We start from the raw sequence: 57,671 nt of genomic DNA, 5'->3' as shown, positions 1-57,671 counted from the left end.
CATCTTTTACTGCATTATTTATTATTCTGAATCCAGCTGTGGAATTCCCTTCCTTTTTATTGACGAATAGCACAGCATTTTTAAGCTCAGGCTTGGCCGTAAGATATCGGTTGATTTTCTCTTCATTTTCATCCAAGACAAAAAGAAATTTCCCGCGTACGTCATCCAGATTTGGCCAGTTGCCAGCAAGCACGGCAGATTCCAGATCGTTATAATTTCCTTTCACCAGATCCGGTGTGATCAGATGATCCATTCCGAGATGCGTCCTGATTTCCAGATCTATACTATCCAAAGCTGATGGGGTGAAGGGTAAGGTAGGTCGGGTGCCTGGTACATTTCCTTCTTTTGCATTGATCAGAATAAAGACAGGAGAGTGGTCAGGATGAGCTTCACTCCAGGTTTTGAGTGCTCCCAGCGCATCAGCAAAGAGTAGGTAGTGAGATTGAAAATCCAGATCCTGCACATGGAAAAGCTTCAGTCCTGGCTTGGAAAGTGCGTCGCTGGGATCATAATCAAGAACGCTTCCTCCAGCACTTTTTATGATTTGTAAGCCTTTTGGATCGGAGTACCTTCCTCCTACAGGATCGTGGAATACGTCCAGTTCGAGATTCCTCAAACCTAGATCAAGTTGAGCTTCCAAGGGAATATGGGAGTATTCAAGACTTTGCGCAGCAGGAGGATTTACCTTCGATAAAAAGGCGAGTAGCTCTGGAGCCATTTGACTTTTGTAGCTATTATGGCTTCCGATGACTTGGGTCTGGTTGAGCTTGAGGTTTTGCGCAGAAAGCGTCAGTGAACTGATCGTGCAGAAAGTAAAAATCAGTAGGGCGGTGGTGTATTTCATAGTTTTTATTTCAACTGGCAATTTTCATCTATTTCGAGCGAAATTCCGCAAAACAGGTTTCACGTTTATGTTATGATTTGATAAGTGCTTAGAAAGATTGTATTTATTTTTAACCTGTTTGAAATCAGTTCTCTGGTGAAATATTCTAGAGTGAGATTCTGATAAGTTAATAAAACACTTTAAGAATATGTTAAGCCTTTGCTTTTTGAACTTAACGGAGCAGTTTAATACTTATGAATGCCCTAATTTTAGGAATGCATAAATTCTATCCAAGCCTATTAGTTTTTTGTCTGCTGGCAGTATTCCAAGTTTCTGCGCAGAGCTCAGAGAAATTTCAAATCCACTCACATAACGACTACTTGCAGACTGTGCCTTTTTGGACGGCATATTCAGCAGGCGCTTCTTCTATTGAAGTAGATTTGATTTTGAAAGATGGTAAACTCATGGCGGCTCACGAAGCTGCTAGTATTGATCCAAAACGAACCATTGAAAGTCTGTATTTAGATCCTATCTCTGAGGGGATAGAAAGTGGGGTGATTTCTTCGATCAATTTCCACTTGCTTGTGGATCTGAAAACGGAAGCTTATGCTTCTCTTGAGGTACTGCTGGAAAGCATGAAAGATTATGAATACCTGCTCTATGGGGCAAAAAATCCAGCTGGATTGAAATTGATTATTTCAGGAAATAGACCTAAGCCTGAAGATTATGGCAACTATCCTGAATGGATGCTTTTTGATTACCAAAGCATGGAACTGACTAATGATTTGCCTTGGGATAAAATAGGTATGGTGAGCTTGAGTTTTCGTCAGTTTTCTATTTGGAATGGAAAGGGTAGAATCGTGGAGGAGCAACGGGTAAAGATTCAAAACTTCATTGACCTGGTTCATAGTTTTGATAAATCGGTTCGTTTTTGGGGTTCTCCGGATAGCAAGTCTGCCTGGAAAGCTTTCCATGAAATGGGAGAGGACTATATCAATACTGATCATCCGATCGAAGCTGCTGATTACCTGAGTAAGTTGGGGACAAATATCTATCAGAATACTTCAAAGCATGAGGTTTACATGCCAAAGTTCGAGGTGGATGGAGCAGATGTGCCAGTAGAAAATGTGATTTTGATGATAGGTGATGGGAATGGGTTGGCGCAGATTTCTTCGGCTTTGTTTTCGAATGATAATCAGCTGAATTTGACCCAACTCAAAAATATGGGTCTGATCAAAACTCAGGCTGCCGATGATTTTACCACAGACTCAGCTGCTGGAGCTACTGCCTATGCTACTGGAGAGAAAACTAATAATAGAGCTATAGGGGTTGATCCTGATGGAAAGCCTTTGGCTAATTTGCCAGACATTCTTGACGGATATGGATTCTCAAGTGGTATAATTACCACGGATCAACTGACTGGAGCTACGCCAGCATCCTTCTACGCGCATCACCCAGAGCGTGATGATTCTGATCAGATCGCTGCTTATTTGCCTAAGAGTAAATTGGACCTATTCATCGGTGGAGGTGGAGATACTTTTGAATCCGAACTGGGAAGCCTGAAAAGTGCAGGCTTTACTTTGCTAGAAAGTTTAGAACAGACTGAGGCTGATCGTCTGGGCTATTTTGCGGCAAAAGGTTCTTTGCCTAAAAAGTTGGATGGGAGAGGAGATTATTTGCTGAACAGCACAGTTTTCGCGTTCGATTTTTTTGATCAAAAAGACGCTCCATTCTTCCTGATAGTTGAGGCAGCGAATATTGATTCGGGTGGACATGCGAATAGTACTTCGACGATTGTATCTGAGATGTTGGACTTTGATGAAGTCATTGGCAAAGTAATCCAATACGTTGATGCAAATCCAAACACGCTGCTAATCATCACTGCGGATCACGAGACTGGTGGAGTATCCATTCCCCAGGGAGATATACCTTCAAGCACGGTAGAACTGGCTTATCACAGCGATGATCATACGGGTATAATGGTTCCTGTATTCGCTTATGGAGCACATTCAGGAGATTTCAGAGGAGTGTATGAGAACTCCGCTGTTTTCCATAAGATCATGAACTTGGTGAAGCAGTACCACCAGAAGTGATCTGCTTTAGATTCTTAGCGTCTTCCTGCTATGGTGAAAGGAAGCATAAAGAGATTTCGGATAAAGTCGAAGGAAAGGTCTATAGCAAAGCCTAGAAGCCTAAAAGGGAGTAGCAATAACCAAACGATGGGGTAAAGTAGAATTCCTAGGATTGCCAATGGCCAGCATAGCACAAATAGAATACACCAGAGAAGGAAGCTTATCATTGTCGTTTTTTTGGAAAAGGTAAATCAATACCTGTTCCAATTTAAGAAATAGGGCTTCTCTGGGTCTAGACTAGCTTTTATCAAGAATTACTGTTTCGATATCGAACATCACTTATTGGGTATCGGACAATTAAGGCTAGGGAAAATGAAGGAACACAAGCTGAGCTGTTTTCAGATATTTTGTAGGATGCCACCTGAGAGGAGTGAATTTACTTTCAATGACATGGCTAGGTGTTTTTCTATTTTATTTTATACTAGATAATGATATAATAAGTAAACTTTTAGGCTAAATGTCCTAATTTACATAATTGTAATATTTTTTAATTATTATATAGAGGGGTCTGAAAATATGAATATTTTTTCTAATTTGGTATTAACTGAGAAATGAAACTTAGGGTTAAATTTTTCAGCAATTGATCCGGTAAATTAGTTTTGTCCAATTATTCTTTTAAATGTTTAATGAATCCTTTAATATTTTGTGGAAATCATCTAATATTTATAATTTAGAAGTTTTTTATAAGGGATCATAGTCGAAGTAATGAGTGTGCCTTGTCTGGCATTTTTGTGTATATATTATTCGTTTTGATTGATATTATTCAATTAGGCTAATTATTTAGCGATAATTGTTGCAGATAATTTGCTGATAATTGTTTTAGGTAAATATCAGTATATCAGGATTTTGATTCATTATTATTGAATCAATACAAGATTGTTGGAAGAAAATCCAGTTTTTGGATAAGTTGAATTGGAAAAATAGCTAGGGGATAAATAAATTTTTAATTAGCCTAAAATATATTGCCAATGATATGATTAAAAAACCTTTGTAAGGAGCGGATGATATTCTAGGGATCTCTCACCGCACAATACCCGCTAGCCTACGTGAAATAAAATTTTGTAGGCGATAATTATAGTCAATACTACAAATAAACCTCTCAAAATATGAAATTAATTTTACAAAGACGACTCTTGTGGAAGTCTAAAAGGATCCTTTATGGATTTTTCATTCTGGTTATGTTTAGCCCTTTTGTTACCTCAGGTGCTAACGCCTCTCCACCTTTAGAAGCAATTCAAGAAGATGTTACTGTCACAGGGAAAGTTTTAGATGAAATAGGACTACCTCTTCCTGGCGCTACAGTTTCAGTCGCAGGTACCACTATAGGTACAGTCACCGATATTGACGGGAAATTTTCAATTACGGTAGCAGATGATGCTGAGATTATTTTCTCTTACATAGGATATGAGCCTCAGCGCATAACTGTAGGTTCACAAACCGTAATCAACGTCACACTACGACCAGATGCTACAGCATTGGATGAGGTAGTTGTAATTGGCTATGGTACTGCTAAGAGAAGTGATTTGACTGGTTCCGTGGGTTCAGTAGGAGCTGAAGCTTTAAGAGAGCGCCCAGCCTCCTCCTTGAATCAAGCATTAGCGGGTAGAGTGTCTGGTGTACAAGTGAATAGTAACTCAGGTCGGCCAGGAGGAAGAACCACGGTAAGGATTAGGGGTTTTAGCTCCATAAACTCATCCAATAATCCTCTTTATGTGATTGATGGTGTTCAGATGCCCATGGGGACATTGGATCAGCAAAGTAGTGCGATAGATTATATCAATCCGAATGATATCGTGTCTGTAGAAGTGCTCAAAGATGCTTCATCAACTGCCATATACGGGTCCAGAGGAGCCAATGGAGTTATACTCATTACTACAAAGAAGGGGAATACCGGCGAAGGTAGCGTGACTTATAATATGGATTTGAGTGTGCCGATTATTGGCCCAAACAGACCTGAAGTATTGAATTCTGAGCAATACCTTGCTGTGGAAGACTTAGCATGGGCCAATATGGAGAAATATGATCCTGAAGGTTGGGCAGCTGGTAAATGGGCTTACCTAAATCCAGCACTTAGAAGAACGGATCCACGGGTTTTTGATAGTTCAGGCAATCCGCTTTTTGATACTGATTGGCTGGAAGAGACTACTCAAAGTAAGTTGTCACAAAATCACCAATTAGGCTTTACTGGAGGAAATGAGCGAACTTCTTATTCTCTTTCTTTAGGCTATAGAGACGATGAGGGCTTAGTGAAAACCTCATATTTGAAAAGATATTCTGCTCGATTTACTATAGATGATCAGGTGAAAACTTGGTTGAAAGTAGGAGGAAGCCTCAGCTACAACAATCAAACAGAGAATCTAGTCGATGTATCTGATGCAGTAGCCAGGCAAATGGTTGAGGATTTTCCATTCCTGCCTGTGAAGTATGAGGATGGTACATTTGCTAATAATAGAGACTATCCATTTGCTGAGGGGACTATGAGTTCCGCACACAGGTTGTCTGGAAGAAGGTATATCCTAAATACTCAAACTACCTTGGGGAGTGTATTTACGAACATCAAGTTTTCAGATGCTTTGGAAATGCGCACATCCGTAGGTGTAAATATTCTCACCCAGGAAAATGATAGATCTGAAACCAGAACACTGGCAATAGGGCAAAATGGTACAGCCTCTAAAAGTCTGCGTAAGGATACCTTCTGGTCCTTAGAAAATTACCTGACCTATAACAAAGTCTTTGCTGAAAGACATGCCGTAACGGGGCTTTTGGGGATTTCGTGGCAGGAAAATAATTACGAAGGTATGAGTGCCAGTATCCAGAACTTTTCCACTGATTATTTCTTATACAATAATCTAGGTGCAGGTAGCCAATTACCGCGAGTGGGGTCAGGAGCATCTAGGGAAGCATTGAATTCATACTTTGCAAGGTTGAATTACATTCTAGATGATAAGTATTTGTTTACCGCAACTGGTCGGGTAGACGGGTCTTCCAAATTTGGAGACAATAATAAGTATGCGTTTTTCCCATCTGCAGCCTTGGCGTGGAGAGTTTCAGAAGAAGGGTTTCTGAAAGGAAATTCTACCATTTCCAATTTGAAAGTTAGAACCAGTTATGGTCTGACGGGTAACTCAGAAATCCCACCTTACTCTTCGCTTTCGCTTCTGAGCTCAAACTATTCAGCTATCTACAACGAAACTCAAGTAGGAGGAACAGGTATCAATAGGCTAGCAAACCCAGATTTGAAATGGGAGAAAACGGCTCAAACAGATCTTGGAGTAGAATTAGGGATGTTTAATAACAGATTGAATGTAGAAGTTGATCTATATTATAGAAAAACTACTGACATGTTACTCGATTCGCCCGTACCAAGAACAAGTGGGTACGCCACCATTAGGAGTAATGTAGGTTCTATGGAAAATAAGGGGGTTGAGTTTACACTTAATTCTGTGAATTTTGATAGAGAAAACTTCTCTTGGAATACCTCATTCAACTTATCCTTGAATAGGAATAAAGTTTTATCTCTTGCTACCCCTGCAGATATTTTTGGTGTTGGAGGTCCTAATTTCACTAATCAGACGAATATTATTAGAGTAGGTGAGCCAGTAGGGTCTTTCTGGGGGCTCGTAAGATTGGGGACTTGGAGTGAAGCCGAAAGAGCTGAGGCAGCAGAATTTGTGAGCTATAGAAATGGGCTTACCATTCTGCCTGGAGATGTGAAATATCTGGACGTAAATGGCGATAAGGCGATCAATGATTCTGATAGAATGATAATCGGTAATGGTAGCCCTGATTTCTGGGGAGCTTTTAGCAATAGTGTAAGGTTTTATAATTTTGATCTTACCGTCGAGCTTCAATACAGCATAGGTAATGATGTGTTGGATATGACTCTTCACCCAAGTGAAGATCGTCAGGCGCTGGCCAATAGTTATACTTCTGTACTGAACGCCTGGACTCCTGATAATCAAAATACCATGATTGCGGAAATCCGTGATACTAGAGCAGGATATGTGACAAACGTGGATTCTCACTGGGTAAAAGATGGATCGTTTTTGAGAGGTAGAAATTTGCTGCTTGGATATAATTTCCCTTCAAACCTCACTAGTTCAATCAAACTAAGCAGGCTTAGAGCTTATGCTTCCGCTCAGAACTTCTTCCTACTGACAGGTAAGGATATTAACGGAGATCCTGAAACGGCCCCTATACGTGGTGGAAACGGTGATAACGTTTTCTCACAGGGTATGAACTGGCATAGTTATCCACGACCAACAATTTTTATGTTCGGTATTCAGGTAACTCTTTAATCCTTATTTACTTAAAGCGATAAAACAAATGAAAGATACTATATATAACAAAGCAGGCAGACTGTTCCTAATAGGAGCATTGACGGCAGGATTTGTAGGATGTTCGAGTTTCTTGGAAGAGCAAGATCCCTCTAATTTGACACCCGAAAGTTTCTATACTATTCCTGATCATGCTGAAGCAGCTTTGGCTTCAGTTTATGCTGATACTCGATTTATTGGAGAGGGAGCTGGAATATTTTCTTCTACTTGGCAGCTTCTGGAGGCTCCCACTGGGACGTCTACCACTGAAACAGCCCAAAATTCAGACTTAAATAACTTATATGGATTGATCTATGATGGTAGGACACTGCATGTGATCAACTGGTGGAATGGATTGTATAAAGTGATAGCTCAAGCAAATCTTGTATTGGAGAAGGTTCCTTCTATTAGCCCAATGGATGATGTACAGAAGACCAAAATACTCGGAGAGGCTAAATTCCTTCGAGCTTGGGCATATTTCTATGCGGTGAGACTTTGGGGAGATGTTCCTTTGGTTATTTTGCCTCAGACGGCAAGCTCAGAGAATTTTCAGCCAGCACCTACTAGTCAGGAAGAGGTTTACGCCCTGATTTTAGAAGATTTGAAAGCTGCTGAAGCTGCAGGGCTTCCATGGATGGATGATAGTGGAAGAGTTTCTCTGGCTGCTACGAAGTCTTTGCTGGCTAAAGTGTATTTGACGATGGCGGGTTTTCCACTAAGCAAAGGTGCTACTCACTACCAATTGGCTGCTGATAAAGCGAAAGAGGTCGTTGATTATGCGAATTCAAATCCACTATCGATCAATTTATTTCCTACTTACTCAGCAATTCATGATGAAAATAATGGCAATAGGTTAGAGCATATTTTTATGCTACAGTATAATGTGATCGTGTCTGGGAATCCTATGAATAATATGTTCCCGAACTTCAAGCCTGTTACATTCGCTGGGCCTTCTGGTACAGGAAGTACCGTGCCTACAGAAGAGTTCTACAATTCGTATGAGACCGGGGATCTTCGAGCTTTGAATCAGGTGGGTTATTTCTATACCACTTACTATGAAAATGGGAGTGGTGCTGAATTTGACTTGGGCGCGCCTTACATCTTTAAACATTTCAATCAGTTGGCTTTAGGGTCTAAAGATCAGCCTGGTAATAGAGCCAATAATTTGAATGTTCCTCTGATCAGATTTGCAGAAGTATTGTTGATCTATGCCGAAGCTCAAAATGAAGTGGGTGGACCGAATGCTTTAGCTGTTGAAAGTTTGACAAGGATACGAGACAGAGCTGGATTAACAACGCCATCTGTGGGTGGCTTTACGGCAGACTCATTTAGAGATGCAGTCTTGAAAGAGAGGTGGCATGAGCTGTGCTACGAGCAGATTACTTGGTTTGATATGCTACGCTTGCGCAAAGTGTATAATGAAGCCAGCAATAGCTTTGATCAATTTGAAGGGCATGTGAATCCTAGTTCTAATCAAGCTTTGCAGGCTAAGCATTATTTGATGCCTTATCCTCTGCCAGAAATGCAAAATAATCCAAATCTAATTCCACAAAACCCTGGTTATTAAGAAGGGAAGGTTATCTGAATAAGAATATGATTTATTACTTACGGAAATGGCTCCAATTTTTTGGAGCCATTTTTTTATGGATATCAGCAGAAACTCGATAATAATTAGTCGATCAAGCAGCTAGGGTCTCCTCCGGGAAAATGATAGAAAAAGTAGTACCTGGATGAGATTGGAAAGAGAGGTTACCATTGATTTGCCTGGTGAGGGTCCTTACCAATCTTAAGCCCAAGGAAGAGGTCTTCTCAATGTCCAGATCCTTGTCTATTCCTTTTCCAGAATCAGAGATAACCAACTTGAAGTCCTTAGATTCAGTCCGGTTGAGGCTAATCTCAATTTTACCTGTCTCGGTACCTTCAAAGGCATATTTGAGTGCGTTGCTCAAGAGTTCATTGGTGATAAGTCCTAGCGGAACAGCCGTGTCAATATCTAAGTTGATTTCTTCTGCCTGAATGATCACTTCGACTTCCTTATTCTTGCCATAAGTCTGGGTGAGAAACTCGCTAAGTTGCTTCATATATTCCTGCATATTGATGCTGGATAGATTCTCATATTGATAGAGTTTTTCATGGATCAAAGCCATGGTCTTTACTCGACTTTGACTTTCTTTCATGGCATCGATCACCTTGAGGTCTTTTACTCCACGAGTTTGCATGCTTAGCAAACTGGAGATGATCTGAAGATTGTTTTTAACCCTATGATGAATCTCTTTGAGCAAGAGCTCCTTCTCATCGTTTTGCTTGGCAATTTCTGCATTCTTGATTGCTAGTTGGAGGTTAGCTTTTTGCTTGAGCCTTGCTCTATAGAAAAACACTAAAATGATGATTAACAACAGTGCTATTCCTGCCAAACTCAAATAAATATGACTCTTTTGTTTGGCCGCTAGGAGGTGCTGGATTTGAGATTCTTGTTCCAGTTCTACGATTGCCTGATCTTTCTTTTCTGTTTCATATTCGGTTTGAAGCTCAGCGATCTGTTTCGTTTTGGTCTCATCGAGAATGCTGTCTTCGTAAGCCTTATATTTAGTGTAATACTCGTAAGCATTTTTGTAATTCCCCCGGTCCAGGTTTGATTCGGAAAGTGCTAGATAAGTAGGTGCTAAGGTGCTTTTTTGCCCGAAATCTAAGCGATAGCTTAATGCTTGGTTTAGGTATTCATCGGCCTTATTATAATTGCCTATACGTGAATAGGAGATTCCTAGATTATGACTCACAGAGGCTATTTGCCTGCTCTCCTCATTGTTCATGTGCTTTAAGGCAAGCTGATATTCTTGAATAGCTTTTTGATATTCTTTCTGCGAAAAGAAGATTTTTCCTCTTAGAATATATCCTCTAGTCAGGCCCTCTCCATAATTGTTTTCGGAATAATAAGCCAAGCCTTTTTCTGAGTAATAAGAGGCAGAATCATAAATTTCCTTATCCAAATAATACCGGGCAAGTTTGAAATCCAGATCCGCATTTCGAAGTCCATTTTCTGATTTCTCAGCAAATACTTTGGCGAGTTTTACATATTTCAACCAATTTTCTTGATCCTCAAGTTTATCGTAGGTGTCTTCGAGCATGATGTAGCCGAGATTTATCCTTCTTTCATCTTTGAGATCTTCGCTGAGTTTTAATCCTTTTAGTGCGTAAAATAATGCTTCTCTATATTCACCAAGTGAATTGTAAATAGTAGTCTTATTGTAGTATAGATTCGTCCAGCGTCCAGAAGTAAGAGGTGTGTTGGTTTTCAATACAGAATCAGCCTGCTCCATATAGTTTAGTGCTAGCTTATAACTCCCTTGATAACTATAAGCCAAACCTATATTCTCAAGCACGGAAGCCACTCCAGCGGTGTCTTTGAGCTCTTGAAAAATCGGTAAAGCTTGATTGTAGGCAGCAAGGGCAGAGTCGTAATTTGAAGCCCTTTCCTGAATGATGCCCAGGTTCATAGCCATCCCCGCTGCACTTTCTCTCATTCCGGCTTTTTGATAATTGGCTAAAGCTAGTGTAAAGGCATTTTTAGCTGCCTCAAAATCAGAGCGGTAAAATTCCAGATTGCCGAGATTGTTTTGAATACCTGCCAATAGCTTAGCCTCTTGTTGAATCTTGGGGTTTAGAATAGATTTATAGAAGTAATCATATATAGCAGGGTTCAAAGAACTAGCACCGCGATCATAGAGTATTTTAAAAAGTGAATCGACCTCTTCGTATTCGTCTTGGCTGAGTTTTTCATGGATTTTCCTGTCATATATACTCAAGGAATCTGCTGCCCAATTTTCGTTTTGAGCCAATAAATAAGAAGGAGAGGCGAAAAAAACTAAGATGAAAAATTTGACTAGTATGTCTTTCATGTACATTTTTCGTTGAAATTGAGCTTTTTCAAAAGTTAATCAACCTAATTAAATGTACTTGATTTTCATAGCTTTAGACTGAAAAGTATGTATATCCGCTTTTCTACCAGTAAGGTGGAAAAAGCAATGTAAGATATGTTAAACTTAAAAATTGAGGCCGCTTCGGTCTTCGGTCTCCCGATAGCTATCGGGAGGTCTTCCAGCCTGATAAACAAAGAATTTAAGGTGACTGGCATCATTGCGGATAATCATATTGAAAAGTATATAGCTGACACCTTCCTTCTTGATTAGCTGTAGGATTAATCTATGCTAAATTGAATTGGGAGCTGATAGCGCACAGATTTAGCTATGCCATTGTGTGAAGCTGGGATCCATCTAGGCATTTTTCTAACCAATCTCAAGGCTTCTTCATCAAGTGATCCCGAGAGAGATTCTACCAGCTTGATATCTTCGATATTACCAGACTCATTGATAACGAATTCCACGACTACTCTTCCTTCAATTCCTCTGACCTTCGCGAGGTAAGGGTAGTGAAGGTTTTTATTGAGGTATTCGCAGAGTGCGTCATAGCCGCCAGCGTAGGAAGGAGCGGCTGATACGGGTTTGATAATACGTTCATTTCTAGGACTTGCGGAATGTAGGTAGGCAATTTGATTCTGTGCAATACTAGGAGCTACTGTGCTACAAACAATGATCATGACTAAAATGGCGCTGAGAGTTTTCATCAGAATTAAGTTTAAAGTGAAACAATTTCTGATAGAATGTACTCAGTTAGTCAATTGGCCAGTCTGGTCTAGGTAAGAACAGCAGACATTAGTAAATGAACTGTAGAAAAATGTAAATCAAGGAAAATTGAACTACTCAGATTTGAGTCTTAAAGTGTCTTGATCTGATTGACCAGCCAGCTGTGTTGTGATCGGGAAATTGGGATTTCTTTACCTGAAATATGCACTGATTGATTGTCAATCGCATCGATAGCCTCGAGGTTAATCAAAAATGATTTGTGAATTCTGGCAAATTGATTTGGGTTAAGTTTTACTTCCAAATCCTTCAAAATGGCTCTAATCACATATTTTTTATCTCGGGTATATACCTGAGAATAATTGCCATCAGCTTCGAAATAAATGATGTCATTAAATTTTACTTTGACGAGCATGCCATTGTTTCGCACAAAGAGACTATCGCTCAGCATCATTCCAGTGGCTTCTTCTTGTGTCTCTTTTTTCTCATTTTCCGCGGCATAGTTACTAAGCGCAACTTCCAGACAGGCATGGATATCTTTTTCGTGAAATGGTTTGACCAAATAGCCATAGGGGTGTGTTTCCTTCGCTCGAGCGAGCGTGGCTGTGTCCACATGTGAGGTAAGAAAAACGAAGGGGATCCGGTACTGTTCTCTAATGTCCGCGGCAAGGGCTATCCCGTCTTTTCCACCTTTGATCTTAATGTCGAGTAGGGCCAAGTCTATGGGCTGTTCTTCCAGAAATTGCATGGCCTCTCGCGCACTAGTAGCAATACCGCAAACTTCATAGTCCAGACTTTCAAGGATGTCCTTGAGGTCTTCAGCAATAATTAACTCGTCTTCGACTATTAGAATTCTTGGCCTATTCAAAAATGCTGGGTTTTATTGAGTATCTAATTAAGTGAAAAATTCAGAACTGACCCGTTTTTTAAACTCTGAAAACCACAAAGCTCCGAAATATTAAATTTTGGGGATTTGTGACTTCATGTAACTGGCTCTATGTAAAGGAGGTTTCAAAATATTTTTTAATAGGTTGAAATAGTTTTTTTTCTAAAAATATTAAGCTGGCTTGTTTTTATTGGTGCATTTGACCTAGCTTGTATTTACCATGGATTAAATTGATGTGTCAATGTCTGTAATTAAAAACCTAGTTAATTAGATATTACTATAAAACGCAAAATGATGAACATTAAAAATAGGATGCCTATAATTGTCCTTTTTACATTTTTTCTAGCCATTAGCTGGTTGCCAGCCTCAGCAAGGCAGCAAATTAGCATTTCAGAAGAGGAACAAGAGTTAAGAGTTTGGTATGATCAGCCTGCTGTAGAATGGACAGAAGCGATTCCAATTGGAAACGGCTACATGGGAGCGATGGTGTTTGGTGGAGTGGAACGAGAACGTATTCAGATGAATGAGGGCACCTTGTACTCTGGAGATCCGGATTTTACATTTAAAAGCATTAACGTTCGGAAGCAATATCCTGAAGTAATGGCACTGATGGAAGCGGGTGAATTCAAAGATGCTCAAGATATCATTCAGAAAGATTGGTTGGGTAGAGCGCAGGAATGTTTTCAACCGATGGGAGATGTGTGGATAGATTTTCCACATGAAGGAGAGGTAGAATCCTATGAAAGAAGCTTGGATATAGGTCGATCTATCGTTCGGGTTAAATACAAAGTAGGCGAGGTGACTTACACCCGAGAGTATTTTGCCAGCTACCCAGATCATGTGATTGTTGTCAAAATATCCGCAGATAAGCCAGGGATGGTCAATGGCAAGCTTAGTCTTTCTACTCCTCATGAACCGACAGAGAAATTATTTCAGGACAATGATGAGCTGGTGTTGCAAGGGAAAGCGCCAGGAATTGCGTTAAGAAGGACATTCAAACAGGTGATTAATGCAGGTGATCAATACAAGTATCCTGAGATTTTTGATCTGAATGGAGAGGTGAAACCTGGGGCTTCGCAGGTGATGTATGATGAAGATGTATTCGGTTTGGGGATGGCTTTTGATACCCGAGTGATCACGAAGAATCAAGGTGGGACAGTGACTCAAAATGATCAATTTGTAGAAGTGAAGAATGCTGATGAGGCGATTTTTATTATTTCTGCAGCCACGAGTTACAATGGCTTTGATAAATCACCGGTATTCGATGGTGTAGACGAAGAGGCTAAAGTAAAGGAGTTTATGGCTACGGCGAAGACTAAAAGCTATCAAGAACTTTATGATACTCATGTGGCTGATTATCAGGAGTTATTTAATAGAGTAGAGATCAGTTTGACTAAGAAAACTAAGCAGTCAAAATTACCTACCGATGAGCGGGTGAAGCAGTTTGCTAATGGCGGAGATCAATCCTTAGTTGGCTTATATTTCCAATTTGGGCGTTACTTGATGATCTCAGGCTCTAGACCTGGCGGCCAGCCACTGAATCTTCAGGGAATCTGGAATGCGGAGATCATCCCACCATGGGCGAGTGCTTACACTATGAATATCAATTTGGAGATGAACTACTGGCCAGCTGAATTAACCAATCTATCCGAAAGCCATGAGCCACTCTTTACAGCGATCAAGGAGTTAGCGATTAATGGGACCGAAACAGCCAGAAATATGTTTGGTATCCAAGGCTGGACAGGTAACCACAATATGAGTGTATGGAGGCAATCTGAGCCAGTGGATTTATGTGCATGTTCTTTTTGGCCTATGGTTTCGGGCTGGTTGATGAGTCACATGTGGGAAAGATACCTTTATACAGGGGATGAGGAATTTTTGAGAACAGAGATTTTCCCACTTTTGGAAGGAGCCGTATTGTTTTACAAGGATTGGTTGGTGCCTAATAAAGATGGGTATCTCGTCACTCCGGTAGGTCATAGCCCTGAGAATAAATTTTATTTTGCTGAGGATAAAAAAGAATTCTCTACACAAAGTCCGGGGCCTACGATGGATATGGCGATCATTCGTGAATCATTTTCCAGATATCTAGAAGCAACTGAAATTTTAGGTTACGATACTGATATCGAATCAGAGATTTCTGAGAAACTTGCTGGGCTTTTGCCTTATCAGATAGGCAAGTACGCTCAGCTGCAAGAATGGCAGTTTGATTTTGAAGAGCAGGAACCATTACACAGACATATATCTCATCTCTACCCTTTTCACCCAGGCAATCAGATAAACTCTGAGAATAATCCAGAATTAACTGCAGCGGTAAAGAGAAGTATGGAGCGACGTGGCGATCAGGCAACTGGCTGGTCTATGGGCTGGAAAGTAAATGTATGGGCAAGACTTCATGATGGTGACAAATCGCTTCAGTTGCTTACCAACTTGCTCCATTTAGTAAAAGATGGTGAAGAAGGTACTAGTAGGAGTGGGACATATACCAACTTGTTTGATGCTCACCCTCCATTTCAAATCGATGGAAACTTTGGAGCAACTGCAGGAGTAGCAGAAATGTTAATGCAAAGTCATGCTGGGAAATTGCATCTTTTACCAGCATTGCCAAAAGCTTGGGATCAAGGAAAAATTGCTGGTTTGAAAGCGAGAGGTGCATTTGAAGTATCTATGGAATGGGAGAAAAATATATTGAAAAAAGGAACTATCGTTTCTCACAAAGGAGGCATTCTTCCAATTCAGTCAGCCACAGCTTTGAAGTTTGCTGGTGATGTGGTATTGCTTGACGAAGGAGTGAATAAGTTGCTTAGTCCTATCAATCCAGGTGACTTTTTGGATCACTCAAAGGAAGAATCTGCAATGCTGAAGAATCTTACTTATTATGAATATTATATTCAAACTGAAGCAGGTCAGATCGTAGAGTTTACTAAGAAGTAGTCCGAAATCATCTTTATAAAATGAATTAAAGAACCTGCAAACACTAGATTTTGCAGGTTTTTTTTTGCTTCATTGACAGTGAAATGTAAGCTGTTCAAGCGCTGATTTCTAAGAAGTGATTAACAGAATAAAGCACAAAAAAATCCCCTGATATCAGAGGACCTTTTTTATGCTTTTCTGTATGAGGCTTTTAATTTTCAATACCCTCAAAATACCGCTTCAGCGTATATTCTGGCTGCCAGCGATCTGGTTTTCTAGTAAGTTTGGCTGGATCGTATTCCAGTGGTTTGATTACTTTGGTGGTCAAAGCTGCTGTATCTCCAGAGGCTTTTTGCCATTCCTTTAGGGAGTTCATTAATTCTTCCTTAGTGGAGGAATACTCCTTGTTATCAGCCAAATTATTCAGTTCCAAGGGGTCATTTGTCAAGTTGAAAAGCTGCGTGTAGTCACGCTCAGGATATCGAATGAGTTTCCACTCTGGAGTTCTAACAGCGCGAACGGTATATCTGTAGGCTGTGAATAGGCTATTTCTGACGCTAGACTCTTTTCCGGCTAATATAGGAGCTAGACTCTTTCCATCCACTTGATTAGGTTTTGGCAGGCCTGCCAATTCGGATAGTGTAGGGTAAAGGTCGTAGAGATAGACCATGGCATCGAAGGTTTCATTTTGAGGTACTCCTGGGCCTTTGATGATCATAGGTACTTTGGTACTATGCTCATAGAGACTTTGTTTGCCTAGCAAACCGTGACTTCCGACACCCAAGCCATTATCAGCAGCATATACGATAATCGTATTGTCATATTGACCATTGTCTTTCAAGGTCTGTATAATCTTGCCAATTTGGTTATCTAGATGAGTGATCAATGCATAGTAATCTGATAGAACCATTTGGATTACCTCTGGTTTCCTTGGCCAACCGGTCAACAACTCATCCCGAACCATTAAGTTATCAAACTGAAATGGATGATAGGGCATATAATTACCAGGTAAAGGCAAGGTGCCGTCAGGGTAATAGCCTATGTATTTGGCAATAGGGGAATCAGGGTCATGTGGGGCAGTAAAGGCCACATAAGCTAAGAAAGGTTTATCAGTTCCGGATTTAGCATGGGAATTTAAAAAGTCAATAGTGCCATCAGTAAAAACGTTTGTGGAATAACCTCTCATCGTTGGCTCGCCTAGTTTTCCGTTTTCATCATAGTCTCGCATAGCCACCCCGTAGTGATCAGCCATTCCGCCCAAGAAGACATTGTTTCCATGCTGAAAACTTGCTTCGAAAACTTCTTTTTCATTGTGCCACTTCCCAGTACCGAAAGTAGAATAACCTGCCTCTGCAAAGTCCATTGGGAATGTACGTTCGTCTTTTAGCTTATCATATACATGAAATAAGCTTCTTCCACTTAGTAGCATCGCCCGACTTGCTGCACAAACAGCGCCGTGGTTTCCGCCCATGACATAGGCATTTTCGAAGCGAGATCCTTCGCTTGCGAGCTGGTCTATATTCGGTGTTTGTATGTAGGGATTGCCAGCAGCTCCCAAAGCATCCGCCCGCTGATCATCTGCGAAAAGGAATAGGATATTTGGTTTAGCTTGTTGCGACTGAGCAATATTTTCTTGTATTGTAAGCGTAGAAAAAAGCGCGATTCCTAATCCGAAAACTGCAAATCTATTCTTCATCATTTAGGTTTAATTGTGTGTATCCATATTTAGCAATAGTTTCCGCTTGTTCTTTTTTCCCCTTTTCGGTTAAGTATGGACTGATTACCGCCCAAATACTTTTGACCATCGAACCCTTCTCCGTGAATTTTTCATTAGCTAAGACTTCCCTTTGGGACAGCCAAAAAGTGATGATGATTCGAATGATATGCTGAACCTGGTCAAAGATCTCAGGTTCAATCTTCATCATGTAATCTTCATTACTAAACTCTTGAAATATAGAGTCCATCTGTAATTTTCTGTACTCGGATGTTTTCTGTAATAGTGCTGAGATTTTTGGGTAGGCTCTGGTGATTTCCAATACGTCCAGATTCATAAAACGATAGCGGTATTGAAATTCTTCCAATTGGATCAGCAGAAGGTGAACACGTTCAATAGGCGATGTTTCCTCTTTTTTAGCGACAAAATACTCAGACATTTCATCTCTCATTTTATCATAAATTGCCAAAATGATATCCTCTTTGGTTTTGTAATGATAGTCGAGATTGCCATGGCTAATTCCCATCTCACCTGCTATGTGTCTACTCGTAACCCCTTGTACGCCAACTTTATTGTATTGCTTGATGGCGGTTAATAAGATCTTGTCCTTTGTTTTGATTTTCGGAGGTTTGTTCATTTTTAATCTTTATAAAGTTAAAAAAAAGAATCTGTCGTTAAGATATAGCTCAAACGATAAAAAAGGGGATTATTAATCCCCTTTTTTTAAAATAAAAAACCCATTACTCTACCAACTAATTTTTTATAATCATTCCCAGCCTGGTGTTTGTTTCAGATTTGGATTCAATGAAAGTTCATTTACCGGGACTGGGAAGTAATAATTCTTGCTTTCGTCAAATGCATAGCTGTTGTTTGACATCACGTCGCCATCTTCGTTTAAGAAAATGTCCGTTCCTATTTCAAATTCAGAAGCATCAGCTATATCCACTTCATTGAATTTTACTCCAAGAACTGGGTTAGCTAATTCAGCACCTTTTTTCCAACGCATCAAATCGTCAAATCTGAAGCCTTCAAAGGCCAATTCCACTCTACGTTCTCTGCGAATATCTTCGATGATGCTTTCGCTTAACACAAGATCTGCTACGCCTGCTTTTAGTCTAAGCGTATTGACAGAAAGGTCAATGTCTGCTTGCGAGACTGTACCAAGTTCTGCTTTAGCTTCTACCATGATTAATAGTATCTCAGCATATCTAATAAGCGGAGCATCGGAGAAGGACCGAGACCAGTTAGCGAACTCTTGATCAGGATTGAAGAATTTTACTAATTGATATCCAGATGGACTAGCAGAGACATTGATTCCAGCAGGAGTGGAGTTCAGGTATAATTGGTCACCTGCGAAGTATGTGTTTGGTAATGAAAATGTTTGAGAAAGTCTAAGGTCACGATTTGCAAATTCCATTTCCAACGTTGCATCTCCTTGGTATAGCTGACTTTCAGAGATAGTCAGTCCATCTGATAGAAGGTAATCATTAACCAGACTTTTTGTGCCACCAAGCTCTACGCCATTCGCATTTTTGATCAAAGCTGCATTATTGTGATACAATTGAAGTGCATCATCGTAATTTTTGAAGAAGATGACTTCTTTGTTTCCAGAAAGGGTAGTTTGAGCGAAAAGCTCATTATAACTGACGTTAGGATCAATCATGTACTGACCTGTATTGATCACAGCCTCTGCAGAACTCACTGCTTCTTGCAAATATTCTTGCTCGCCACCTAGTCCGTGGTATTTACGAAAAGTGCCTTCGTGAAGCATGATTCTAGCTTTGTAAGATTGCGCAATAGCCTTTGTGAATCTATTTTCAACTGCAGTGCTAGCCATGTGCTCGGTAGCAAAATCCAAGTCAGACTTGATGAAAGCCATTACCTCATCTCTTGACGATTGAGTTGCATAGAGTAATTCATCATCTTCTGTAAGTACACGATCAATGATTGGTAGCTGGCCATAAAGCTTTAATTTATCGTAATAATCTAAAGCTCTTATCAATCTTGCCTCTGCGATATATGGATTTCTAGCGGCAGCTTCTATGTCAGAAGATTCAGTGTTTTCTAACATTTGGTTGATATCTCTTACGAGAGACCAGCTCCAGTTACTAATACCAGGATTGTTTGCGGTATTGATGCCGAGCCTTACATTGGTAGGAGCTTCAGCATAAGCATTGTCACTATTGACATCTTCTGTCATCATACCACCACCTGTAAAGCCTTTATTAGCGAAATAAGTGGCGTAAAGTTGGTTGTTGTAAATCTCTAGATCAGCAGTGTTGTTCCAGAAATTAGCATCGTTGATCTGAGTTTTTGGCACTGTGTCCAGAAACTCATCGTTGCAGGAGGCTAGACCTAAGCAGACTAGAGCAACTAGATATAATTTTATATTTTTCATTTTCTTTAATTTTAGAGTTGGAGCAGATTAAAATCCTATGGTCAGGCCAAATGAAAGTCTCTTAGATAATGGATAGATTTTACCTGATTGGCTACCACCATTCGAGAAGTTGGTTCCTCCTAAGTTATCCTGTCCTGGATCCAAGATTTCTGGATCAAAGTTCTTGTTCAACTTCGTGAACGTCACCAAGTTTTCAGCTGATACAAATACTCTCGCATTGCTCATTTTCCATTTGTCCATTAGGCTTGTTGGGAAATTGTAGCCTACGGTTAGATTTTTCAATCTCAAATAGCTAGCATCTTGTAGGTAGCGAGTCTGGATCTGCGTATTTCTGTTGATCACAGCTGCCTGTGAAGGGCGGAAATAGTATGCATCTGTATTGACAGGAAGTCCATCAGTACCGTCACTCCAAGTATTGTTATACAGGTCGTCAGTTACGATCACGTTTCCGTATCCACCTTCTCCACCAAACATAATCGGACCGTCCAACCAGAAATCGCGCTTAGCTACTCCTTGGAAGAACACACTCAGGTCAAAACCTTTGTACTGTAAACCGGCTCTGATACCGTAGTTGTATCTTGGAGAGGCATTACCGATGATTTTTCTATCACCTGAATCGTCTACTGTATTTGCGCCATTATTGATTTCGCCATCACCATTTAGATCCGCATAGCGAACGTCGCCAGGAGCAAGAAGATTGGCGCCTCCTAAAGAACTATGATCTGGTGCATTAGTAATTTCCTCTTCACTTTGGAAGAGACCTACAGTTTCATAACCCCAGATTTCACCGATCATTTTGCCTTCATAATAAGCTGATGAAAGTGTTTTAGAAGGATTATCATACTTGGTGATTTCAGCTTTAGAATCAGAGATTACAAAATTGATGTTGTATGTGAGGTCCTTGTTAATTTGATCTTTCCATCCAATGGCAGACTCCCAGCCGTTTACCCGTAGGTCTGCGGCATTCTTTTGTGGTGCAGCTGCTCCGAATACTCCTGGAAGCGCGGCTCCTGCTACAAGCATGTCAGAAGTGTTTCTTTGGAATACATCAAAAGTCACATCCAAACGACCTTGTAGGAATATCATGTCAACTCCAAAGTTTGTCGTAGCGACCGTCTCCCAAGTTCTAGTAGATCCGATTGGGTTTTGAGGGCTTAGGCCTAGTGGACGTGTTCCATCCGAAATCCAACTGGTTTGCGTCACAGTATTGTACCCAACAAATGGGTAATAAAGAGATGTATTCTGATTTCCCAACTCACCGTATGATGCTCTTACTTTCAGTAAGTTTAACCAAGTAGCGTCCTGAAGAAATCCTTCGTCAGAGATTCTCCAGCCTGCAGATACAGAGGGGAAGAATCCATATCGATCATCTTTGTTGAATCTAGAAGATCCATCATAGCGACCATTTACTTCTAATAGGTACTTGTCTTTAAAGCTGTAGTTTACTCTTGCAAACACAGATCTCAGTGCCCAGTCATAATAATTATCAGTAACAATAGGAGTACCTATTGTATTCGAGATAGAAAGAATGTCATCACTTATCAGTAGGGTATTATAAGCATAGTTATTGGTGAATGTCGCCATCTCTTGGTTATAGCCCAGTGTTGCTTGTACACTATGGCCACTTGCCCAGTCTTTAGCCCATTTGCCATACATGTCAAATGCATAGTAGGTGTTGACTTGATTGCTTTTGTCTATGTAAGAGGCTTCCGCATCTTTATTTACATTGAAATTTGAAGCAGGTGAAACAGAGTACATCTGCTTGTGATTTTGCTGTCTAGTATTGAACTTAGGGTTGTATGTGAAGTTAGAAAGAACAGAAAAGTCACCCCATTTCATTTCTACACCCGCTTTGGTATTTAGGTTATAATTAACCGTATTGTCTCTACCGCCATTTTCGATTGTTGCCACTGGATTCAGCCTTGAGAAAAGCTGAACAGGAACGCCATCGATATCATAGTAAGGGACCTCAGTTGGTCTTGCTCTCCAAGTCACGTGAAAGATAGAAGGACCAAATCCACTACCTGGAAGGTTATGAAGGTCTTGCTCCGACTTAGAGAAGTTTACTTGAAAAGACGTCGTCAACCAGCTGTTGATTTGCGTGCTTAGGTTAGTGTTGAAGTTGAATCTCTCGAAGAAATCATCTCCTAGTTTTACAATTCCATTTTCTTTAGCATATGCAAAAGAAGCTCTGTAGGCAGTTTTTTCTGTTCCACCTGACACACTCAAATTATGATTTTGACCTGGTGCTGCAGTAGCAAAAACCTGATCGGCCCAATCATTATTAGCATGAACGTAATAAGCATTTCCATCCGGCTTTAAAGAATAGTCAGTAGATATTCTGCCTTCTACACGATCTTGGATCAGACCAAGGTTAGTGTCATCGAAAATAATACTTTGTCCACCGTTTTGACGCATACTATTTACATAAAGTGCATAACGGTAACTATCTGTTTTATTTGGAATAATTGTAGGGCTAGAAGCATAAAAGTTACCGGAATAAGTCACTTTAGGCTTAGCGTTTTTGTTTCCTTTTTTGGTAGTCACTAAGATTACTCCGAAAGCAGCTCTGGCACCGTAGATAGCCGCTGAAGCTGCATCCTTAAGTACTGTCACACTTTCTATATCCTGTGGGTTGATGTTGTTGATGTCCATCTGTGCACCATCCACCAATACTAGTGGACTACCACCGTTGATACTGGTCGCACCACGAATGTTGATGCTAGTTCCTGAACCTGGAGTACCAGAATTAGAAGCGATATTTAAGCCTGGTACAACTCCTTGTAGACCTTGAGAAAGGTTAGTAATAGGTCTATTTTCAAGAACCTTGCTGTCCGTAATACCTACAGCACCAGTCAGGTTACCTCTTTTCTGAGTACCATAGCCTACTACCACTACTTCATTAAGAGAAGAAACGTCCTCAGACATAACTACGTCCAGGGAAGTTCTGTTTCCAATGGTAATCTCCTGAGGTTCGTAGCCAATGTAGCTGAAAACTAGAACAGCATCGGAATTCGGTACTTGAATGGAATATTTTCCTTCGATGTCACTGACAGTGCCAGTTGTTGTTCCCTTCACCAAAATGGTAAGTCCAGGAAGAGGGAGGCCACCGTTAGCATCCGTAACGACACCTGTAACGGTAGTTTGGGCTAATGTCATTCCTGAGCTCCCCAGGAAGAGGAACAGTAAGCAAATGTGTGCCAAAGTACCAAATTTCATTTTGGTATCAGGCCACTTGCTGAGTCTGTTTAAGATTTTTGTAGTAGAGTTTTTCATACACACAAAGTGGTTAGTATTGGATATTTTCTGAAAATCGTTATCCAGAATAACTGGCTGCTATGAGCAGTTGTCTGGATAACGGTGGGTAAGGTAATTAAAAATAGTGCATACGCACTAATATTTGTTAAAAAAATAGGCCTTTAGGACTAAAAAAATGCAAAATGTTGCGTATGAACTCCAAATCCTCATATTATTTTCGATAAATGTGGGAGCTTTTATAAAAAAATGAAAAAGGAAGTGAATGCTAAGGTATATGTAGACTAGATTTTTATAAGTTCAGCACCCATCTTCGACCTAAATGCAGTCAGGTATTTCTAGGCAGGATTGTATACTTTATAAAAAGTTAGTTGATGAATGTACAGCCTAACTGTTTATAAGCTAGGCTTGAAAATCTGGCTTCAACCCGCATCTCGCATTTGGGTACCATCGAATTAATTATTCTTTCGACTCGCTTTTAAGTGGCCTAACCATATTAAAAATCTTTCCTTCAGGATTTCTGGCTGCGAAATAGACATGTGTTGGATGACCATGTTGCACTAGTACTTGAGGGCGTTCCAGTTTAGGGAATTCTACAGTTTCTCCATTGCTGAGCGTGAGAGTTCTGCTGTATGCAGCTGGGTTTTCCGGTGTAGTCCAAACTAGTCCGTCTTCAGAACTTGCATAAAATCCTGCACCAGATTCACCAGTAATGGCGGCATTCATGCATTTGGCTAGCATGTGATACTGGCTGCCATCGTACCAGATGTATGGGTCTTCCACATCTGAACTTATTGGAAGAAGTTTGATTTGATTATCCTCGCCCTTCCGTTCGTAGGGCCCCCAATAGTGCTTGGCTGTGGCAACCCCAAAAGTCATTGTTCTATTCTGGTTTCTTGCTGGGTAGGGAACGGGAGCACTTTTATACACCAAGAGCACAGATCCATCTTCATGGACAAAAGGGGCAGGATTACTTATAATTGCGCCATCCCATTGTCCTGGTCGAGGTTGAAGGATTGGTTCTTCCATTCGTTTCCATGGGCCAGTTGGTGAATCAGCGACAGCTACTCCTATACGTTTATGATTCCATGCTTCTTCATAGAGTTCACGGGTAGGAGCTATTTGTTCTGGTTGATCAAATTCGTAGTTAATACCGATGTAGAATAGTACATATTTCCCATCGTGGAATTGGATGTTGGGATTGTGGGTCATCATTCCATCCCAATATTCTTTGCCTCGAGCAGGCAAAACTACCTGCTTGAATTTAAATGGGCCTTCAGGATTATCCGCTACGGCTAGGACAACTTCGCTATTGGTCACCCATGCACTCATCCCCAGATGTTTTGGCCAGCGACTGGCAAACATGTAGTAAAGGTTATCTTCTCCCTGGATCACTGAGCCACCCCAAACAATATAATCCTCCATTTGAAATGCTCCTTCGACAGGAGAAGTATCCCACTGATTTAGGAAAGGATTAGGTTGGGAATAAGCTACGCTAAAGCTGATAAATAAGCTAAAGGAAAGTAGGTATAGTAATTTCATTTTTGACTAGGTCAAAGTGTAGGTGTCTTTTGAATGTGTATAGCCGCTTTTATTCCAGTAAGAATGCAAAAGCAATATAGGATATGTTAAACTTAAGAATTGTGGCCGCTTCTGCCTGTCTCGATAGGCGGGAGTCACCCGTCTTCGGTCTTCCAGCCAGCTAAGCAAAGAAATTATGGATACCAGTATTATTGCGGATAGTCATGTTTTAATAGGAATATTCGTAATGCAAAAGATCTGCACTCATACCTGGTTCCATAGGAGTTTGGTATTTCCCGTCTGAGATCAAGACTGGGTGTTTGAAGTAATCACGTAAATGTGGGATGTGCTCCAATAGCAAAGCCGGATGCCCAAGCGTAATATGATTGAACAATACCAAGTGCTGGTGAATCTGTCCCATGTCACCTACGTGAGGGACTACAGGGATATTGAATTTTCGGGAAAGTAAACTGATTAGGATAAACTCTGAAACTCCACCTACTCTTACTGCATCTACCTGGTTGAAGGACATGCATCCGGATTGGATGAAGTTTTTGAAAATTATCTTATTCGGAACGTGCTCTCCGAGTGCAAGGGGTACATCTACTGCTTTTGCCAAAGCTACATGCGCATAGACATCATCCGGATGCGTAGGCTCCTCGATCCAATAGGGATTTAATTCTTTCAGTTTGGTACATACATCTATAGCTTGTGGCAAAGTCCATTGTTGGTTTGCATCAAACATGATGGTGGCCTGATCTCCAGCTACTTTTCGGACCAATTCAGCTCTTCTGATGTCACGATCTGGATTTTGAGCTCCTACTTTCAGCTTCATCGCTGTGAATCCATTGCTCATGGCTACTTCCACATTGCGAAGTACCTGGTCATCCGTGTAATTGAACCAGCCAATCGACGTGTCATATCCCGGGTATCCAGATTTGATAATAGACTCTCGCTCAATAATGCCAGTTCTTTGATTTTTGATCAGGGCTATAGCTTCTTCTCTAGGTAAAATATCTTCGTAATAAGAGAAGTCAAGCGTGTTTACCAATTGCTCAGGACTCAAATCCGTAAGTAATTTCCAAAGTGGTATACCTTCTGCTTTTGCCCATAGATCATAGCAAGCGTTCACTATTGCCGCCAATGCCAGTTGCACCACTCCTTTGTGTGGCCCGAGCCATCGGAAGTTCGGATCATCCGCCATTTTCTTGTAAGTGGTACCAAAGTCCGACATTAGTTCATAGATCTCTTTTCCTTCTATGTGTTTGACCAAGTAGTCTATGGCCTGACAAACGATTTTATTGCCCGAACCCAAGGTAAATGCCAGTCCTACACCTTCTAGATTTGAATCTGTAGCTAGCTTGCAAACGGCGTATGCATATACAGGACTGGTATGAACGGCATCTGAACCCGCTCCGTCTTTTAGATCAAAACGTGTGTCATTGGAATGGGCTTTTTTTATTACAATAGATTTCTTCATCTTCGAAAAGTTAATGTGTGCAATTACGGTTAGAGCAGTTGTGGTTGTTTGGTTTGAAGTTAGTTTGCAGGGTTTACTGCGAGTGGTATCTGTATATTGAATGAGCTTCCGTCGGTTTTTGGATTGACATTGTCAACTGCCGCTGCGCAATAGAGGTACAATGGAGTGCCGTCTTCACTTAGCAGAAGTTGCGGTCGCTCCAGTCTGTCAAGCTGAATGGTCTGTCCATTTTCGAGGGTAACTTCCCTTTTCATAAAGAGTGGTTCGCTTGTGATTTCCCAATTGATACCATCTTCAGATTTAAGTATTGCCAGGACTTTCTTCTCGCTTTTTGCGACAACGCCGGTGAAATCTTTCACTACAGCAAAGAAGCAGTCGTATTTTGTTGAGAACCAAACATAAGGATCTTCGGTACTTGCCATTTTTCCATCAGGCATGCGGACATCGAAAATGAATTCATCTCTAGCAGTAAATGGTCCCATAGGGGTAGGTCCAGTCGCTACGCCATGCACTCCTTTCCATGACGGTTCATAGATGTTTCCTTTGAAGAAAAGCATGTATTCCTTTGTCTTTGGATTGTAGTCCACAGAGGGATTCACCACGATCAGGTTATCTGGCTTGGCTACAGTTCCTTCAGGCGAGGGACTCACTACATTATTTTTTTTAACGCGTGTTCTCGGACTCAACAGCGGCTTGGCTGCACGTTTGAAATTTCCTGCTACTAGGTCTTCAAAGGAATCGAACTGAATAACTCCGATTTGTTGACTTTGCTGAACGCGGTTTCTTTTATCTACATCTGGAGCAATTTTCTTACCCGGATCTTTTCCTCCGATGTAGTATAAGTAGAAGCTTCCGTCAAATTCTTTGACGTGCGGATTGTGAACGCCTTGCGCATCCCAAGCTTCTGGATCCCCATTGTATCGGGCTCCTTTGAGGATGATTTTTTGGAATTTGAAATCACGATCCGGGAAATCAGAGACAGCGTAGCCGATTTTGCTTTCCAGTACCCAGCTTTGCGAGAAGCTAGCTTTACCGGTACCACTTTCCCACATGGCAAAAAGCATGTGATATTTTCCATCTTTTCCTTTCACTGCAGATCCACCCCAGACGAAGTAATCTTTGAGCTTCAATATCGAAGGACCATCCAGAAATTGACTTTCCTCACCTTTCTTGAGTTCCGCGGAAACGGGTAAGGACTTCACCTGGAACTGTGCGGTAGCAATTCCAGACAAGGAAATTAGGAGGCATGCTAGGGCTAATTTTTTTCGAAAGTTCCAGAAGACTTCCCACAGATCTTCGCAGAAAAATGCGCAGATTTTCGCGGATCTTGTAGTTAGAATATGTTGTGCTTTTATCTCTGTTTGTGAAGTCTTCATTTATGAATTGTTTTACAAAAAAATGATCATTTCGATGCCTTATAATTAATACCTAGATCATTCTTTCTTACCTCAGCGAGTTTTTTGGCGAGCTTGGCTTGCATTTCTTTTACGACTGATTGATGCGAAGCTTCTTTAGCCAAGTTTGTGAACTGCATAGGATCAGTTTCCATGTCATAAAGCTCCATTCCTGCACCTGCATCCTCATCATATTGGATATAGGCCCACTTGTCTGTGCGGATCAAAAATGACTTTCCTCCCTGTGTTACCGAGAAAGCGAAATCCCGAACCTTCTTCTTAGGATTCTTCAGAATTGGTACTAAGCTTTTTCCCTGAATCCCTTTTGGGTAATCCAATCCTGCCAGCTCAGCTAGCGTGGGATAGAGGTCAAGTAGCTCTGTGAAGGAGTTCGCAACTGCCGGTTTTTTGCCAGGCACCTTGATCATCATCGGTACTTTCACTGATTCTTCGTGAAGGCTTACTTTCATCCAGAACTCATGCTCATCCAAGTGGAATCCATGATCCGAAGTAAAAATCACAATTGTATTGTCTTCCAATCCTTCTTCTTTCAGGGTCTTCAGCACCTTGCCCACCTGCGCATCCATGTATGAAACCGAGGCATAATAAGCAGCGATAGCTTTCTGCTTTTGCACGTCATTCATATCAGCATTTACACTGGTCACGTAGTTGATGCCACGCTCAGGGATATCATCCCAGTCATTTTCCACTTGAGTTGGAAGCTTAATTCCTTCGTATGGAAAAGGGGAGAAATACTCCGCAGGAGCCACAAAAGGTACGTGAGGTCTCACAAATCCTACTGCCAAAAAGAAGGGCTTGTCCTTGTGAGTGCGCAGGAGCTCGGATGCTTTTTCAGCTGTTTTTCCATCAGAATGCGCCAGGTCTCCACCGGAAGCCTGCACGATAGTCATTACATTTCCACCTTTTCTCTCGATGCTACCGTCTGCATTATTTTGCACCAATTCAGCCTCTCCTTCAGCTTTCCATTCTGGGCCCTGAGAGTTGAATTTCTCAGTCCAAGAAGCAGGATCGTCTTTTCCATCTGATCCAGTTTCTATATCGATAGGAACACCCATGTGATAGATTTTGCTCACTCGGGCGGTGTAATAGCCGTTTTGCTTGAAAAGCTCTGTCAACGAAGCTCTGTCTGGGCCTACATTTTCGCGTCCACTTACATAGCCATAGGTTTGTGTGGCATTCGGATAATAGCCAAACATGAATGAAGCTCTGGATGGTCCACAAACTGGATATTGCGTATAAGCTCGGGTAAAAACCGTGCTTTCCTTCGCCAACTGATCGATGGCGGGAGTTTTAGGGACTGGATTTCCGTAGGCTCCGATGGCTGTAGTAGTCAGATCATCAGAGATGATAAACAGGATATTCGGTTTTTTCTTTTGCTGGGAAAAAGCGCTAAGCGAAAGAAGAACAGATGCTAGGAACAGTAATTTTTTCATGTATTAGCTAATTTTTTCGAATGATGTTCCGCTTGATTGTGAGGCCTGATAGACTACTTCCACCAGTTTCATGGTTTGGAAAGCGTCGGATGTACTATTTCTTAAGTGCGCACCAGGATTTTCGAGTTTAACTTGTAAGGCTGCCATCGTGCCGATAAATGCATGTGGAAACCAGCCTCCAGAAAGCGGGAATTCTTTCCAGCCCTCTTGATCGTCCAAAAGACAATACTCCATTTTCGCTGGCTGACCTTTTGGATAATCGAGCGACAGGCCAATGGTGATTTTAATAGCACCTTTTGTTCCTTCGATTTTGAAATAGGATTCTTGATTTTTCACGCCAAACTCATGGCCATGATTTGTTAAAATTCTAGCCTGAGTGAATTCGTCGTAATCGAGAATGATGGAGCTTCGTGTATCTGCTAAATCCTTCATTTTCGGATGCCGACTAAGGCTGGCATGCACTGCGGAGGGATTTCCAAGAAATGAGCGGATCAAATCCAAGTAGTGTACGCTGTGATAGAGAACTTCCATTCTTGGTTTTTCCTTGAGAAAACCCCAAAGATCCCAAGGAGTGTAGACGCAGACTTTTAGTTCTAAATCATAGATGTCTCCTAGCAATCCTTTATTCACCATGTCCTTTGCAGCAAGCATGTAGGGAGCAAACTTCAATTGGAAGTTCATTGCCGCGATCAGCTTCTTGCGCTGGCAGATCTCGTGGATTTCTGCAGCTCCAGCCAGTGTTTCGCCCATTGGCTTCTGGATCAAAACAGCAGAACCATCTGGCAATTCCTGTAGAATCGACACAATCTGATCTGCTGGGACAGCTAAATCAAACACTGCTTGTTGATCGGATGCGGTTTTGATCAATTCTCCTAGGTCTGCAAACTTCTTGGAGACTATCGGGAATTTTGATAGAGCAGCTTCTGCTTTGGATTCATCCAAATCAAAAATCCCCATCACCTGCCATCCTGCCAACGTATATGCCGGAAGATGAGCTTCCACTACTATCCCGCCAGCGCCAATAATTGCTATCGGTCGGGAATTGGAGGGAAGTAAAGGTTTTTGATTGATTTCCATGGGTAGTTTATTTGCTGAAATCAGGGTTGCTGTAGCCTTGTGTCTTATATATTTCGAGCTTTGCAGACATTTCTTTGACAAGTTCTGGGTATTCTGCTTGAAGATTGTTTAACTCCTGCGGATCCTTTTCTAGGTTGTAAAGTTGGATTGGAGGAAGCTTTTTCCCATTTGCTGCCGGAGCGACTTTTGTCCACCCACCTGAGCCTTCAGTCATGATTAGTTTCCATTCACCTTTTCTGATCGCAAATGATCCATGGGCAGAATGGTTGATAATATCCTCCCGTACGGGCTTGTCAGTTTTGCCTAACAAAACGGAGCTAAAGTCCATGCTATCTTCAAATTGACTATTTTTTTTGCTGTTTCCTGTAATTCCCGCTAGGGTAGAAATCACATCATTCAAGCCGAAAAGCTGAGAATTGACTTGATTGTTTTTAATAGTTCCAGGCCAAGACACGATGAAGGGCACACGATGTCCACCTTCAAAAATATCTGCTTTTGTTCCTCTGTATGGCTTGCTCGGGTCATGTCCGGATGCTTTCACCGATCCAACTGCCCCCGACATTCCTGTGCCATCCCGCTGAGGAGAGCCATTGTCTGAAGTGAAGATGATCAGCGTGTTTTCCAGCTGACCCGATTTTTCCAGCGCTTTTACTATCTGGCCAACCGTGTAGTCTACCTGATGCACATAGTCACCATAAGGGCCGATTTTGGTAGTCCCCTGGAATTCTCCCGCAGGAGCGATAGGAGTGTGAGGAGCCGTAAGCGCAAAATACATGAAGAAAGGATTTTTGGAATCAGCCTGTTCCTCTATGTACTTTTCTGCTTTTTCAGTGATCGTAGGCATGACTGCGCGTAAATCCCAACCGCTATACATAGGTCCTGGATTTCCATAGACAGAGTCTGGTTTGATCATGTCAGGAATTTGGAGAAGCTTGTCGTTCTCGAAAAATGCATAAGGAGCGTAATTTGGCACATCGTCTCCGAAGTAATAATCAAACCCAACGGTGGTCGGGCCACCACCAAGAGCTTTTGTAAAGTCTATTTTATCGGCTAAGGGCTGACGCAACTTTGCGTCATGTGGCATTACACTAAGCGTGTCATTTACATCTTTTCCCCGCTCATCAGACCACAGCCAGCCCAAATGCCATTTGCCGATAGCAGCAGTATTGTAGCCGCTTTCTTTAAGCATGGTGGCGATAGTTTGTCTGTTTTGATCGATCAGAGGTTTGTCCCAGTACAATAAAACGCCATTTTCCAAAGCGGTTCTCCAGGAATATTGCCCTGTAAGAAGTCCGTATCGTGTAGGAGTACATACCGCACTTGGGCTATGCGCATCTGTAAATCTAATGCCACTTTTAGCTAACGCATTGATATTTGGCGTAGGGATTTTAGAGTCTGGATTGTATACCTCAGGATCTCCATAGCCCAGATCATCGGCCAGAATGATGATCACATTGGGCTTCGATTTCTTGCTTTTCAGTTCATTTTTCTTTGCAAAGGAAAAAGCTGCTAGGGCAAAGACTGCAATGACTAAAATGGATATATAATGTGTTTTGTTAATTCTCATAAGGTTCTTAGAACGGACTTAGTAGAAAATGAGGTAAATGCAGATCATGATAGCCACTAGGACTATGCTCAGCACCTTGGTTTGTTTGGTGGAGCCTTCTAGTTTGAGATAGAAGTCTCCTGAGATTATCATTGGAGTTTTATCTGTCCAGCTCACTATCCAATAAATCAATGAAGAGACTATAAAGAATAGGCAGGTTTGGCGAAGCCAGTTGATGTTAAGTCCGTCTGCACTGGAAATGAAGTTTTCTACTCCTCCGATTGGGATGTATTTCTCTACGATAAATACGATTCCTGCGAATAAACTCCCGGCCAATAAGGTCAGGAAAGCCGCCCTTGAAGTTCCTTTAGGCGAAAGAATTCCATATAGAAATACTGCTACTATAGATGGAGCGAAGATGGAAAACATCTGATTGATGAGTTCAAATATGGCTCCTAAGTTCCCTAGAAAGGGCGACCAGATTACAGCTATTACGAGCACTACTACCGCGGAAATTCTACCAATCCGTATTTTGGACTGGTCCGTCAGATTGGGGTTGATTCTGCCGAAAACGTCAAATACCAATAAGGTCGAGCAACTATTCAGTGCAGCAGCTACACTACTCATCACCGCTGCCAAAAGCGCAGCGACCATCAGTCCTTTCAGCCCAATAGGCATCAGGTTCATGATCAGGATAGGTAGTACAGATTTGGTATCTTCACCTATCTCTTCTCTGAATAATGCAAAGGCTAAGATTCCCGGAACGACCATGATAAAGACTGGAAGTATTTTGAGGAAACCTGCGAATATGGCGCCGAGCTTTGCTTCATTTTCGGATTTGGCTCCCAATACCCGCTGCACGATAGTCTGATCCGTACACCAGTACCAAATTCCCAAAATCAAATGAGAGAAAAGCATATCTGGGAAAGTAAATCCCTTGGCTTCTGTGTCAAAAGCCACCGCTTGCAGTCTATCCGCGCTGACGACTTCTTTAAGTTCTGCCATGGAATGAATTCCCACATCTGAAAGAGCGAATATTGCTAAAACTGTAATAGTCAAAGAACCCAAAATCAGGATGACTGTCTGTACTGTTTCGGTCACAACTACCGAAGATAGACCTCCGATAATAGTGTACAACCCTGTAGCTCCAGCGATAATAAGAATGGAAATAACAATGTCCAGTCCGAATACTTTCTCGAAAACCACCGCGCCGGCATAGAAGCTCACACCTATATGCATAAAGAGTGCAGCTAGTATGCTGAAAATTGCCAAAATCATCCTGGAGCGGTGATCATAGCGTTTTTCCAGAAACTCTGGTAGTGTGGTTATTTTTGTTCTTAAGTAAAAAGGAATGAAAACGAAGGCTAGAATTAATAGCTCAAAAGCAGAAAACCACTCGAAGTTCCCCCAAACTATGCCATCAATAAATCCCGATTCTGCCAGTCCTACTAAGTGAACGGTAGAGATATTGGATGCAAAGAGTGAGGCGCCGATGACAGACCAAGTCAATGTCTTTCCTGCTAAAAAATAGCCTTCACTGGTTTGCTTTTTTCTTCTCGAAAACCATAGGCCAACTACAATTATCCCTACGAGATAGAGCACTATTACTGAGAGATCAATATAACTAAGTGAGGTCATTGGGTCAGGCCAAAACGCCTTTATGTTTTATTTCCACGCCTAAATTATAATAATTAGGGCGTAGGCACTAGTTTATTTAGGAAAGTTTTTTTGATTTCAGCTAATTTGGTATCGAAAACCACCGGGAAGGCTGTATTCGCATGAAAATTAGGTAAGGGTGAAATTGCCAAAAGGGGTGATAGTCCTTCATTTGTATGAAGAAATGAGTTAACTGCGCTGAATATAATAAAAACACTTAATTTTAGGGCTATAGACCAAGTTATTGGAATCTATCATTTAGCTATTACTTTTAACTTACCTTAATGTTGAAAAGCTTATAAGCTCGTCGTTTGATTTACACTTAACCTTTTATACTTGATGAATTCTTTATTTAAACTGACCTGCTTTTCAGTTTTAATTGTCATGGCCATTGGCTGTAAGCCAACTGAGACTGAGGAGCAAAGCGAAAAGCGTCCGAACATAGTTTTTATTATGGCTGATGATCATGCCTACCAGGCGATCTCTGCCTATGGTGAAGGCTTGAACGAAACTCCAAATATTGATAGAATAGCCAAAGATGGGGCGATCTTCACTCGTGCTACCGTGACCAATTCGATCTGTGCTCCCTCTAGGGCAGTGCTACTGACAGGAAAGCATAGCTTTATGAACGGCAAGGTGGATAACATTCAGCCATTTGATTGGGAGCAGGACAATTTCCCAAAACTGATGCAAGCAAATGGTTATGCTACGGCGCTTATTGGCAAAATCCACCTGGATGGGCAGCCTCAGGGTTTTGATTATTCTATGGTACTACCAGGTCAGGGGAATTACTACAATCCAGACTTTTTGATCAATGGAGAGAAAAAGAGAATCGAAGGATATGTGACTGACATCACGACTGACCTGGCCTTGGACTGGTTGGAGAATGGCAGAGATAAGGAAAAGCCTTTCGTTTTGCTATACCACCAAAAGGCTCCGCATAGAAACTGGAAGCCGGCACCTGAGTACTTGACGCTATATGATGATAAGGAATTTACTCCTCCAGCTAATTTCTTTGATGAGGAAACAAACTATCAGGGAAGAGGAACTGCTGCTCGTGAGCAGGAAATGGAGATCGACGAGATCATGCGTTGGGGATTGGACTTAATGCTGGAAGTTGACCCTTATGGAGATAGTACAAATCTGAAAGGGCAATTGCAGCGCCTTAATCCAGAGCAGTTGGAAGCTTGGAGAGCAGCTTTTGATCCGAAAAATGCTGCGTTCTTGAAAGCATACGGCCAATTGGACGAAAAAACATTGAGCCTAGAGAAGAAGCGTGAGATCGCTATCTGGAAATACAATCGCTACATCAAAAACTACCTACGTACGATCAAGTCTGTGGATGATGGAGTAGGTGAGGTGTTGGATTATTTGGAAGCAAATGGCTTGGCTGAAAACACCATCGTAGTTTACACTTCTGATCAAGGTTTTTACTTAGGAGAGCATGGTTGGTTTGACAAGCGCTTTATGTACGAGGAGTCATTCCGTACGCCTCTTTTGATGAAATTTCCGAAGGAGATCAAGCCAGGAACTTCTATCAAAAGCCTAGTGCAGAACTTAGATTTTGCTCCAACTTTCCTTGATTATGCAGGGATCAATATTCCGCAGGAAATGCAGGGAGAATCTTTCAGAAAGCTCGTGAGCGGAGAAAGCGATGTTTGGAGAGATGCCGTGTATTATACCTATTATGAATACCCTGCTGAGCATAGTGTGAAAAGACATAATGGAGTGGCTACAGATCGCTACAAGCTGATTCACTTCTATTATGACATTGACGAGTGGGAATTGTACGATCTGGAAAAAGATCCACGTGAGATGAATTCTGTGTACGATGACCCTGCTTATGCTGATGTACGGGAAATGATGCACAAGAAGTTTGATGAAGTGAGAGCAAAATATGGTGACAGCGACGCGAATGACAAACGCTTCTTGGACGAGTACATGGAAGTTTATAACCGTCGAAATAATAAATAGATGCTGGTGTAGGGCAGAATTAGACCAAAAGGCTCTATCCGTCTAACTTCAGCGTAGAATCTGAAATAATACCTTAAAATGAAACATACTTTAAAATCGATTTTCCTCGGTTCTCTAGCCGTACTTGCTTTTTCCTGCAAGCCAGAGGAGGCTGCTAATACAGCGGAGAGACCAAATATCATTTTCATCATGTCTGATGATCATGCTTATCAGGCGATTTCGGCCTATGATAATACCCTCATCGAAACACCGAATATCGACCGAATTGCCGATATGGGGATGCTGTTTACCAATGCATCCGTGACCAATTCTATCTGTGCACCTTCTCGTGCCACTATTTTGACGGGTAAGCATTCTCATATCAATGGTAAAGTGGATAATCACTTTCCTTTCGATACTACCAATGTGACTTTCCCTCAGATTCTTCATGATGCAGGTTATCAAACTGCCATGTTTGGTAAGCTCCACTTTGGCAACAGTCCAAAAGGCTTCGATCAATTTAAGATTCTGCCAGGTCAGGGAGCGTATTACAATCCTGATTTCATCACCAAAAATGAGGGTAATATCAAAGTTGAGGGTTATGTGACGGATATTATTACCGATATGACTTTGGATTGGTTGCAGAATGAACGTAAAGCCGATCAGCCCTTTATGCTCATGTATTTGCACAAAGCACCACACCGTGAGTGGCTTCCTGCAGAACGCCATGTGGAGGAATTTACCAACAGGACTTTCAAAGAGCCAGCAACTTTGTTCGATGATTACTCTGGAAGAGGAAGAGCTGCTCATGAGGCGGAAATGAATCTGTTGACAGATATGCACTGGTCAGGTGATTCCAAAGTATATCCTGAGGTAATGGATGAATTGGGTATTGCCGAAAACTCAGGTTGGGACAAAGGAGCATTTGAGAGAGAAGTTGGAAGAATGAATGAGTCTCAGCGAGCAAACTGGGATAAGGCCTATATGAAAGTCAATGAAGACTTTAAGAAAGCCTATCCTAGTATGACAGAAGAGGATAAGATGAAGTGGAGATATCAGCGCTACATGCAGGATTACCTAGGTACGATCAGAGCTGTAGATGAGAATGTAGGTCGTGTGTTGGATTATTTGGAGGAAAATGATTTGATGGAGAATACGATCATCGTCTATACTTCGGATCAAGGTTTTTACTTGGGTGAGCATGGCTGGTTTGACAAGCGTTTTGTGTACAATGAGTCTTTCAAAACACCTTTATTGATGGCTTGGCCGGGTAAAGTTGAAGCTGGAATCAAATCTGACGAAATGGTTCAGAATCTTGATTTCGCGCAGACTTTCTTGGAAGCAGCAGGAATCGATGCACCTTCAGATATGCAGGGCGAAAGTTTATTGCCACTGCTTACTGGCGAAACAGATAAGTGGACTCGTGAAGCGGTGTACTATCACTATTACGAATATCCTTCAGTACACATGGTGAAGCGTCACTATGCGATCATTACCAAGGAGTATAAATTGGTTCACTACTACTTTGACAATGACGAGTGGGAATTGATCGATAGATTGAAGGATCCTATGGAAATGACCAATGTATATGATGATCCCGCTTATGCTGAGATCAGAGCTGAGCTTCATAAGCAGTTGGATGATATGCGTGAAAAGTATGGGGATAGCTCAGAACTAAGTCAAGAATACATTGAGAAATACCTAGACTATATCCAAGAGCATAACTCTTATAATGGTGGTAAAAACACCGAGTTGATCGATAAGATTTTTGAGGATAGAAAGAAATAAATTTTCGTGATTATCCTCAATTATGTCAGTCACCTTAATTTCTTTGGCAACTGGCTGGAAGACCTCCCGATAGCTATCGGGAGACGGGTGACCGAAGTACCGTCAATATTAGTGTTAAACATTCTAGAAGTCTCTTTAGGAATTTTTCTAGGCTGTTTTCTGGGATGCTGAATTTAAAGTTTAGCTTATGATAGAGCCCCAGCGGATTAGTTCGCTGGGGCTTTTTTTAACCGCAAAGTTCGCGGAGGTTAACGCGGAGAGCGCAGTCGTATGTCAGGCTGCGCGAAGTCCTAGTCAGGCTGAGCGAAGTCGAAGCCCCTTTTTAATGTGAGTAACATAACTGTCCTCGTGCCTTCAGACTTCCGTTTTCTGGGTGCTGGGACTGGCAATACATATCGCGAATTTTATAATTTTTCATTGGTAGCGAAGCCGCTATATACCTTAGCAAGTCGTTGCCAAGCTGAGCGAAGTCGTTGTCAGGCTGAGCGGAGTCGTTGTCAGGCTGAGTGGAGTCGAAGCCCCTTTTAAATTTAGTTTACATTTTTGTCCTCGACCTCTAGACTTCCGTCTTCCGGGTGCTCGGACTGACACGATTTGTGGTAAAAAACATAAAACGTCCTTGGTAGCGCAGTCGTATGTCAGGCTGAGCGAAGTCGAAGCCACTTTTAATTTAGGTAGCATTAATGTCCTCGACCTCAAGACTCCCGTCTCTCGGGTGCTCGGACTGACACGGTTTGTGGTAAAAAATATAATACCTCCTTGGTAGCGGAGTCGAAGCCTTTTTTAGGTAAGTAAAATAAATGTCCTCGACCTCAAGACTCCCGTCTTCCGGGTGCTCGGACTGACACGAATTTCCCCTCGGACTGACACGGTTCGCGCTAAAAATCACATTTTATTAAAATCTATTTTTTTAGCCATTTGAGCTTCCTAATTTGAGTAAAAATCCCCAAGCCCATGAATAACCTCCATCAACTCTACCCAATCTCTCCTGAGGCAAAAGCCTTTTACCAGGAAAATAACTTTATCAAACTCAAGCAGGTACTAAGTCCGGAGGAAGTCGCACATTTCAATGAAGTGATTTCAGCAGAAGTCCAGCGGAAAAACACTCAGGAAAAACCCATGGAGGAGCGGGATACCTACAGCAAGGCATTCTTGCAGATTTTCAATTTGTGGACGGAATCTGAGGAAGTGAAAGAGCTCGTGATGAGCAAGCGGTTGGCTCAGATAGCCTAAGATCTGATGGGATGTGAGCGTGTGCGGATTTACCACGATCAGGCCTTATTCAAAGAGGCAGGTGGAGGAATCACGCCTTGGCATGCCGATCAGTATTACTGGCCGATAGATACGGATAATACGATTACGGTATGGATTCCTCTTCAGGCAACTCCTCTGGAGATGGGGCCTTTGGAGTTTTCAGCCAAAAGTCAACAGATCGTATTCGGACGAGACCTACAAATAGGAGATGAGTCTGAGTCAAAAATCAAGGATAACCTTCGCATCAACAACTTTGAGCATGTGATCGAAGCATTTGATTTGGGCGAAGTGAGCTTCCACTCAGGATGGGTATTCCATCGTGCCGGAGCCAATCAAACCGATCAGATGCGTAAAGTGATGACCGTGATCTACATGGATGCTGAAGCCAAATTGATGAATCCAAAAAATGACAATCAAATCCACGACTGGCACACCTGGTGCCCGGGAGCGAAGATCGGTGAAGTGATCGATACGGAATTGAATCCTATTGCTGGGGGGTAGGCTAACATGCTTTTATCTATTTCTTTCTTAGGATCTTGCAAATTCAATTAGTGGCTGAAATATATCATTATCTGCTTCTTTTACTGCTTTCAAGTATGTACTTCTTGTGTCGCCTTGATACTCTAAATCACCTGTTTCCCAGCTGAACATTGGTAAATCATAGCAAGGTTAAAACTTGACTTAAACAAGTATTATGTCAACTTAGAACCTGACAAAATAAAATCATAAAGGGTATAGCCTGATAAATATGGGGTTTAATTAGGGGTGTTTTACACTTTTAAGTAGTAATTAAGGCTTGTCCCAATCTAGAAAAAATCAAATCCATGATTGGAATACCTGGTGCCCGGGAGCGAAGATCGGTGAGGTGATCGATACGGAATTGAATCCTGTGGCCGGAAGTTTGGAATAAGGGCTTTGGATTGCATAATGTGTCGGGAAACTCTCTACATCTCAAATTTTCACGGAAAGTCTCAAATCGGATATAAACCATTTATATGCGATTAATTTTTTTATTAGGTTAATTGGCCTAATTTCATTGCTCGAACACAAACTATACAGATAAAATGCAGGCACTCCTTCTTCTTAGACCTAATGTAGTCGCTCTCTTCTTGACGCTTCTAATTCTTTCTGCTTGCTCTATAGAGACCTCCACTTCTCCCAATATTGTTATCATATACGCAGATGATATGGGCTATGGAGACTTAAATATCCAAAACCCAAATTCCAAAATCCCAACCCCAAATCTTGACAACCTGGCAAGAGAAGGAATGCGTTTCACAGATGCGCATAGCTCTTCTGGAATCTGTTCTCCAAGTCGCTACGCTCTACTAACGGGAAGCTATCATTGGAGAAGACAATTTGGAATAGTCGGGTCTTTTGGGAAACCATTTTTCGCAGAATCGGACGTTACATTACCACAACTATTACAAACTAATGGCTACACCACAGCATGTATAGGAAAGTGGCATTTGGGTTGGGATTGGGAGTTCGAGAACCAGCCGACCGCGGAAGTCAACCAATGGGGACAAATGACCAAATACTACCTATCGGAAGATATTGATTGGAGTAAGCCTATCGCCGGCGGGCCTCTGGACAGGGGCTTTGATTACTATTTTGGTGATGGAACGATCAATTTCCCTCCTTATGCTTGGGTTGAAAATGACAGAATAATCCAAGCTCCAACGGAGACGATGGACATCAATAATATTGGTTTTGAAGTAAAAGAAGGGAGCTGGGAGTTCCGTCCAGGACCAAAAGTAAAGGACTGGAATCCGTATGAGGTACTTCCAACTTTGACCAAAAAGGCAAAGGAGTGGATCAAAAGCCAGGACAAAAACAAGCCTTTCTTTCTCTATTTTGCACTTCCGTCACCTCACGCTCCGATTATTCCCAATGATGAGTTTGATGGAAAATCTCAAGCGGGTTCCTATGGAGATTTTATGGTTCAGACTGATTGGGTTATCGGAGAGGTGCTTTCAGCTCTCAAAGAAAAGGGATTGGAAGAGAATACCATTGTGATTTTCAGTGCCGACAACGGCCCGGAGCATTATGCATGGGAAAGAGCCGAGAATTTTGGGCACTTCAGTATGGGGAATTTTCGTGGATTAAAAAGAGATGTGTGGGAAGGTGGACACCATGTTCCATTTATTGTAAAATGGCCAGGGCATATTCAAGCTGAATCAGTATCCAGTGAAGTGATTTCACAGATTGATGTGATGGCAACTCTTGCCAATATTGTTGGGATAGAAATTCCAGAAAAAGCAGCACCTGATAGCTATGATTTTACCCCGGTTTTTACAGGAAAGGATTATAATTCCCCATTGAGAGAGGCTACTATTCACAATACCAATGCAAAAATCTGGGGGATCAGAAAAGGAGAGTGGCTTTACATCAATGACTCAACTGGAGGACTTAGACCATTGCCAGAATCATTCAAAGAATTGACTGGATATACCGATTTTCATACCGAAGGACTTCTCTTTAATATGAAAGAAGACCCAGAGCAACGGGACAATCTATTTGAAAGAAATCAAGAAAAGGTCACGGAATTAAGGACACTTTTGGAGGATTACAAAAACAGTGAGTCCACTGCAAAAAGAAGTAAGTAATCAATCCTGCTAATTCGGATCATGTTTTTGGTAAAAAACTAACGGGATACAACTGTCGCCATCTGCCAAGATTAATTCCAAATGTACTGGAAGAGGAAGACGTAGTTAAAAACTCCTCCAAGCAGTCTACATGCCTATTCTACTCTACTTGGAGAATGCCAATCAGATTGACGATTGGAATACCTGGTGCCCGGGAGCAAAGATCGGTGAAGTGATCGATACGGAATTGAATCCGGTTGTGGGGGGTAGGGCAACGTTTTGCAGTTAACGTAAGGTGTTCAACCACCACATACTTATATAGAAGCACGACCTGCAGGCTTTATTTTTCTATAAGTTTAAGTTTCTCTTTTACTTGTTTGATGGTATACGATTGAGAACTATTCATGTAAAATTGCTCTTCTATTCGTTCTATAGTATGTAATATATATTTCACATTTTCGTGCAGTGAGGATTTCTCACTCATGAATTCTTGCAAACTTAATTTAACGAGCTTAAAATTATCTTCTGAAACAAGGGCAATATTATAAAATGCTCCAAGTACTTGAGAGTTGAATCTTTCAAATCGATCTACTTTGATTTCTCTTATATAACTAAGTTCAAGCAGTTCAATTAAGTAAGGGATAGTATCTATGGTCCTGAGGCTATTTAAACACCTAACACGACTTGTGTCAACATTATTTTCAACATTATGGTTAATCCACGCAACATACGCTTTTAGGCCTTTTATGTTTCCTAGGCTTACAAGTATTTCTGCTGCTTTCCCGATCACTTCATTATCATTACTCTTTTCAAGAATTTTTAGCAAATATTCTTCGACAAATGATTCTTGGTTAATGACTTTTAGCTTATCAAGTATAGCCCATCTAATCATTGGGTCCGCTTTATCTATAATTGATTTAATGCTTTCTATGTCTTTAGTAAATTCGAAAAACAGGTCCAAGAGTTCTCTTCTTAGGAAGTCGCTTCTTTTCAAATTTATTATTTCATCAAGTATGAATGGATAACTCTCTTTAACCTTGTTTTGTGCTAAGTATTTGATATGATTCTTTAATACTGAACTATCTGCTATACCCTCCTCAATATTCTCAAGCATTCTATCCACTATATCTTTATATTCCAGTTTAGAAACAATGTATTCTATTCCAATCCAATCATTTCCTTCAAAGAAGTCAAAAGAAAGCATGTCAAGAAGTTCACTTTTCGAATAATCTATATTAAACCTCTTTGAAAAATACCAAATATACATGGCCATTGTTTTATAGGTGATTCTGCCATCATCATATACTTCAATAGCCTCCTTAAAATTCACCTTCGATACATTTGCTATACACCATTGCTCTATCCATTGTATTTGTTCAGAATTGATATCCAGCTCCTTACGGTTTTTGATGTATTCATAAATATGAGAGATTCTATACCATTCTTCATTTGTGTCTCCCTCAAACCACTTCATAACTTTTTCTTTGCTTATGAATTGGCTATTTTTCGCAAATTCACTTAACAATCTTAAAGAGATACTTGGGTAATACTCATTAATATCTACCCATCTATTGTTCTCCTTCCTCATCTCAAACAATGCATCAAAAGAGAGCTCCTCCTTTTTTTCCTTTTCAAATACTCCCAATGTAGCTTCTTTAAAAGCCTTTTGATCAAAAAGTAAATTGAAATCAATTTTCAACATTTCTTCACGTAAAGCTTTATAGTCTATTTGTTCAGGTTTCTTTATCACGAAATCTGTTTTTTCATGTATCAAATTCTCAAACTGATCTCGATGCTCATTATTTACCCATCCCATTTCAAAATAGATCCCTTCAAGTTCCTTGTTTGTAAGATTTCTGACTAAATACTCATTAATAATGAATTGCATCAACTCAGGAGTTATTAGCTTTGCTATTGCCAATGAATTATTCTTTTCTTTATCATCCTCTTTGCATATCCATATTTCATGGAATGCTTGCTCTCTCGTGTTTGTTCGATCGAAGAATTGAAGAACTAAGTTGGTTTTTTCCAACTTGAATCCTCGGATATCTTTTTTGAACCAATTAAGAAGTGAATTAAAAACAGAATTGTCTTTTCCATATGCTTCCACAGCATTGGTAACAATGGCTTCAATAACCTTTTCTGAATCGTATCCATATTCGAACTGTGTACTGTCTGATATATACTTAACTATTTCTTTAATACCATTTGGGGTTTTAATACTTTTAACACATTCTTTAAGATTCCACTCCTCATCCATAAGAGAAATATCATTTCTTTCACCACTTATTTTTTTATCTGTTAACTCATACCCTTCTATTAAATAATTTACATAGTCTTCCAATACATCTGATTTTAAAAGAATGGCGTACATGGCAGCTCGTATATATTGATTTTTTTGACTACCAATTTTTTCCATTATTTTTTCAATAGTATTGGCTCCTGTAAATCCAGCCCATGTAAGTGAATATATAACTGTATGGATATAGTTTGGATCGTTAATGTTACCATCAATTTGTTCCAATAGAAGGTTCTCTATTTCTGTCTTTACATCATTGTCTTCGGTTTGAAAAAGACCTATTAAGCGGATAGCATTTATATGAACTGTCCTTGTATTCTCGTCGTTTTTAATTTCTTCTATTAAGAAACGCAAATTTGATTCTGACTGACCAAATCTTGCCAACTCTCTATCACTAAACTTATTCGAACTAATCCATACGTCATGATTCTTATAGTAGTTAAATATTCCCTGAAATATCTGAATTTTCAAGTCTTCTGCAACTTTATCAGGCTCAAATTTAACTATGACCTCTTTTTCGTTTTTCAGCATCCATTGAAGTAATTTCTTGAATAGATTGCTTTTAGGATCAAGAATGCTGAATAAAAATGCCAGAGTATTAACCCAACTCGGTATAAGTTTTTCATATTTTGGTGCAAAAGAAATGAATTGAACCACTTTGTCAAAATCAAGATTAGATAAAGCCTTAGCAGCAAGAAATTCCTGAATATTATTGTGTTCAAACTGCCAGATTTCTTCCTCACCATCACTTTTCTTGAAAGCGGTACAATATTTAAGTGAATTAAATTCTTTACTGGTGATTAATAATAATAACTCGGATTCATTGATCTGATTTTTAGACAAGGTTTCCATGCTAAGCGCTACCTTTTGTAACAGTACTATAATTTCCTGTTTTTTGCTTCTTAAGTCAACTGTAGATTTATAATGGTTTTGATCAAGTTCTATTCTACTGAGAATGAACATTTCATATAGATTTGCCCTATTTATAGAAAGTTTTTGCTCTCTATTGAAATGATCTGCTAATAGCATAAGGAAAAATGGTCTTGTTATTAGGTCATCAACATTAGTATTAAATGCTTCTTGAATAAAGTTATCTGATTCAGGTAAATTGTATTTCTTTTGATAATAATCACTAGCATCTTTTATTGTTAAATCATTAATCAAATACGGCTCAAACCCAGACAGAGTGCCAGTCGAATTATTTACTGGCAATTCATAAAAGTTCGTACGACAGGAAATAATAATTTTTATCTCTTCATATTTATTTGAAAATGCATTGATTTGCCTTACAGCGGTATTAAAATGTTGTGGCTGAATTTCATCCAATCCATCCCAAATTATTATGAGTAATTGACTAGGGATTTTTTTCCAAACTTTGGGAAGAAACTCTTCAATTCCTTTCTCGGGTGTATAAGAGTTGAGTTTTTGAAATAACGGTATTAATGGTGATTCTTTCTTGTTTAGATTATGAAATAGGCTTATTAATTCTGTTGATTTACCTGAACCTGCATCTCCTAATAAGATGATCCTGTTTTTTGATTGAATTAGTTGAAAAAGGCCTTGTCTTTCTAATTCGATAAAAGGTATGTTCTGTTTTTCTTTGAATGAAGAAAAATGAGAGGTAGTTCTTGCAATATATGTCTCTGGTACTATTTCTATTTGAGATTGAGAATTAGTAATTTCATAAATGGTTGTTTCTTCCAAAAAGGACTTCTTGTTTTCGATTTTGAGACCCATACACAACTGAGTTGCTTTTGACCATAGTAGGTCCGTAATTTTCCTTTCAAAGTCTCTTTCATTATCAAACGAGTTACAGAATCCATTTCGTTGTTGGGATATTTCAAATTCAACTACCCTTTTAATCTCTGTAATTACCTTTGGGTCGAAGATATGTGTAGGTGTTTCCTTTTTAAAGAAGAGGTACATTTCAGGATTCTTGCTTGTATTCCAACTTTCAAATGCCATGCAAAATTCTCTGTACGTCCCTGAACCATAGTCCTTACCAGTATTTGGATTGATAATTCCAGTATCAGAACCAAACTTTTTCCACCATATTCCTAAGTACAGATCGTAATTACCTAATTCAGATTCTATTTCAGTTTGAGGATTTACACCAAATTTTCCGGTTATTTTACTCCACTCCTTTACTAAATATCGAACATCACAATGGATCGAAGCTAATTGATTGTTTATCCGGTCGCAAATACTCTCTACAACTTGTTTTTCATGATCTACATCTGAAGGATTCGAAACAAAAACTTGTATTTCAACTGGGTTTCTCATTTATTCAATTGTATCTAATATGTGATTTTTTCTAAGAGTTTTTAAATTTTCAGGTAATGTCTGTGCATTCGCAGCTATCTTTTATTTTATTCTCTCCAAAATCGTAGCTTTCTTACCTTGAAAATTTCATAGTTCAAGAAAGTAAGTTTTGACTTTAAATTCATACCCTATGCAGGGTATTTTTATCGGATAGATCAAATAGTCGAAGATCTTTTTCTATCATCCTCTCTTGCTACTTTTATCCCTTGACTGTTCTTTCCAGAAGTAACCACAGGATTGCTAAAATCCTAAAAAGCCCTATTTTATGATTTCGTTTATCCCAAACCCTAACCTGAACCCATGAAGCCGACCTATACTTACAACCAAACTTATCTTTGGCTGATTAGCCTTACTGCTGCTCTGGGAGGGTTTTTGTTTGGCTACGATTGGGTGGTGATAGGAGGGGCCAAGCCATTTTACGAGCCTTTTTTCAATATTACTTCGGTGGGCGATCAGGGTTGGGGAACAAGCTCAGCTCTGATTGGCTGCATGATCGGAGCGGGGATTTGCATCTTGATTTCGGATAAGTTGGGGAGGAAAAGGTTGCTGATCGCCTCAGGTTTATTGTTTTCCATATCGGCTATAGGAACTGCCTTGGCTGCTACTTTCTGGGAATTCAATTTCTATAGAATCATCGGCGGTGTAGCGATGGGAGTAGCGCTAAACCTCTCACCGCTTTACATCGCCGAACTTTCGCCTCCAGAGAAACGCGGTAAAATGGTGACGATTAACCAGCTGCTAATAATGATCGGAGTTTTGCTGGCTCAGTTGATCAACTGGCAGATTTCACTTGCGGATACGCAATTAGCCGATGATGCTACTTTCGAGATGATAGCGGCGAGTTGGTCTGGTCAAAACGGCTGGAGATGGATGTTTGCTGCAGAAGCTGTACCTGCGCTTTTATTCTTTGGTTTAATGTTCTTCGTGCCTGAGTCTGTGCCTTGGTTGATCAAGAATAAGGAGGAAGATAAAGCTCGAAAGATTCTTGTGAGAATCGGTGGAGAGAACTACGCTCAGGATTCTATCGCCGAGGTGAAAACTACCTTGAAGGAGGGGGATTTCGGCCAAGTGAATCTGAAGGAATTGTTCCAGAAGCGAATTATGAAACTACTCGGAATCGGTATTTTCTTGGCTTTTCTTCAGCAGTGGTCTGGGATCAATGTGGTGATTTATTATGCTGCGGATATCTTCCAGGCTGCTGGTTACAATCTCAAGCAGATGATGTTGAATATCGTGGTGATTGGCGGGGTGATGGTGCTATCGGTGTTCATCACCATTTTCACTGTGGATAGATTTGGCAGGAAGAAACTCCTGCTGATCGGTACTTCTGCGATGGCAATTTTGTATGGTCTGATCGGTTACTTTTTCTACATAGATCTTGGCGGAAATGCTGTAGTATTTGCTGTATTGACCAATGTGATGTTTTATTCCTTCACCTTGGCACCCTTGCTTTGGGTAGTGCTCTCAGAGATTTTCCCTACGCGAATCCGTGGGGCTGCTATTTCCATCGGAGCGCTTGCGCACTGGGTTGGGAACTTCACCTTGACCTACTTCTTCCCAGCAATCCGTGAGAACCTAGGATGGGCAAATAACTTTTGGTTGTATGGTGCTATCTGCGCTTTTGGGTTCCTGGTGATTTATTTCGTTTTGCCAGAGACTAAAGGGAAGTCCTTGGAAGAGATAGAAAAGGAATTGGTGGGGTGAAATCAGATAGAATAACTAGATCTCACCGAAACCAAAAAAAGAATCAAACAAATCCCTGAAATGATAGCCGGATGAATCCCGAATATCACGAGAAGAAAAAGTAGGAAGAAAAGCAAATAGGATAATTTTAAAGCCCTTTCTTGGTCTTTTATCAATTTGATCATTCCATTCAATCCCATATTCAGAGAGATTAAAAGAATGAGTAAAGAGGCTAGAGCGGATAGATTTTCACTCGTGCCAAATTTATAAATCAACAAGACGAGTTCAGGCAAAAGAATGAGAACCATAGGGACGATATGCTGCCACGACTTCCTTGCTACGCTGAGCGGCATATTGAGAAAATAGGGTAGTTGGTCTGTTTCGAAGTTGTGCTTCTCCAGCCAAAGAGGGAAGTGAATATAAGCAGCACAAAGCAATCCAAACTCCAGCCAACGCAGGTCGTAGCCACCACCAAAATAGAAGTAGAAAAATCCATTCAGCAGGAAGATGCTGATGATTTTCACTGCCAGAATCAGCAGGGTTCTGTTTTCTCTCAAATGCATCAAAAACCAAAACTCGAACTTCAGCTTCTTGAAAATTGCAGGTCTAACTCGTGTGCTTTCGGGAAATGGCTTTTTGAGTTTAAAATAAAGGAGTGTGATATCAGCCAGAAAAATCCCGATAAGGAAAAGCCAAAGTATCCCAAGTTTTACTCCAGCATGAATCCCAATTCCTACATAGCTCAGCAAAATAGAATAGACCAATATCAACACATGATTTGCTAGCCAGACAGGAAGAAAACTCCAACTGAGTTGTTTCCAGGATAAAAAACCTAATTGATGAAAAACCCGATAGTGCTTTTCGTTTACAAGGCGAATCTGAAATCGTTTTTGAAGAATTGCATAAGCAAGAAAAATGAATAGTACTGCGTAAAAGCCAGTGGGATTCTGAAGGACACGCTCAGCAATCATAAGATGCTGAGTCATTTCCATAAAGACCCCGAATACGACGAGGACCAAAATAAAGAAGCCTAAAAAAGCCCGGTAGAAGGTGATTACAAATGATTTGAAAAACAGCTCATTCATGATTCTGAATAAGTTTTCCTTCAGCGATAGTCAGTACAGAGTCGTAAGCGAAAAACCCTTCAAAGTCCGCGATATGGGAAGTAAGCAGGAAACTGGTGCCCTGTTGAAGTTGCTGGTTGATCAGTTCCGTCAAACGCTTCTGCGATCCCACATCGATAGTGGTATAGGGTTCATCCAAAATAATCAAATTTGGCTTGCCCAGAAACGCCAAGATCAATCCTGCTTTTTTCAACATCCCGGAGGAATAGGTAGAAATAGCATTTTTCGAGAAATCACCGATCCCCAAGATTTCTTTTAAAGATGTAATCTGAGAATTGTCAGCTCCTTTCGTTTTGGCTACAAAAGCAATCAATTCGTCAAGACTTAGGAATTCAGGGAATAAGGGTTCTGCTTCAGAGTAGTTGACAAGCTTACGAAAAGGGATAGGGTCTTTCTTCAGCGAAATTCCGTCCAACTTAATCTCACCTTCAAATGCATGAATCCCGGCAATAGACTTGAGTAAAGTGGACTTTCCCGAACCGTTTTCTCCCTTGATTAGATGTATGCCTTTGCTCAAATGGAGTGAGTCAATCTCCATATGGAAGCCAGTAGGATATGTTTTTTTGAAGTGCTGGATTTCGAGCATGTATATTACTTGACGTTATTTAACCACAGAGTACGCAGAAGTCAGGCAAAGTGCGCAGTTATCCTTCTTCTCCAGAAGCAGGATTAAGTATTCTGGATAAACAATCAATTTCAGAATTTCTAGGTAATAGAAGGAGATGTTTAGGAATTTTAACCATCCTAGATGTGAATTTACTGAGGATAGTAAACACATGATTTTAGTTTTTTCACGACTTTCCAGTGATCTACTAGGAAGTTTCAGTGGGTCAATTTGCAAGGATTTATGTCCACTGATGCTCAAGTCCCGATTGAACCACAAACTCAAACATTGCATGGGTACTTGTGCACATCAATGATAATGAATAACTTAAGGTGCTTTGCAGTTCATGATATGTTCTATTTGCTTCTATTTTTGGCGAATACAAACTTAACCGAGGCGACATTTTTAGAAGGCCTGAGTAAAATTGAGTTCTCTCCGAAAATGTGTTTTAGTATCAATTCAAAGATTTAAGTGTATGTACTTATTGGCCCACCTTTGAATTGCTTTTTTATAACTAAATAATACAAATATGATTAAGGCACTAGGTGCAAGATTCACCGAGATTTTTAAAAAGTATATGCCTGATGCATTTGTCTTTGCATTGGTTTTAACAATTATCATTGGATTTTCGGCTTTAATTTGGACCGATTCTTCCATAATGCAGGTCATTCAAGCATGGTACGAAGGTTTTTGGATGCTTCTTGAATTTGGCATGCAAATGATTCTCATACTGGTTACTGGATATTGTATTGCGCTATCTCCCATAGTGAAGAAGTTGATTTACAAGTTGACCCAATACATTCATAGACCCAAGCAAGTATATCCGTTCATAATTGTAGTTGGGATGATACTTAGTTGCATTAGTTGGGGTTGGATTGTGATCACTGCCGTCTTGGCTAGGGAGTTGGCCTTACGAATTAAGGGAATCAATTATCCATATCTCATTGCCTGTGTATATTTTTCGGGAGTATTTTGGGTTTCTGGCTTTTCCAGTTCGATTCCACTTTTACTTAATACAGAAAATAACTACCTGATTGAAGCGGGGATTTTGTCTGGCACAATTTCAACTTCCTATACTCTTGGATCCATTTTGAATATATCAATTATCATTTTTTCAGTAGTGGTTTCACCTATTATTGTTTATCTATTAATTCCAAAGGAAGAACAAGGACTTGAAGAAATGCTGATAGAAGGAAATCAAAAGGATGTTTCCACCATCAAAGAAGAAGCGGAGAGTATGAATCATAGCGTAAATACTGTTTCAGATAAGCTGAATAGCAGTAGCATATTACAATACTTTGTAGCTGCAATGGGGCTTGCCTATATCGTATATCATTTCAGCGCAAATGGCATGGATATCAATTTGAATATTATGATTTTCATTTTCCTAATTGTGGGGATGTTCTTGCATAAAACAGCCATACGATACGTCATAGCCATGAAACGTTCAAGTATGAATATTTCAGGAATCCTGTTCCAATTTCCTTTTTATGCCGGGATAATGGGGATAATGATTCATACTGGATTAGGTGATCAACTCGCAAAAGCTATGGTGTCCATTGCAACGATTGATACCTATCCGCTTTTAGCCTTTATCAGTGGGGGATTGGTCAATTTTGCGATTCCTTCTGCAGGTGGGGAATTTGCCGTAATTGGACCTAGTATTATTAATGCTGTGAGAGAAATTGGCGAGGGATTACCAGAACAAGAGGTAAACCAGATGATTGCTAGGTCAGCCTTATCTATTGCCTACGGGGAAACTCTTACAAATTGCCTTCAGCCTTTCTATCTGCTGATTATTCTTCCAGTTATGGGCCTGGGAATTAAGATACAAGCTAGAGATGTAATGGGGTATTTAATTATACCATTCTTGGTGTTTTTTATTGCCTGGTCACTTATGGTGGTTTATGTTCCGATTTAGGGGTTTAATAGCCAGAATGATCTCGGCAAGCCCATCAATCAGCACTCAGCCTCGGCCATTGTAACTCAAATCTAGAGTTGGGATGATGAGAAATTATGGCTACGCAGTAATTGCAAATATCCAAATAAGAGATTTACATCATCTCCTTAAATGGACTCTCCATGCTGCGAAATATCCAATCCTACTTCCTCGTATTCTGGCCTTACTCGTAGCGTTACAAACTTGTTGAGTAGGAAGAAAATCGCATAGGCCATTCCAAAGGAAAAGATCGAAACACCTACCAATACGAGCATGTGTGAACCGAAAATAGCCCAGCCTCCATGGAGTAAGCTAGAACCTTCCTTGCCGGCAAATATCGCTGTTAAGATCATTCCCATTATGCCACCGACTCCGTGACAAGCAAAAACGTCTAAGGTGTCATCTATTCGCTTAAAGAATTTGGCATGCATAGCCATATTTGAAACTATTGCGCCTACTGCGCCGAAAAAGAAACTTTCCGGAACGGTGATGTATCCAGCTGCTGGGGTGATGACTACCAGCCCCACTACTGCACCGATACATGCTTGCAAAGCAGAAATTTTTCTTCCCTGAATTCTATCAAATAGCACCCAAGTCATCATGGCTGTGGCAGAACTGATCGTGGTAGTGGCAAAAGCTAAGGCTGCAGTGGCATTTGCGCCAAAAGAAGAACCTGCATTGAATCCAAACCAGCCAAACCAAAGCATTCCTGTTCCCAGAAGCACATAGGTGATGTTCGATGGTTCGTGTCGAGGCTTGTTTCTTTTTCCTAAAAATAAAGCTCCAGCCAGCGAGGCTAGACCTGCACTGATATGCACCACAGTACCTCCTGCAAAATCCAATAAACCGAAATAAGATCCAATCAGTCCGTTTGGATGCCAGACCATATGTGCTAGCGGAGCATAGACGAATACGCAAAAGATGCCGATAAAGAATAGATAACCGATAAATCTAACGCGCTCCGCAAAGGATCCAGTAATAATCGCTGGTGTGATCACTGCGAATTTCATTTGGAAAAGAGCGAATAGGATAAATGGAATCGTCGGTCCCAGCGTTTTGTGTGGTAGTTCTGCTACTTGATCAAAGAATAGGTATTGGAAAGGATTTCCGAAAAGACCGTATTTGACGCCATCAATGGTGATGCCGATGGGATCTCCAAAGGCGATGCTGAAACCTACGACCACCCAAAGCATAGTAACTACTCCTAAGCAGATGAAACTTTGTAGCATGGTGGAAATGAGGTTTTTCTTGCTAACCATTCCTCCGTAGAACAAAGAGAGTCCCGGCGTCATTAGTAAAACCAAGCAGGAAGCTGTGAGCAACCAAGCGATGTCAGCAAAGACCAAATCATTGTCTGTTCCAAAATTCTCAAGTATAGGCTGGCTGTGTTTCCAGAATAACCCTAATACTGGTGCTGCAATCGTAATCAGAAACGCTACTTTCCACTTGAATTTCATTCCACTTTTTTCCATGCCCCAAAAGTAGAATATTTAATGTTTTATTCTGTATTATTTGATAATTACAGAATAAAAAATCAATCCAGAGGCGGAAATGATCAAAAAAAGGGCTGGTTGAGAAACTCCGATATCTGTCTCTAAATGTGTCGAACACAGAACTTTACTATCCTTATTATTTCCTTAGACAGATCGACATACTTCAAGAAACTCAGTGAGCGGGTAGATTTAATTTTGAGAAGGGGAGGAAAAGTGTGGCCGAACCTGTCCGGCGGAACTACTCGGATGGCAGAAATATATTAGTATTTCAATGCTTAATAGCGCCATTTTAAATTGATTCTGCTGCTATCCAGTTATCTACGTTTTCTTCCAATACATCTAGTGGAATAGTGCCGCTACCCAATACCACATCATGGAAGGCTCGGATTTCAAATTTTTCGCCAAGTTTTTCCTTAGCTATTTTTCTTAATTCCTTTATTTTTAGTTCTCCGATTTTGTAGCTAACCGCCTGTCCAGGCCAAGCTATATATCGATCCACTTCTACAATGATGTCGTTTTCTGCGATCCCTGAATTTTCTTTGAAATAGTTAATCGCTTGGTCTCTCGTCCAGCCAAACTTGTGAATTCCTGTATCGACCACCAGCCTGATGGCGCGCCATATTTCCCCTGTCAATTGACCATATTTGGAATAAGGATCTGTATAAAATCCCAGCTGCTCTCCCAGCGACTCGGAATACAATCCCCATCCTTCGGAATAAGCGGATAAATATATAGTTGTCCTGAATTTTGGGACATTTTCCAATTCCTGAGCAATAGCTAATTGCAGGTGATGCCCAGGCACCGCTTCATGTATGGCTAGTGCCTCCATGGTATATTTAGGTCTGCTTTTTAAATCATAAGTGTTCACATTAAAATAGCCTGCTATACCTCCTTTAAGAGAACCTGGCTGATAATATGCAGTAGGGGAACTTTTTGCTACATAAGAAGGGATTTCCTTAATACCATAGGGAAGTCTGGGTAAGTGTCCAAAGAGCTTGGGAAGCATCGGGTCTATTCGTTTGCAAATATCACGATAGGCCATCATCAATTCCTCAGGGCTATCAAAGTAGAATTGTGGGTCATTTCTCATAAACTCGTTGAATTCATTCAGACTGCCTTCAAATCCAACCTGTTCCATAATCCCAAGCATTTCATGCCTGATCCTTTCTACCTCCTGTTTGCCTAGTTCATGGATCTCATCAGCAGTCAAATTGGTGGTAGTATTGTACCGTACTCGTTCGTCATACCATGCAGCCCCATTTGGCAGATCACTCAAACCAAATGTTTCTCGGGTATTGGGAATGTATTCATTTTGCATAAAATCAGAAAATGCCTGCAGGGCTGGATTGATTTCATTGGTTACGGCCTTTCTGGCTATGTCCTGAATTGTTTCTGGATTTTCCAGATCTATTTTTTCATTGACTGCGCCAAGAGGCGAGTAGAACACGCTTTCATCAGGGTTTTCAGAAATTAGAGATTGTAGTTGCGCTGGTACCTGGACAACTGTGTTCTTTGGCATAACAATGCCTTTTTCCAAACCTTCCCTTAGAGTTTCCTGCAGACCGGCGAGTAAGTTCGGTACGCCGTGCAGTCGAGCAATTATTTTTTCTGCATCATTTTTATTATTCAGAGGCATCATTTGGAGGATTTGAGGAATGATCTGATGAATGCCATTTACTTGATCAATGATTAAATACTGTTCAGGATAGGAACCCAAAAGTTGGTATTCCCCGTCAATTATCCGGTTGTAGATTGCATAGTTGATTTTCTGGTCATCCGATAACTTTTCCGAATCAAACCAGTCCTTTGTGGCATGAAAAAGTCCAAGGTTTTTAACTTGTAAATCTTTTCCTTCCAGAGACATATCATCCCACAGGTGGTTATAAGTAGTATCACCAAACATGGTCGCCATCGCAGGAGAAGTGCTCATTTGGTACTCGTAGTAGAGTTCGAAAAGCGCCTCTAATCGTTCACTTTCCAACTCAAAGTTTTCAGGATTTTCAATATAGGCCAAGCGGTCAGCGATGGATCCATCAGGTAGGGAAGGGGTCTCTTTTGGGCTGTCAGTACAAGATAAAAAAACAGTCAGAATGGTGAACTGTAGCAGGAAGTTTAGAAAATTATGCTTCATAATGATGATTTATTATTGTTGACGGACTATCAGAATTAGCGAAGGAATTATTTTTACTTAGCTTTCTGTGTACTACTTGTTTTGTAAACATCCGTCTATATTCAAGGCTGTTCTATAGGCGGGACGAATGATTAATTTTTTTTGGATTAACAATTGAAAAAAATCATCAGACAAGAAATAATATGCCTAAAGTAGAATTAAACATATCATTTGCTTGCCTGGTATTCAGCTATTGTGATTTATTTAATATATGCATGAAATGCTACTTTGTTGAACTCATACCCATTTGGCATATTGCCGTCTCTACTTGTTATACCTACTGGAGTATACCAATATAGAAGTAGGTCATTAGGGAGTCTCTTTACGAACAAATTGATTGGTTGAGTCTTTCCAGGAATTTCGTTTGGAAAAGCATAAAATTTAGGCTTGGCAGGTGTTTTAAAACTCTGAGGAGTTACGCTGCTCATTGAATAGTAGTATATAGGTGCTGGATTTCCATCTTTGTCCTTGGCTTCCAATATATACTCGTAGACTGGTACAGTTCCAGCTTCGTTACTTTTAAAGACATAAAATGACCCCCAGAGTCCTGCTGGGTATGGAAGGCCAATTTGGAAGATCATTTCTGCTGGAAGTCCTTTATAAGTCTCATTACGGCTTATGTTGAGGATTCTTACAGCTTTCTGAATACTCACTGGAGTACTATGTGGGGCAGCCTTCATAGGATACAAACCTTCTCCCTCATAAAAACTATATCCGCCAGAAATCGATACCCCTAAGTCATATCCGCCTGCAACACCAATAGTAATAGACGGTCCTGAAAATGTAAATCCTAATGCAGCGTTTATCCCAGCTATCGCCACAAGACTGCCTTCTGCTCCCCAGAACCAGCCTCCTGCATCTTTGGCTTCGAACCAATTAATGGTCACTGATGCGCCTGAGGATCCTCCCAAGCCAAGCCCAACTGCAGCACCTAGACTTGAGGATCCACTGTAGATGGCAGTTCCAGAGTTAGGCCTATATTCATTTAGATCGAAGGTTATACTTTGGAAAAAGCTTCCAGCTATCACTACACCACCTCCACCACCGAAATTAAGTGAAACTGATTTGGGCGGGCCATTGAAAAGGTCTCTTGACCTATTTCCTTCTCCAGGCACTGGTCTTGGATAAACTGGGTCTTTATCATTGGTGAGTCTTTTTATCTCTGGAGCATTTATTATCTGCGACAGTAATTGTTCATTAGTAGAGTTAATAAAGTTTTTCTGTGCAACTGCTGAGCCTATATTTTGCACTAAGGATGAGCTAAATAAGGGCTGTAACAAATTGTATGTCGCCTTTACATGATCTATGTCAAATGTGAAAGATCGTCTACGTTGCTCATGGGCAGGAATCAAGAATTTAAATAAATTGTTTGTTCCTACTTTTGTAGAGTCTGTAGTGAAAGTCCAATTTGACGATCCTGATGGTGCAGGCATTCCTCCGCCATTTGTAGCTGAGATGTACTTGCCTTCTTTTGTCTTTAGGCATATTACATTTCTTTCTAAAAAATGGATAGTGATATTGGTGTCATTAGCTTCCTCAATTAAGGTTAGCTCTTCTGATCGATTCCCAATATGTCCTAACAGACCTGGATTAGCATTACTTGGAACTCCGATGTAGTAATTCCCTGCTGTTTTCAATGCAAATGAACCTGAGTTGTCTACGATTTCCAACACGAATTTTTGATTTTCGTCTGGTGTAGCCTTCTCTACTAGTTGTAATGGAAGTGCTTGTGCCTGAGCTGCGCCTGATGCATTATCCATGGCGAGCCAATGATATCTATCGTTAAAAATTAATCTAACATCAACATTTTCTGAGGATTTCATAATGATTGGTATTGAATTTTAAAAAGAATTTTAGGGAATAAGTAATCTGATTTTATTGCTTATGAAATACATTCTGACTTAAAAATATTTCCATTTATAGGGATAGTGTTGTATTCTCATGTACATGATTATTTGTGTTTGTCAAAGAGTTTTTTCCGCATAAATAGCTCAATTGTATACCTTGAGTATAGAGCTTAATGGTACTTCAAAATCCTGGATTTTTCACTAAATAAACTCAGGATAACTGCTTATACAGTAGTTTTTGAATTGAAATGGCCTAGAAGAGTCTGTCTAAATGAGGTCAATGCCATTTCCGCTTTATTCTGTTGTATCCCTTACAAAATACTGGGATATCGTACTGGTTTTTGTTAAAAATCCCAGGTCCTTAAAAGTACCCTTCAAAAAAGAGGCAGATACTATCGCCTTTTCAAGGTCTGCATTTTATTTTGAAATGGAAAGGATCCTTTAAATTAAATCCTCTCTTAAATGGATAGAGGTTTCTTGGCTATGGAGGCTTGAAATACTATACTTCAATAACATTAACTTATTGATGGATATTCCGGACAATACTGACCCCTGTTCCGGTCATATTGACCCCTCTAAAAATGGGTTTGGTACTATAATCTGTTAGGCTGACAAGTTTACATTTTTTTTCTGAGACTTTCCCCCTTTAGCTCTATCCTGTAAGATGAGTGGACCAATCTGTCAAGAATAGCATCGGCAATGGTCTCTTCCCCGATGATATCGTACCAACTCGAAACGGGCAGCTGACTGACGATTACGGTTGATTTCTTCCCGTGCCTGTCTTCTATCATTTCCATAAAATCTATCCTCTGCTGTTGTTCCAGGTGTGTCAGTCCAAAGTCGTCCATGATCAGCAGGTCTGTCTTGGCCAGTTTGTCAAAGAATTTCATTACTGTCCCTTCCAGCCTTGCCATTTTTGTTTTAAGCATCAGTTTCTGTGTATTGAAGTAAGCGGCTTTAAATCCCAGAATACAGGCCTGGTGTCCCAGCGCAGAAGCCATATAGCTTTTTCCGCACCCTGTTGCACCGGTAATCAGGACTGATTCCCCTTTATTGATGAACTCTCCGGTTGCAAGTGTGGTGAGAAGCAGATCGTCAAGGCCTCTTACCTTGTCCAGTTTGAGCTCCTCTATGGAAGCTTTATACCTGAATGCCGCATTGGTTTCAAGCCTTTTGAACCTTCTGTTGTCCCTTTCAAGTTCTTCCGCCTGTAGCAACAGTTCAAGACCCTCAGTGAGTGAGAGGCTTTGGTTTTTTCTTGTTTCCATGAGGGCCGTCCATGTTTTGGACATGCCGTGCAGCTTGAGTCTGGCAAGCTGCGATTGGATCTGGTTTGTCATAGTTGTTAAAATTTAATTGTCTGTTGGTTACTGTAATATGCTTTTCCCCTTAAGTTCTGGTGTTT

Annotated in this window: 35 protein-coding genes (1 of these 35 running past the window's edge); 12 read left to right on the top strand and 23 right to left on the bottom strand. The window is 40.6% G+C overall.

Translation table 11 applies throughout. From position 1 onward, the window contains the following. Nucleotides 1-844: the 5' portion of a phosphatidylinositol-specific phospholipase C1-like protein gene (locus LV85_RS19550; protein WP_111322626.1), read on the bottom strand. Its footprint begins 236 nt before the window's first position; only the first 844 of its 1,080 coding nucleotides appear in the window; it begins with the start codon at nucleotides 842-844; the stop codon falls past the left edge of the window. 254 nt (nucleotides 845-1,098) lie between these two features. Here LV85_RS19550 and LV85_RS19545 point away from each other — a divergent pair, with 254 nt between their 5' ends. Then, complete coding sequence (locus tag LV85_RS19545) at nucleotides 1,099-2,916, top strand: alkaline phosphatase (RefSeq protein ID WP_111322625.1); 1,818 nt, start codon at nucleotides 1,099-1,101, stop codon at nucleotides 2,914-2,916. A 14-nt stretch (nucleotides 2,917-2,930) separates the two neighbouring features. Here the strand turns inward: LV85_RS19545 and LV85_RS19540 are convergent, their stop codons facing one another. Continuing rightward, nucleotides 2,931-3,122 carry a hypothetical protein gene (locus LV85_RS19540; RefSeq protein WP_111322605.1) on the bottom strand — a complete coding sequence of 64 codons (192 nt, stop codon included), beginning with the start codon at nucleotides 3,120-3,122 and terminating at the stop codon, nucleotides 2,931-2,933. 939 nt (nucleotides 3,123-4,061) lie between these two features. Between LV85_RS19540 and LV85_RS19535 the strand changes: the two genes are divergently transcribed. Both LV85_RS19535 and LV85_RS19530 read left to right on the top strand, forming a co-directional pair. Further along, complete coding sequence (locus LV85_RS19535; RefSeq protein WP_111322604.1) at nucleotides 4,062-7,253, top strand: SusC/RagA family TonB-linked outer membrane protein; 3,192 nt, start codon at nucleotides 4,062-4,064, stop codon at nucleotides 7,251-7,253. Between the two features lie 28 nt (nucleotides 7,254-7,281). Then, on the top strand, nucleotides 7,282-8,838 hold the full coding sequence (locus LV85_RS19530; protein ID WP_111322603.1) for a RagB/SusD family nutrient uptake outer membrane protein: 1,557 nt from the start codon (nucleotides 7,282-7,284) through the stop codon (nucleotides 8,836-8,838). A gap of 112 nt (nucleotides 8,839-8,950) precedes the next feature. Here LV85_RS19530 and LV85_RS19525 read toward each other — a convergent pair whose 3' ends face one another. The 3 genes from LV85_RS19525 to LV85_RS19515 form a co-directional block, all read right to left on the bottom strand. Next, the gene (locus LV85_RS19525; protein WP_158531214.1) at nucleotides 8,951-11,167 is read right to left on the bottom strand and encodes a tetratricopeptide repeat-containing sensor histidine kinase; all 2,217 of its coding nucleotides are present in this window, start codon (nucleotides 11,165-11,167) and stop codon (nucleotides 8,951-8,953) included. A 299-nt stretch (nucleotides 11,168-11,466) separates the two neighbouring features. Beyond that, nucleotides 11,467-11,892: an energy transducer TonB gene (locus LV85_RS19520; protein ID WP_111322601.1), complete on the bottom strand. Its 426-nt coding sequence runs from the start codon at nucleotides 11,890-11,892 to the stop codon at nucleotides 11,467-11,469. Between the two features lie 149 nt (nucleotides 11,893-12,041). Further along, nucleotides 12,042-12,776 (bottom strand): LytR/AlgR family response regulator transcription factor, encoded by a 735-nt coding sequence (locus LV85_RS19515; protein WP_111322600.1) that lies wholly within the window; start codon nucleotides 12,774-12,776, stop codon nucleotides 12,042-12,044. Nucleotides 12,777-13,085: 309 nt separating this feature from the next. On the opposite strand from LV85_RS19515, the gene LV85_RS19510 reads away from it, so the two are divergent. Further along, nucleotides 13,086-15,728, top strand: coding sequence for a glycoside hydrolase family 95 protein (locus LV85_RS19510; protein WP_245942385.1), 2,643 nt, complete (start codon nucleotides 13,086-13,088; stop codon nucleotides 15,726-15,728). Between the two features lie 190 nt (nucleotides 15,729-15,918). On the opposite strand, the gene LV85_RS19505 is transcribed toward LV85_RS19510, so the two are convergent. The 11 genes from LV85_RS19505 to LV85_RS19455 all read right to left on the bottom strand — a co-directional run bounded on the left by LV85_RS19505 (nucleotide 15,919) and on the right by LV85_RS19455 (nucleotide 33,184). Continuing rightward, nucleotides 15,919-17,406 (bottom strand): sulfatase-like hydrolase/transferase, encoded by a 1,488-nt coding sequence (locus LV85_RS19505; protein ID WP_245942384.1) that lies wholly within the window; start codon nucleotides 17,404-17,406, stop codon nucleotides 15,919-15,921. After that, the gene (locus tag LV85_RS19500; protein ID WP_111322599.1) at nucleotides 17,393-18,058 is read right to left on the bottom strand and encodes a TetR/AcrR family transcriptional regulator; all 666 of its coding nucleotides are present in this window, start codon (nucleotides 18,056-18,058) and stop codon (nucleotides 17,393-17,395) included. The genes LV85_RS19505 and LV85_RS19500 overlap by 14 nt, the downstream gene beginning before the upstream one ends. 129 nt (nucleotides 18,059-18,187) lie before the next feature. Beyond that, a complete protein-coding gene (locus tag LV85_RS19495; RefSeq protein WP_111322598.1) occupies nucleotides 18,188-19,819 on the bottom strand; it encodes a RagB/SusD family nutrient uptake outer membrane protein in 1,632 nt (543 codons plus the stop codon). A 27-nt stretch (nucleotides 19,820-19,846) separates the two neighbouring features. Beyond that, nucleotides 19,847-23,095 carry a SusC/RagA family TonB-linked outer membrane protein gene (locus LV85_RS19490; RefSeq protein WP_111322597.1) on the bottom strand — a complete coding sequence of 1,083 codons (3,249 nt, stop codon included), beginning with the start codon at nucleotides 23,093-23,095 and terminating at the stop codon, nucleotides 19,847-19,849. 438 nt (nucleotides 23,096-23,533) lie between these two features. Next, a complete protein-coding gene (locus LV85_RS19485; protein WP_111322596.1) occupies nucleotides 23,534-24,616 on the bottom strand; it encodes a glycoside hydrolase family protein in 1,083 nt (360 codons plus the stop codon). 208 nt (nucleotides 24,617-24,824) lie between these two features. After that, a complete protein-coding gene (locus LV85_RS19480; protein WP_111322595.1) occupies nucleotides 24,825-26,075 on the bottom strand; it encodes an enolase C-terminal domain-like protein in 1,251 nt (416 codons plus the stop codon). 59 nt (nucleotides 26,076-26,134) lie between these two features. Then, nucleotides 26,135-27,451, bottom strand: coding sequence for a glycoside hydrolase family protein (locus LV85_RS19475; RefSeq protein ID WP_245942383.1), 1,317 nt, complete (start codon nucleotides 27,449-27,451; stop codon nucleotides 26,135-26,137). Between the two features lie 26 nt (nucleotides 27,452-27,477). Further along, nucleotides 27,478-28,923, bottom strand: a complete 1,446-nt coding sequence (locus LV85_RS19470) for a sulfatase (RefSeq protein WP_111322594.1) — start codon at nucleotides 28,921-28,923, stop codon at nucleotides 27,478-27,480. Between the two features lie 3 nt (nucleotides 28,924-28,926). Beyond that, nucleotides 28,927-30,000, bottom strand: a complete 1,074-nt coding sequence (locus LV85_RS19465) for a Gfo/Idh/MocA family protein (protein WP_111322593.1) — start codon at nucleotides 29,998-30,000, stop codon at nucleotides 28,927-28,929. Between the two features lie 7 nt (nucleotides 30,001-30,007). Next, nucleotides 30,008-31,567, bottom strand: a complete 1,560-nt coding sequence (locus LV85_RS19460; RefSeq protein WP_111322592.1) for a sulfatase family protein — start codon at nucleotides 31,565-31,567, stop codon at nucleotides 30,008-30,010. A gap of 18 nt (nucleotides 31,568-31,585) precedes the next feature. Beyond that, the gene (locus LV85_RS19455) at nucleotides 31,586-33,184 is read right to left on the bottom strand and encodes a sodium:solute symporter family transporter (RefSeq protein WP_111322591.1); all 1,599 of its coding nucleotides are present in this window, start codon (nucleotides 33,182-33,184) and stop codon (nucleotides 31,586-31,588) included. A 357-nt stretch (nucleotides 33,185-33,541) separates the two neighbouring features. Between LV85_RS19455 and LV85_RS19450 the strand changes: the two genes are divergently transcribed. The 6 genes from LV85_RS19450 to LV85_RS22110 all read left to right on the top strand — a co-directional run bounded on the left by LV85_RS19450 (nucleotide 33,542) and on the right by LV85_RS22110 (nucleotide 41,074). After that, nucleotides 33,542-35,176 (top strand): sulfatase family protein, encoded by a 1,635-nt coding sequence (locus LV85_RS19450; RefSeq protein ID WP_111322590.1) that lies wholly within the window; start codon nucleotides 33,542-33,544, stop codon nucleotides 35,174-35,176. A gap of 78 nt (nucleotides 35,177-35,254) precedes the next feature. Beyond that, nucleotides 35,255-36,943: a sulfatase family protein gene (locus tag LV85_RS19445; RefSeq protein WP_111322589.1), complete on the top strand. Its 1,689-nt coding sequence runs from the start codon at nucleotides 35,255-35,257 to the stop codon at nucleotides 36,941-36,943. 954 nt (nucleotides 36,944-37,897) lie between these two features. Further along, nucleotides 37,898-38,176 carry a hypothetical protein gene (locus LV85_RS22415; protein ID WP_317046473.1) on the top strand — a complete coding sequence of 93 codons (279 nt, stop codon included), beginning with the start codon at nucleotides 37,898-37,900 and terminating at the stop codon, nucleotides 38,174-38,176. A gap of 6 nt (nucleotides 38,177-38,182) precedes the next feature. Further along, entirely contained in the window at nucleotides 38,183-38,698 is a 516-nt protein-coding gene (locus LV85_RS22410) for a phytanoyl-CoA dioxygenase family protein (RefSeq protein ID WP_317046472.1), read from the top strand. A gap of 563 nt (nucleotides 38,699-39,261) precedes the next feature. Continuing rightward, nucleotides 39,262-40,806 carry a sulfatase family protein gene (locus LV85_RS19430; RefSeq protein WP_111322588.1) on the top strand — a complete coding sequence of 515 codons (1,545 nt, stop codon included), beginning with the start codon at nucleotides 39,262-39,264 and terminating at the stop codon, nucleotides 40,804-40,806. 130 nt (nucleotides 40,807-40,936) lie between these two features. Further along, nucleotides 40,937-41,074 (top strand): hypothetical protein, encoded by a 138-nt coding sequence (locus LV85_RS22110; protein ID WP_158531213.1) that lies wholly within the window; start codon nucleotides 40,937-40,939, stop codon nucleotides 41,072-41,074. Between the two features lie 51 nt (nucleotides 41,075-41,125). Here LV85_RS22110 and LV85_RS19425 read toward each other — a convergent pair whose 3' ends face one another. Beyond that, on the bottom strand, nucleotides 41,126-45,367 hold the full coding sequence (locus tag LV85_RS19425; protein WP_111322586.1) for an NACHT domain-containing protein: 4,242 nt from the start codon (nucleotides 45,365-45,367) through the stop codon (nucleotides 41,126-41,128). 339 nt (nucleotides 45,368-45,706) lie between these two features. On the opposite strand from LV85_RS19425, the gene LV85_RS19420 reads away from it, so the two are divergent. Further along, entirely contained in the window at nucleotides 45,707-47,110 is a 1,404-nt protein-coding gene (locus LV85_RS19420; protein WP_111322584.1) for a sugar porter family MFS transporter, read from the top strand. Nucleotides 47,111-47,112: 2 nt separating this feature from the next. On the opposite strand, the gene LV85_RS19415 is transcribed toward LV85_RS19420, so the two are convergent. Both LV85_RS19415 and LV85_RS19410 read right to left on the bottom strand, forming a co-directional pair. Next, on the bottom strand, nucleotides 47,113-48,174 hold the full coding sequence (locus LV85_RS19415) for a hypothetical protein (protein WP_111322582.1): 1,062 nt from the start codon (nucleotides 48,172-48,174) through the stop codon (nucleotides 47,113-47,115). Continuing rightward, complete coding sequence (locus tag LV85_RS19410; RefSeq protein WP_111322580.1) at nucleotides 48,167-48,799, bottom strand: ABC transporter ATP-binding protein; 633 nt, start codon at nucleotides 48,797-48,799, stop codon at nucleotides 48,167-48,169. Before LV85_RS19410 ends, LV85_RS19415 begins: the two co-directional genes overlap by 8 nt. A gap of 547 nt (nucleotides 48,800-49,346) precedes the next feature. Between LV85_RS19410 and LV85_RS19405 the strand changes: the two genes are divergently transcribed. Then, complete coding sequence (locus tag LV85_RS19405; RefSeq protein WP_111322578.1) at nucleotides 49,347-50,738, top strand: short-chain fatty acid transporter; 1,392 nt, start codon at nucleotides 49,347-49,349, stop codon at nucleotides 50,736-50,738. 146 nt (nucleotides 50,739-50,884) lie between these two features. Here the strand turns inward: LV85_RS19405 and LV85_RS19400 are convergent, their stop codons facing one another. The 4 genes from LV85_RS19400 to istB all read right to left on the bottom strand — a co-directional run bounded on the left by LV85_RS19400 (nucleotide 50,885) and on the right by istB (nucleotide 57,606). Continuing rightward, nucleotides 50,885-52,228 (bottom strand): ammonium transporter, encoded by a 1,344-nt coding sequence (locus LV85_RS19400; RefSeq protein ID WP_245942382.1) that lies wholly within the window; start codon nucleotides 52,226-52,228, stop codon nucleotides 50,885-50,887. Nucleotides 52,229-52,538: 310 nt separating this feature from the next. After that, entirely contained in the window at nucleotides 52,539-54,380 is a 1,842-nt protein-coding gene (locus tag LV85_RS19395; protein ID WP_111322576.1) for a DUF885 domain-containing protein, read from the bottom strand. A gap of 239 nt (nucleotides 54,381-54,619) precedes the next feature. After that, nucleotides 54,620-56,242 (bottom strand): fascin domain-containing protein, encoded by a 1,623-nt coding sequence (locus LV85_RS19390; protein WP_111322574.1) that lies wholly within the window; start codon nucleotides 56,240-56,242, stop codon nucleotides 54,620-54,622. Nucleotides 56,243-56,883: 641 nt separating this feature from the next. After that, nucleotides 56,884-57,606 (bottom strand): IS21-like element helper ATPase IstB, encoded by a 723-nt coding sequence (istB, locus tag LV85_RS19385; protein WP_111322572.1) that lies wholly within the window; start codon nucleotides 57,604-57,606, stop codon nucleotides 56,884-56,886. Nucleotides 57,607-57,671 lie beyond the last annotated feature (65 nt).

This window comes from Algoriphagus chordae, assembly GCF_003254055.1.
Lineage (GTDB): Bacteria > Bacteroidota > Bacteroidia > Cytophagales > Cyclobacteriaceae > Algoriphagus > Algoriphagus chordae.
The sequence above is the reverse complement of the archived record's forward strand: the minus strand, read 5'-3'. Positions and strand labels throughout refer to the sequence as shown.

What these genes read in the sequence shown, in the direction of transcription:
- LV85_RS19545 (WP_111322625.1), top strand. Translation starts at nt 1,099, where the DNA reads ATGCATAAATTCTATCCAAGCCTATTAGTTTTTTGTCTGCTGGCAGTA.
- LV85_RS19540 (WP_111322605.1), bottom strand. Translation starts at nt 3,122, where the DNA reads ATGATAAGCTTCCTTCTCTGGTGTATTCTATTTGTGCTATGCTGGCCA.
- LV85_RS19535 (WP_111322604.1), top strand. Translation starts at nt 4,062, where the DNA reads ATGAAATTAATTTTACAAAGACGACTCTTGTGGAAGTCTAAAAGGATC.
- LV85_RS19530 (WP_111322603.1), top strand. Translation starts at nt 7,282, where the DNA reads ATGAAAGATACTATATATAACAAAGCAGGCAGACTGTTCCTAATAGGA.
- LV85_RS19525 (WP_158531214.1), bottom strand. Translation starts at nt 11,167, where the DNA reads ATGAAAGACATACTAGTCAAATTTTTCATCTTAGTTTTTTTCGCCTCT.
- LV85_RS19520 (WP_111322601.1), bottom strand. Translation starts at nt 11,892, where the DNA reads ATGAAAACTCTCAGCGCCATTTTAGTCATGATCATTGTTTGTAGCACA.
- LV85_RS19510 (WP_245942385.1), top strand. Translation starts at nt 13,086, where the DNA reads ATGATGAACATTAAAAATAGGATGCCTATAATTGTCCTTTTTACATTT.
- LV85_RS19505 (WP_245942384.1), bottom strand. Translation starts at nt 17,406, where the DNA reads ATGATGAAGAATAGATTTGCAGTTTTCGGATTAGGAATCGCGCTTTTT.
- LV85_RS19500 (WP_111322599.1), bottom strand. Translation starts at nt 18,058, where the DNA reads ATGAACAAACCTCCGAAAATCAAAACAAAGGACAAGATCTTATTAACC.
- LV85_RS19495 (WP_111322598.1), bottom strand. Translation starts at nt 19,819, where the DNA reads ATGAAAAATATAAAATTATATCTAGTTGCTCTAGTCTGCTTAGGTCTA.
- LV85_RS19490 (WP_111322597.1), bottom strand. Translation starts at nt 23,095, where the DNA reads ATGAAAAACTCTACTACAAAAATCTTAAACAGACTCAGCAAGTGGCCT.
- LV85_RS19485 (WP_111322596.1), bottom strand. Translation starts at nt 24,616, where the DNA reads ATGAAATTACTATACCTACTTTCCTTTAGCTTATTTATCAGCTTTAGC.
- LV85_RS19480 (WP_111322595.1), bottom strand. Translation starts at nt 26,075, where the DNA reads ATGAAGAAATCTATTGTAATAAAAAAAGCCCATTCCAATGACACACGT.
- LV85_RS19475 (WP_245942383.1), bottom strand. Translation starts at nt 27,451, where the DNA reads ATGAAGACTTCACAAACAGAGATAAAAGCACAACATATTCTAACTACA.
- LV85_RS19470 (WP_111322594.1), bottom strand. Translation starts at nt 28,923, where the DNA reads ATGAAAAAATTACTGTTCCTAGCATCTGTTCTTCTTTCGCTTAGCGCT.
- LV85_RS19465 (WP_111322593.1), bottom strand. Translation starts at nt 30,000, where the DNA reads ATGGAAATCAATCAAAAACCTTTACTTCCCTCCAATTCCCGACCGATA.
- LV85_RS19460 (WP_111322592.1), bottom strand. Translation starts at nt 31,567, where the DNA reads ATGAGAATTAACAAAACACATTATATATCCATTTTAGTCATTGCAGTC.
- LV85_RS19455 (WP_111322591.1), bottom strand. Translation starts at nt 33,184, where the DNA reads ATGACCTCACTTAGTTATATTGATCTCTCAGTAATAGTGCTCTATCTC.
- LV85_RS19450 (WP_111322590.1), top strand. Translation starts at nt 33,542, where the DNA reads ATGAATTCTTTATTTAAACTGACCTGCTTTTCAGTTTTAATTGTCATG.
- LV85_RS19445 (WP_111322589.1), top strand. Translation starts at nt 35,255, where the DNA reads ATGAAACATACTTTAAAATCGATTTTCCTCGGTTCTCTAGCCGTACTT.
- LV85_RS22415 (WP_317046473.1), top strand. Translation starts at nt 37,898, where the DNA reads ATGAATAACCTCCATCAACTCTACCCAATCTCTCCTGAGGCAAAAGCC.
- LV85_RS22410 (WP_317046472.1), top strand. Translation starts at nt 38,183, where the DNA reads ATGGGATGTGAGCGTGTGCGGATTTACCACGATCAGGCCTTATTCAAA.
- LV85_RS19430 (WP_111322588.1), top strand. Translation starts at nt 39,262, where the DNA reads ATGCAGGCACTCCTTCTTCTTAGACCTAATGTAGTCGCTCTCTTCTTG.
- LV85_RS22110 (WP_158531213.1), top strand. Translation starts at nt 40,937, where the DNA reads ATGCCTATTCTACTCTACTTGGAGAATGCCAATCAGATTGACGATTGG.
- LV85_RS19425 (WP_111322586.1), bottom strand. Translation starts at nt 45,367, where the DNA reads ATGAGAAACCCAGTTGAAATACAAGTTTTTGTTTCGAATCCTTCAGAT.
- LV85_RS19420 (WP_111322584.1), top strand. Translation starts at nt 45,707, where the DNA reads ATGAAGCCGACCTATACTTACAACCAAACTTATCTTTGGCTGATTAGC.
- LV85_RS19415 (WP_111322582.1), bottom strand. Translation starts at nt 48,174, where the DNA reads ATGAATGAGCTGTTTTTCAAATCATTTGTAATCACCTTCTACCGGGCT.
- LV85_RS19410 (WP_111322580.1), bottom strand. Translation starts at nt 48,799, where the DNA reads ATGCTCGAAATCCAGCACTTCAAAAAAACATATCCTACTGGCTTCCAT.
- LV85_RS19405 (WP_111322578.1), top strand. Translation starts at nt 49,347, where the DNA reads ATGATTAAGGCACTAGGTGCAAGATTCACCGAGATTTTTAAAAAGTAT.
- LV85_RS19400 (WP_245942382.1), bottom strand. Translation starts at nt 52,228, where the DNA reads ATGGAAAAAAGTGGAATGAAATTCAAGTGGAAAGTAGCGTTTCTGATT.
- LV85_RS19395 (WP_111322576.1), bottom strand. Translation starts at nt 54,380, where the DNA reads ATGAAGCATAATTTTCTAAACTTCCTGCTACAGTTCACCATTCTGACT.
- LV85_RS19390 (WP_111322574.1), bottom strand. Translation starts at nt 56,242, where the DNA reads ATGAAATCCTCAGAAAATGTTGATGTTAGATTAATTTTTAACGATAGA.
- istB (WP_111322572.1), bottom strand. Translation starts at nt 57,606, where the DNA reads ATGACAAACCAGATCCAATCGCAGCTTGCCAGACTCAAGCTGCACGGC.